The sequence below is a fragment of the Arthrobacter rhamnosi genome, from assembly GCF_054510855.1.
The window spans coordinates 56,540-111,972 of sequence record NZ_JBTNDT010000003.1 but is presented as its reverse complement, the minus strand read 5'-3'; the positions used below and the strand labels follow the sequence as shown (position 1 = coordinate 111,972).

Below are 55,433 nucleotides of genomic sequence, written 5' to 3'. Positions count from 1 at the left end.
ACCGGCGTGTGGGCCCTCGATCGGGGTATCGGCCGCCGCTACGCCGCCGTGTCGGGGGACTGGAACCCGATCCACCTCAGCGGGCCGACGGCGAAGGCGTTCGGCAGGACGACGGCGATCGCCCACGGCATGTACCTGGCCGCGCGAATGGTGGACCAGGCCGTGGCCGCTCCCTCGGGTGGCCTGAAGTGGCGCATCGACTTCGCCGCGCCCGTGCCGCTGCCCGGAGTCGTCACGACGTCGTTCTCGCGGACGCCCGGCGACGCGGGAGGGCGGATCGACGCGATCGGTTGGTCGGCGAAGCGTCGGCGGCCGCACTTCACGGGATGGGTGCGCACGGACTAGCGCGACGCGACTCCACAGTGCCTGACGGACCGCGCCGTACCCGGGATTCCGGCTCCACCGGCCGCCCTAGACTTGGGCCATGACCGGCTCCTTCCTGACGGACCGCGCGGCTGAGCTCGACGCCGCCGATCCGCTCGCACACCACCGAACCCTCTTCCTCGGCACCGACGGCGACGCCGTGCGCTCCTACCTCGACGGCAACTCGCTCGGGCGCCCGCTGGCGACGACCGCGGACATCCTCGCCTCGTTCGTCACGGACCAGTGGGGCGGCCGCCTCATCAGGGGCTGGGACGAGGGGTGGCTGGTCCTGCCGGAGCAGATCGGCGACCAGCTGGGCCGGGTGGCGCTGGGTGCTGCCGCCGGACAGTGCATCGTGGCGGACTCGACGAGTGTCCTGCTGTACAAGCTCGCCCGGGCCGCGGTGGCGGAGCGCCCGGAGCGGACGGAGATCGTCGTCGACCGTGACAACTTCCCCACGGACCGCTTCCTCGTCCAGGGCATCGCACGCGAGCGCGGGCTCACGCTCCGCTGGATCGAGGTCGCGTCCGACGGCGGCGCGACACCCGCCGACGTCGCCGCCGCCGTCGGCCCCCGGACGGCCCTCGTCCTGCTCAGCCACGTCGCCTACCGCTCCGGCTTCATCGCCGACGTCCCGGCCATCACCCGGATCGCCCACGACGCCGGCGCCCTCGTGCTCTGGGACCTGAGCCACTCCGTCGGATCCGTCCCGGCCGAACTGGACGCGTGGGACGTCGACTACGCGGCGGGCTGCAGCTACAAGTACCTGAACGGCGGGCCGGGCGCCCCCGCCTGGGCCTACGTGGCGAAGCGGCACCTGGCCACGCTCGACCAGCCGATCCTCGGCTGGCTCGGCAGCGCCGACCCCTTCGCGATGGGGTCGGCATACCGTCCGGCGGACGGGATCCGCCGCCTGGTCTCGGGTACGCCGCCCATCGTCGGCATGCTGGCGATGCGCGACATGATCACCTTGATCGACGAGGTCGGCATGGCGGCGGTGCGCAGGAAGTCCGAGCTCCTGACAGCCTTCGCCGTCGAAGCGGTCGACGAGCTCCTGGCGCCCCACGGGGTGATCATCGCCTCGCCGCGTGCCGCCTCGGAGCGAGGAAGCCACATCACCATCGATCACCCGGCCTTTGCCGGGATGGTGCCGGAGCTGTGGCAGGAAGGGATCGTCCCCGACTACCGGAACCCGAACGGGATCCGGCTGGGACTCTCGCCCCTGTCCACGTCGTACGGTGAAGTGCTGGTTGCCATCGGCGCCATCGCCGATCGTCTCGCCCCGCCCCGGGAACGGGCAGCGGGGGAGTAGTGGGAGTTCTCGACGCCCTCCTTCGGATGGAGGAGCGCATCGTCGACGGCCTGGCCAGGGCTGCACCGCCCGACGTCGGCACTACCGGACTGATCGCCATCGTGCTGGTTGCGATCGCGCTGTCGGTGCCACACCGCACCTGGCGGTACTTCGGCCTGTTCGTCACGGTCGTCCATGAACTCGGCCACGCGGCCGCAGCTCTCCTGACGCTGCAGCGAGTCGCCGGGGTCACCCTCCGCCTCGACCATTCGGGCACAACCACCAGCATCGGGCCGCGCGGCTGGCGCACCGCCTTCACGACGTTCTGGGGGTACCCGGTGCCCGCCGTCGCCGGCGCTGTCCTCGTCTCCTGTGCTGCCTACGGATGGGCGTCGGCAGCGCTGTCCGTGGGAGCGCTGATCCTGGTGGCCGCTCTCGTCCTCATCCGGAACCTGCAGGGCGTCCTCATCCTGGGCGGCTGCGCGGGAGCCGCCCTGGCGGTCGTCTGGTTCGGTGGAGGGGCGCGGGCCGGCTACGCCTGCCTCGCCCTTGGTCTCGCCCTGCTCGTGGGCTCGTGCCGCGACTGGGCGAAGGTCGTGAGGGTGCACGCCCGACGGCGGGACCTCCGGTCATCGGACGCCTACCTGCTCCAGCGCGCCACTCGCGTCCCGTCTCCGCTCTGGCTCGGGATGTTCGCGCTCGTCATCGGGATGGCCCTGCTGTCGGCGCTGCAACCGCTCGCGCGGATCGCGGACCTCGCAGCCCTGGGGTGAGGAGCTCCAGCCCTTCAGCTCCTCGTGTGGCGGTTGCGGCCCGAACTGTAGGGAGCGCCCTCCTGCCGGCACAGGTCGTCGAACAATTCGTTGACGGCCTGGGAGACGCAGTCGCGTTCGTGCTCGGGCAGGTCGATCAGGCCGTGGAGATAGGCGTTGACCTCGTACTCGTCCACTCCGCCGCCCATGCTGAAGTAGTGGAGCCAGAGCTCGCCCGGCGATATGTTCGCTCGCTGCATCGCGTTGTACGTCAGGGCGTACTGCTCCCGGTCGGGATCCGTCTCGTCCACGTCATCCACTCCATGCGCTGGTCCATCGGCCGTTGTACGGCCGGTGGGACCAGCATAAGCACGCGGATGCCGCCCGGAGGGAAGCAGGAGTGATTGCAGGCGGCGCCCACCAGGTGTAGGACGCCGTGCGCTTGAAGAACGACGGGCGTCTTCCCGGCCGCGGGCGTCGGCCGATTCAACGTCTCGGCCAAACCCGTGGTAGTGTTTCTCTCGTTGCTTTCGACGGTTTGAACCGGAGAAAACCACCCGCGCGGGTGGCGGAATGGCAGACGCGCTAGCTTGAGGTGCTAGTCCTCTTATTGAGGGTGGGGGTTCAAGTCCCCCTCCGCGCACAAAGAAAACCCCGGTTCGCCGGGGTTTTTTTGTGCCCTCGACCAGGCGGAGCGCTTCTCGACCACGAGGGCCGCGCGATCTGCCAGTTTGCCCGAGTGCCACGGCGGCGGCGAGTGCCATGGAGAGACGATGCGCCGGCTCCTTCCCTCCCACCGAAACGCGGACGCCACTGTTCGCGTCTGCCGTGCCCTCCCGCCGCACCTACGGAACCGCTCTAGGCAGCCTCCGCTTCGAGGACCGGCCTGAGGACGGACAGCTGAATGACGTGAACAGTCCGTCTCGCGCGAAGTTCGATCTGGATCGGCAGAGGTGGCATCAGCCGGCCCTGCTCGATGAGCTCGATGGTCTGCCGCGATTGCGGGATAGGGATGTCGGAGGTGGCGTCGTGGTATTCGCCGGGGTAGGTGATCATGGCTCGGTCTTCTTGCTGGTGATGAATCCGTCCACAGGATATTCGTCGCCGGTGACAGTCGGGCGGGGTGCCATCGCAGTGAGCATCACCACGGCGGCGATCACCGGCCTCCGGTGGCCGGAATCGGGGTCTTCGAGGAGTTCCCAGAACTCACGTCGCGAGGCGGTTGGTCAGGGATGAAGGATGATCCGGCCGGGAGGATGTGCTCCCGCGATTGCTCGATGAGCTGCGGCGGCATCTTCGAGGGCGAACTGTTCTCCGACGACCGGCCGGATCACTCCGTGCCGAAGAAACGCGTCGATGGCGGTGTACGCGCCGTGGAGGTCTGCCGGCGTCATGTTCCACAGTGCTGTCCCGCGTACGTCCGCCTCGTTGACCATCAGTGCCCGAGGGCTCACCTCCACGGGCCCGCGGCTTCCGACAATCACGATCCTGCCGTTCCGGGCGAGAACCGCGGTGTCGTGTGACAGGTTCCTGTCTGCCGCCATCTCGATGATCAGATCGACCCCGCGTCCGCCGGTCAGGGCGCGTGCTTCCGTGAGATAGTCCCGTGCGGAGTGATCCAGCGCGTGCTCGGCACCCAGCTGCAGTGCCAGCTCCCGGCCCCCTGGTGTACTCGCCGTGCCGATGACGGTCAGTCCCAGGGCGTGTGCGAGTTGCACTGTGGCGGTGCCGACCCCACCGCTGGCGCCGTGAACGAGGACCGTTTCGCCGGCCTCGGCCCGCCCCCGCTGGACGAGCGCCCGGTACGCGGTCGTGTAGGAGACCCCCACCGCCGCTCCCTCGTCGAACGACAGGTGGTCCGGCAGGGCATGAACGATGCTCGGGGTGCACCGTATCTGCCGAGCGTACGTGCCGGCCGCTCGTGCGGGGATCGTGGAGACCCACACCCGGCCACCGCCGACGAAGCCCGAGACCGAATCCCCGGTCGCACTGATGATTCCTGCCGCGTCGTAGCCCGGGGTGAAGGGTAGCGGGGGTGTCAGGAACTCGTAGTTCCCGGCCCGAAGGTACGTATCGACAGGATTGACGCCGATCGCGCGTATATCGATGGTCACCGAATCGTCGGCATCGAGCGTACTGCCCGGGTGAGCAGGGACCTCCACCGGCGCGTCCCCCCTGACATATGCAAGCACTTCTTCGGGCCCGTGCTGCGAGATTTCTATCCGCGTCAAGGGCGGCTACCTTCGATAGCGCCGCACGCGGAGCCGATTCGCTGCGCGAGGCGATCGGGAGGGCATCCGAGAACGAATGAGGCCTGATTGCAGTTGCGCTACGCGATCCGGATCTGGGTTCCTCCGGCTCAGATCCATATCTGGACCTGCACCTGGGCGGCGAGGCGCCGGAGGACCTGTACATCCTCCTGGGTGAAGGTTCGCGGCCGGTCGTCCATCAAGCAGAGGGTGCCGATACGCCAACCGGCGGCTGTGCAGATGGGGTGCCCGGCGTAGAAGCGGACCTCGGGCCCACCGGCAACGAGGGGGTGATCACGCCATTCGGGGTCGGCGGTGGCGTCAGGGATGACGAGGGTGCGATCGTGTTTGATCGTCGTCGCGCACAGGGACAGGTGGCGCGGGAGGTCCTGACCCAGGGGCCCGATGACGGATTTGATGACCTGTGCGTCCTGAGTGATCAGAGCGATGGAGGCTGAGCTGACACCGAAGTGGTCCCGGGCCTGCCGGGTGATCCGATCGAAGCGTTCCTCCGACCCGGTCTCGAGCAACCCCGACTCGTGCAGAGCGTGAAGGCGCCGGAACTCGGTCTCATCCAGACCGGCATTGTCCACCTCTTCGCCTCCGGCACCTGTGGCAGTAGCGGCCTCCAGCGGAGTTTCGGCGCCGGTCATGCTGTGATCCCCGACAGGCGGGGCGGCAAAGTCGTAGCCGTCAGGGGAGAGGGACAGCTGACGGAGGTAATCGCTGTAGCCGGAGGACGACGCCGTGTCCTGATCGCTGTAGTGCGCACCATCAACCATGGAACCAGTGCTGTCCAGCAGTTCATTGATGACCTGGGCGAGCAGGTCCCGCTGCGGCGCCGGGAGCATCACCAAACCGGTCAGATACCCCTGGACCTCGAGTGCGTCCCCTTCGCAGGTGAGCTCGAAGTACGCCGTGAGGATCTCGTCGAGGCGTAGGCCTGCTGCTCGCACCGTCTGAATCGCGCTCCACTGCTGCACATACTCATTCAGCACGCTGATCCCTCCACCAACTCTTCCGTGTAGCACTAATCGGCAATCCGACAGGATTGCTGCCAACCAACTTTAGGCTTTCGCTCGCTCCACGTCGCCCACTGCCCGTGCGGTTGTGCGGTCGCGATCAGGGGACCGGCGGGTCCTCACAGCGGAACGTGTCCATGCTGGCGATGATGCCGGCAGCAATCGCCCCGATCGGACGTCGTCGTCGATCAGCGGCGCTCTTCAGTAGCGCGCGTGCCTGGTGTTGGGAACAGTCCTGGGTTCCCATGATGATCCCGGTGGCCACGTTCATGGGGCTGGTGACTTCCAGGAAGGCCCGCAGATAGGACGGCACACCCATCAGGTCCTGGTCTGGTTCACCGGCGACCTCAGCATCGGCCCGACCGGCATTCCTGTCGGGTGGGGCGGGGTGGATCGAGGAATTGTCTGGCATGTCAGGGTCGGTCATGCGGCACTGCCCCTCACCGGGGATTGTGCTCCGCCGAACGATGCAAGCGCTACCGGACACCATCAAGAAGAATCATTTGGTCAGCAGCCTTACTTTCAACTGCTGATCCTCACACTACGCGCACGGCGCCTCCGGTGCTCTTCGCACGGCCGGCAATGCGCTTCGTCGGGTCGAAGTCGCCGTCCCGCCACACGCGCGGACTGTCCTTCCTCACGAACTCAGGGGTAACTAGAACCTCTAGCTTTACAGTGGGTGAGCTTTGCTCTATGGTCTGTGAGGCGGTCCAGTAGCGGGCCTGCAGGACTCTTTTCGTGAAGGGCACATCCGCCATGTCAGGTACCCCGCTCTTTCCCGCGACGGTTCCCACAGCCGACCCCACTGCCGGCCCCGCCGCAGCCGCCGATTTCGATCTGCTGACCGGCTGGGCGGCCTCCGACCCGCTGGTTCCCGGGGACCTGTCCGTGGTGTCGACGCGCAAGCTCAGAGTGTTGTGCAACCAGCTCTACAGCGCCCTGGAGGGGGACTTCCCGCCCTATGGTGCCCCGGGCGCATATGCCGCTTTGGCGAAGGAACTCGAGCGGCGAGCAACACGCCCCCGGCAGTAGTCTCGCCGGTCCTCTCCGCAGTGGAAACACCACCGTCCGCATGCCGAGCGGATGCATGAGACCTGGTCGCGGGCCGCGGTAGCGAGGGGCCGACCTGCGCCTGGAGCTGCTTGACCTCGTGTACCCGCTGGGGGTCGGCTGTATGTCTCGCGATCCTCGCGGGCCCTTCTAGGGTGCCGGGAAGAGGTCGAGCAGGGCTCGAGCACGGGATTGCGGCTGGTCCTGCTGATTGAGCTGGTGGATGCGATCGATGATGTCCTGGGAGATGGCGATCACCTTCCGGTTCGTCAGCTGGCTACGCTGTCTGGGACAGGTACGCGGAACGCGGACCACCCTTGCTCAGCAGGTTCTCCCACAGGGACCGGGCCGCGTTCCGATCAGCTGGTTCGAAGTGGGAGATACCGAGGTCGAGGGTGGGCACGATCTCGCCGCGCTCGTACCCGTGGATTCGATACAGCTCATCGGACCAATGCAGGGCCGGTGATTCGAAGTAGTGTTCCACGATGCCGGTCGGACAGTTGACGAAGTACTCGACGGTCTCTGCAGGATGGGCTTCGACACCAGAGGTGTGAGCTGAGGATGCCGGGGTTTCCGGGGACGAGGAAGCAGTGGTGGTCACTGGTGGAGGATCCTTCGACGCGACAAAAGAACCGGCCAGCTTCTTGACCGGTTTGATGAGGATGGTGGACCGACGTCATCCCTGCTCGTCCATGTTCAGTTCCCCTCCACAGCCCGGCTGCTTGACCTATGAAGGAGATCCCACGTTCGTGCACGAGGCTCGTCGGTGTGGCCGGCTGAGCCCCGCGAGCGGACCGCGGAACATCTTTCAGGCGTATACCCAGTATGCGCAGCCCAGTTTCAACATCACCCGTGCCCAGTCTCAAGCTTCACCCTGCAAAGCACCCTTGTCGTCGTGGATCGGGTACCAGGGAGAATCCCGGAGGACGGTCGAGTGACGAGGGGCTTCCGTCAGATGGGGCTCGGCGCTGCTGCCTCGTGCCGTCCTCTAAGATATCGCCGTGGGCCAGGCATTCGACGAGGGGCCGTTCTATCACGGCACGAAAGCCGATCTCCGGATCGGTGATTCCCTCCGCGCGGGCTTCCGGTCGAACTATCGTCCCGACGTCGTGATGAATCACGTCTACTTCACGGCGCTTCCCGACGGTGCCGGCCTCGCTGCTGAGCTTGCGGCCGGTGACAGGGTACCGCGCGTCTACGTCGTCGAACCGACCGGGGAGTTCGAGGACGACCCGAACGTGACCGATAAGAAATTTCCAGGGAATCCGACCCGGTCGTATCGCAGCCGTGCCCCGCTCCGGATTGTCGGGGAAGTCACCGACTGGACGCGGCAGACGCCCGAGGCACTACAGAGCTGGAAGGACCGCCTGGCCGCGCTGGCTTCGGACGAGCGGGGCGAAATCATCAATTAGGGCGTACGACGAGGGATCCGGACCACGTCACCGGCGCAGGATGGGCGTAGCGACTTGACGCGACAGCTGGTACGACGCCGAGCAGCCGTGATCGCCGGGTCACGCGCGGCGTTAGAGGCTGGTGGTGGCCATGGGGAGGGCGATCGCTTTCTGGAGACCGTCGAATCGCATCTGCCGGTCCTGTCGAACCCGCTGTAGCGTGGCCGATATGTCGACCGCGCATCGTCCGCCCACTCGAATGGCGATCATCAGACCCGAGCGGCCTGGAGACGCCGAAGCTATCCACGCACTGACGCAGGAAGCGTTCAAGGGGAAGCCGTTCAGTTCCGGGACGGAGGCGACCATTGTCCGTTCGCTCCGCGCTTCCGGCAATCTGGCGCTGTCCCTGGTCGCGGACTCCTCCGGCACCATCATCGGTCATGTTGCTTTCTCTCCCGTGGGCGTTACTGGGTCCTCCGGGGAATGGTTCGGCCTGGGGCCGATCTCGGTCAGTCCGGAGCACCAGCGCAGTGGGATCGGGCGCAGACTCGTGCGCCGAGGGCTCGAGCTCCTGCAGCAGCAGGGCGCTGAAGGCTGTGCGCTCGTCGGGGACCCTGAGATCTACGGCAGATTCGGGTTCAGGTCCGGTGGCCTCCTGTATCAAGGAATCGATGAGGCCCTGGTCCAGTACGTCGTACTCAACGGCGCGCCTTCCCCTGCAGGGACGCTTACCTTCCTGCCAGTCTTCGATGACGAGTAGGGAGCGGCGGGCTTCCGTCAGTGGATAGGCATCACGCCTTCACCTGGACCGCGCTGGCCCACGATTCATCAGCCGCACGATATGCGCCGTCCTCCGACCACGTCAGCCCGACGAGCCATCAGACGGGTGATTCGGAGCCGGAGCCGCGTGCCGGTGCGACGACGGCGCCCGCGACAGGCGTGAACGCCCGTCCGCCGATCGTCTCCGGAACCAGGCGCATGAACCGGTCCTTCCGGCCCATCTCCCACGGGTGCAAGGGCAACTGCACCGTGGCCAGCAACTCCGGTGTCTGGCTGATCGTCGCCGCGTGCCCCTTGACGACGACACTCCACATGAGGGTGTCATCGAGGAGGCCGTCGGCCTCGAAGGCGACGGCAGCCCTCTCGGAGAAACGGGACTTCGTCCCCTCGGAGGTTCGAAAGACGATCGAACCGTGATCGACGACGAAGTTGATGGGAAAGATCTCCGGATTCCCCTGCACGCACAGGACCAGGCGCCCGAACGGAGCGTCCCGGAGTAATCTCCAGCATTCGTGGGCTGCAAGGATTTTCGTAGGTGTAGTCTCGGCTTCCATAGGTCGACAGTACGAGGCGACCGGCGCGCCGACTAGGGCCCTCTGACCCTGTCTCCGTCAACGACGAGGACTCGTCATGACCGACGAAGCGTGACTCCCGTGGGGGCGGGCAAGCGCGGTGACAGTACGGGGGGCGCGATGACCACATATTCAGGGGAATCACCGACGGGGGCGACTGCGCAGCCGGTGGCGCTGGCGGGGGTGGAGAACCTTCTGGCCGCCTTCGCTGCCATCGCGGACAACCTGGGGCTCGACACCGTCCTGGAACGGGTCATCGCCGCGGCGTGCCAGCTCGTCGATGCCCGTTTCGGCGCCCTGGGGGTCGTCGGCCCGGATCATTGGCTCAGCCACTTCATCACCGTCGGCCTCAAGGATGATGAGATCCGGCGTATCGGCCCGTTACCGACAGGGCACGGGGTGCTGGGACTGCTGATCACCGAGCCGACGCCCCTGCGGCTCTCCGACCTGCGTGAGCATCCCCTCGCCTACGGTTTCCCGGCCAATCATCCTCAGATGACGTCGTTCCTGGGCGTTCCGATCCGCATCCACGAACGCATCTTCGGGAACCTCTACCTGACGGAGAAGAACGGGGGAGTGGACTTCTCGGATGCCGACGAGCAGCTCGTTGTCTCGCTGGCCTCCGCGGCGGGCGTCGCGATCGAGAACTCGCGGCTCTTCGACGAATCGAACCGGCGGACTCGGTGGCTGGAGGGCGGTCTGAACGCGGTGAAGGAACTGCTCGGCGAGCATGACGGGATACGCAACGACCTGGAGATCCTCGCTACTCATGCCCTCGACGCCTCGCACAGTATTCTCGCCGCCGTCCTGCGGGATTTCGGCAACCAGCGTGAACTGATCTGTGAAGCGGCGGACGGCGTCGAAGTCGAGGCCCTCCTGGGACGACAGACGCGCGACACCAGGTCGGTGGACAGGCTGCCGGGCACCCTGTCGCCGGTTCTGCTGAACGCCGATGAGGTCGCGGAGGTGCTTCCCGGAGCCCCGGCAGGCACGATCGGGACGGCGTTGTGCTGCAGGCTGCCCGACGAGGGCGACAGGCGTTTCCTCGTCATCGGCCGCGCACCCGGCGCATCCCCTTTCACGGAGGGCGATCACGAGATGATGCGCGCCTTCGCCTCCTACGTGTCCCTGGCCCTTGAACTGCTGCGGGTGCATCGTCAGCGGGAACAGGAAGCCGTCTTCGGCGACCGCGACCGAATCGCACGGGATCTGCATGACGTGGTCATCCAGCGGCTCTTCGCCGCCGGGCTCAGCATCCAGAGCCTGCGCAAGTACACCGCGGATGCGGAGGCCCTGAATCGTATCTCTGCCGTGACGACGGAACTGGACTCGACCATCCGGGAACTGCGCGACACCATCTACTCGCTGCGCTCGGTCCCTCAGGTCACCCTGACCTTCACCTCCACCGTCTTCTCCCTCGTCGCCGAGGCCTTCGACGGCCACGACCTCGACCCCGTCCTCCAACTCTCCGGCCCGCTGGATGCGGCCGTGGATGACGAGCGGGCCGATCATGTGCGGGCCGTGCTGCTCGAAGGGCTGTCCAATGCGCTGCGTCACGCCGATGCGCATGCCATCACCGTGATGCTGCGTGCGAGGGACGAGCACCTGGAACTGAGGATCACCGACGACGGCCGCGGATTCGAAACTCCCAGCCGCAGCAGCGGACTGGCCAATATGAAGCGCCGCGCCGAGTTGTGCGACGGTACGCTGTCCATCACCAGCACGCCCGGCGGCGGCACCGACGTCCGACTCGAGATCCCCCTGGCTGCTAACGAGAAGACCCCGCCGGCCTCGAGATGAAGACCGCCGCCTGGGTGCGGCGCTGGAAGCCCAGCTTCGACAGCAGCGACGACACATAGTTCTTCACCGTCTTCTCGGCCAGGAACAGTTCGGTGGCGATCTCCCTGTTGGTCAGCCCGGCACCGATGAGTGCCAGGACCTTCTTCTCCTGGCTTGTCAGCCCCGCCAGTCGTGGATCCTCGGCCGGGGCATCACGAAGTCCGGCGACGATTCGTTCCTTCATGCCGGCCTCGAAGAGGGATTCGCCCGACGCCGCGCGGCGGATCTTGTCGACCAGGTCAGAGCCCAGGATCTCCTTCAGGATGTAACCGGACGCGCCCGCCAGGACGGCACCTCGCAACGCCTGGTCGTCGTCGTAGCTGGTCAGGATCACGCACGACTGGAAGGGGTCGATGTAGCGCACATCGCGGCACACCTCGATCCCTGTGCCGTCAGGCAGTCTCGCGTCCAGGATGGCCACGTCCGGGGACAGGGCGGGGATCCTCCGGGTAGCCTCTTCGGCGGAACCCGATTCCCCAACGACGGCGAAGCCCTCTCCCTCGAGCAGCTCCCGCAGTCCGCGCCGGACGAGTTCGTGATCGTCGAGGAGGAACACCGTGATCTCCTCGGGCTGCGTGCCGCCTTCGGCGTGGTCCATGTCCTGCCTCCGGCTTCGTCGACGGAGGGGCTGCTGCACCCCTGCGAGCGCATCATGCGCCAACATCATCATCACCTGCCGGTGCGCCGCTCCGTCAGGGTCGAAGGGCCCGGAAGTCCGGGTGGCCCGTCGGACCTGACCAGTCCTGCGACGTATCCCGCCCGGCGGAGGGACCTCCGCTCACAGTCCTGAGGAGACGCACCCACGATCGGTGCGGGGGACCTCGATAGCCCGGCGGGAAGGGGTGATGCTTTACTGCTCCCATGACGGATGACTCGGGTAAGGGCAGTGAGCCGCACAACGGTAGCGTTATGGCCCGGTCGAACTGGCTGCGTGCCGGCGTGCTGGGCGCGAACGATGGGATCGTCTCGACCGCCGCCACGGTGGTGGGTGTCGCCGGGGTGACGAACACCCTGTCGCCGATCCTGGTCGCGGGTACGGCGGCCGTCGTCGGTGGTTCCGTGTCCATGGCGCTCGGTGAGTACGTGTCGGTCAGCAGCCAGAAGGACAGCCAGGAGGCCCTGATCGAGAAGGAGCGCCAGGAGTTGCTCGATGACCCCGAGGGGGAACTGGTCGAGCTTGCCGGCCTGTACGAACAGAAGGGCCTGGCTCCCGCCACAGCCCGCCAGGTCGCGGTCGAACTGACAGGACACAATGCCCTTGCCGCTCACCTGTCGGCGGAGCTGAACATCGATGAACTCGAGGTGGTGAACCCGTGGCACGCGGCGTTCGCTTCGGCGGCGTCCTTCGCGGCCGGAGCGGTCCTGCCCTTGCTGGCGATTCTCCTGCTGCCGGCAAGCATACGTATTCCCCTCACCTTCGTGGCAGTCCTCGTCGCGTTGGCCATCACGGGAACCATCAGCGCCCACGTGGGTGGTAGTTCACGACGGCGAGCGACGGCCCGCCTCGTGCTGGGCGGAGCGCTGGCGATGGCCTTCACTCTCCTGGTGGGCACTCTCCTGGGAACCACCGGTATCGCCTGACCGCTGCACGATTCGGGTCCGGACTCTCAGGTGCGGACCTTCCGGCTGTCTGCCGCTGTCCGACTGTCCGGCACTGTGCTCGCCACCAGGGGCACGAGCACCGTGGGGTCGCGCCGGAACGGCACGTCGAGTACTGCCCGGAGAAGCCAGCGAACCTCCAGGAGGGGTGATTTCACGGTCGGGGCAGGAACAGCAGGCACGGCCAGGGTGAAGGGTATGGCTGAATCGCCGGATGCGGTCAGGGGTATGCGTATGCCACTCAGCACCGTTTCCTCAACGAGGACTTCTTCTGCGGAGCTGTGCGGCTGCGGGCGTTGCGCCGCCCAGGACATCACTTCTTCCTGCATGACGATGCTGAGGGTCAGGGCGCGTGCCTTGGCTCCGCTCACTTCTGCGACGCCGGAGATTTCCCCTCCCGGATACAGGGAGTGTGTCGAGAGCTGCGCCAACCGCAGGGACGGCTCGAAGTGCTCGACCCCGGGCTCGGCACCGCCGGCAGTACCACCGGAGTGAACGGTCAGTGGGTGGTGACGTACGAGATCCTCATTGCCCTCGCTGGACACCCTCACACGCACGGACCAGGTAGAGGTGATGAGTTTCCCGTGAAGTGTGGGTATCGCGTCGGCGGGCACGATCAGCTGACTCGCCTCGCAGCAGGATTCTCCTGCGCGCAAGGTGGTGTCGGTTTCGAGCTGGGTGCTTCCGATGTCACGGGAGGTACGCTCGGCGGCGCGGAAGGTGCCGCCGTACGGGTTCCCATGTGTCCGGGTGAGGCTCAACGAGTGCACGAGCGTGAACTGCACTGAAGTCATCCGCACCCGGTGACTCGCACGGATCTCGACGGTGACAGGGGTGCTGTGGCCCAGAGCCGCGGTGCCCTCGGTGCCACGCTGCAGGAGGGAAATATCCAGAGCCTGGGGCGAGCGGGTGAGTAACATCGGAGGCCTCCCTGCGTCGATGAGCATCCATCCTCTCAGTTGATCGGCTGGAGGACATGGGTCTAAAGTCACGAGTTCGCCGTGAAGCGGTACCAGGGACTCCTGGTCCTTGATGACCGACGGGCGGGCCAGGACCGGGCAGTCCTGAAGGTCAGGCGTCCTTCTGGTCGGCGGCCTCGCGGATGACGAGGACGGGGCAGTGTGCGTGGGATACGCAGGCGCTGCTGACGGAACCAAGGAGAAGTCCGCGGAAGGTGCCATGGCCCCGCCGGCCGACGATGAGCAAGACGGCATTCTCCGAGGCCTTGACGAGGGCTTTTGCCGGGTGGTTGAACACCACCGTGCTCTGGAGCCCAGCGGGTCGGTCCTCCCCGTAGGCGGCGGCGAGAGCCTTGTCCAGGTGTTCACGCGCGGCTTCCGAGAATTCGCTGCTGCCCAGGGGCATGAATCCCGGGTCGGCTGCGGGGTAGTCCCACGCTGCGACGGCGAAAATCGTCGCGTCGAAGGTAGGGGCGAGCTTCTGGGCGTACCGCAGTGCTTTGATCGATTGCTCGGATCCATCGACCCCGACAACGATCTGAGGAACGGCTGGTGTGCTCACGGCGCTTCTCCTTCTGAGATCTCACGAACAGCAACCTTGCTCCCTGAACAGTGCATCTCATCGGGGCTCCCCTCCTAGGGCCTTTCGTCCCGCTTTGAAGGGCTCATGCCAGACGCGACGGACGATGCGTCCCGCCTGGCGGCCGATGGGGAGAGGTCGGCCGGGCCGTCTGGTCCGGCCGGCGGCGCGTCAGGATGGCATCGGTGCCGATCAGGTGCGGTTCCTCGAGCCGTCAGACTGGGCCTCGGTCGCGTGGAGTTCGATCAGGATGGACTGCTCCGGGAACAGGACAGGTGCCTGGATGCCGACGTGGGCGAGGGTGGTTCCGGTCAGTACCAGGGGAGCGCCGGTGAGTGATGCTTCCGCCCAACCCAGGGGCGACTGACCGTTACCGGGGAGCGAGGTGTAGGGGCTGGAGAGTCGAACCGCGTAGGAGCGGTGCGGGTCGAGGCCCGGGAAGGTGAGTTTCCCCGGTGGGTAGGACGCGCTGGAGGCGGTGAGGGAGTAGGCGAAGAGGGCCGCGGACTTGTCCGATGCGACGGTTCCGCGCAGGTCCATCGCCGGGTCGGGCAGGTCCGCGTGGACGACGTGTCCGCTGTGGAGGGTGTCCCGCCACTGGAGGTGGAGGTTTATCCACTCCTTCAGGTGCTCGGTCTCGGTGGCGGTGAGCTTCGAGATGTCCCATTCGATGCCGTAATGGCCGAAGATCGCTGTCGCTGCCCGGAAGGGGAGGGCGTGGGTCCGACCGGTGGAGTGGGACGTCGGACCGCTGATGTGCATGCCCATGAGTTCGGGGGGCACGAGGAGACCGGTGTACTTCTGGATGGTCAACCGCTCGAGCGGATCGATGCAGTCACTGGTCCAGATGCGGTCCGTGTGGTCGAGCACACCGAGGTCCACCCGGGCTCCGCCTGAGGCGCAGCTTTCGATCTCCAGACCGGGATGGCGGTCCTTGAGTGTGCGCATCAACCGGTACACGGCTTCGACGTTCCTGTGGACGACGGCGCGGCCGGTAACGGCGTCGGCGGCGTCGAGCAGGTCCCGGTTGTGGTCCCACTTGATGTAGGCGATGTCGTGGGTGCTCAGAATGGTATCGATGCAGTCGAGGATGTAGTCGTACGCGTCCGGGTTGGCGAGATTCAGGACCTGCTGCTGCCTGCCGGATACGGGTAGCCTGCCTTCGGCCTGGATGATCCAGTCGGGGTGATCGGCTGCGAGTCCGGAGTCGAGGTTGACCATCTCGGGTTCGAACCAGAGCCCGAATTCCATGCCGAGGGCACGGACGTGATCGACGAGCGGTGTGAGGCCGTCGGGCCAGACCCCGGGGTCGACGAACCAGTCGCCCAGGCTGGAGGTGTCATCGCGACGGCCCTCGAACCAGCCGTCATCGAGGACGAACCTCTCCACGCCCAGGGCGGCGGCCGTGTCCGCGAGGCGGGTGAGACGGTCGAGGTCGTGGTCGAAGTACACGGCCTCCCAGGTGTTGAGCGTGACCGGCCGGGGAGATGAGGGGTGGACAGGACGGGACCGCACGTGGTCGTGGAAGCGGGCGGAGAGCTCATTGAGGCCGTGACCCCAGGACGCGAGCATCTCCGGGGCGGTGTAGGTCTCCCCCGGGGCGAGGACGATCTCTTCGGGCAGGAGCAGTTCCCCGGCGCTCAGAAACGCCTGACCGGCCGGGGTCTTCTCGGCGGTGAGTTGATGATTGCCGCTCCAGGCCAGGTGAATGGCATGCACCAGACCTGTCTCGAACCCGAAGGACCGGGTGCCGGCAGCCAGGACCACGGTGCCGTCGGCGCCGGGGCGGCCGCGTCGGCTCTCCCTCCGGTAGGTTCCCTGGGTGAGCAGGTGGCGCTGGGGGCTCCGTTCGCGCAGGTGCCGACCGGTGGTGTCCAGGACCTCGACAGCCGAATCCGGCAACGGCACGGCAGCCAGCAGCGAGCGCACTTCGTAGTCGGAATCACCAGTGTTCGTCACCGACAGCCGTTGGTGCAGAACTCCTGCGGCGCTGAGGCGGATCGACCCGGTAGCGCGAAGACGGGCGGCCTCGTCATCCGCCGTGAACGACACTTCCCGGCCGCCGTCGTCGACCTCTGCCTGCCCGATCGAGGTGAGCTGGAAGGCGGGAGAGATGTTCGTTCCCTGTCGGTGGCCTGTGAAGCCCGGGGTGCCCTGCCAGCCGAACGCTTCCTGCGGGATGACCGACAAACGAGCGGGGACATCGAGGCCGCCAGACACACGCTGGGGCACCAGCGATGCCACGAGTCCTGAGAGTTGCTCCGAGTTGAGAGGTCCCAGGGATGGCCCCCAGTGCACGATCGCCGGGACGCCGGGTCCGGAGGCGTCGACCACTACGCTCGTGTCGGCTACTGACAGGTGGATGGTCGTCGTCGAACCAGGGGTGGTGGAAAGCATGAACAATTTCTACAGCAAAACAGAGGCGGATCCCGACAGTGCGCAGAGCGCAGGCCGACTCCGCCTGAGCACGGCTAGGCCGATTCGCGCCAGACGACCGTGGTGTCCAGGACCTGGGCGAGGCTCGGCCGGCCCTCGATCTGGGCCAGGACGAGCTCGGCCGCGGTACTGCCCAGCAGGCCGGCCGGCTGCTTGACCGTCGAGAGCTGTGGTCGGGTTCTGAGCGCCCAACTGCTGTCGTCGAAGCCGACGATGCCGACGTCGTCCGGCACCTTCCTGCCCGATTCCTGGAGGGCCGTCATGGCACCCGCGGCGACTGCGTCGGACGCGGCGAAGACGCCGTCGATCTCCGGGCAACGGCGGAGCAGCTCCTGCATCCCTTCGAGCCCGGCGGCGTAGGTGTACAGCGGATATTCGACGACCAGCGAGGCATCGAAGCGCTCGCCGAGGGCGTCCCGGAAGCCCGTGAAGCGGTCGTTGCCGGAGTCGCGGTCCATGGCGCTGGCAATCATGCCGATGCGCCGGCGCCCGGTGCCGATGAGACGCTCCGTGATGGCACGGGCAGCCGCTGCGTTGTCGATGGCCACATACGGCAGATCCGGCGTTCCTGGCGGATGCCCCACGAACGCTGCCGGCACTCCGATGTCGCGGACGGCGGAGGCGATGGGATCCGAGGCCCGGGCGGAAATGATGACTGCACCGTCCACGAGTCCGCCCCGCAGGTAGTCCGCGACCCTGCGGCTGTCCCGGTCGGAATCGATGATGAGGGAGACCAACTGGTAGTCGGCTTTCGACAGCACGGCATTGGCGCCAAGGAGGATGGAGCCGATGTTCGGGTCCTCGAACAGGAGCGAGTGAGGTTCGTGGATGATCAGGGCGATGGCTCTGGATTCCTGGGTGACCAGGTTCCGAGCGGCTGAATTGCGCACGTACCCGACACGGGCGATCGCGTCCTCCACGGCGATCTTGGCTTCATCGGACACGTAGCGTTCGCCGTTGACGACGCGGGAGACGGTACCTCGGGAGAGCCCCGCCGCGGTGGCGACGTCATTGATGGTCGCACGGCGGTTGCGGATGCGGCTCGGGGACATATCTGTACTGTAGCGGAGCCTCCCCGTGCCATCCCGAAAGACGATGGACAGCCCGGAAGCGCCGGAAAGCCACTGCCGTGGCCCCTCTGCACGGCTGGCGCGCGTTGACATCCATTGTGACCGTGGTTACTCTGGGAACGTTCACAGACCCTCGACGAAGAGCGCACCGGCCACCATCTGGGAACGTTCACAGAACGTTGATGGTCCTCTTCCTTCGACTCCCACGGGGGATCGGCACGCATCATGAAGGAGCAGGCTTGGCACGCACAAGAACCGTCGCAGGACTGTCCGACGGACAGCTCGTGTACGGGTGTGACTACAACCCGGAGCAGTGGGATCCGTCCGTGTGGCACGAGGACGTCCGGCTGATGAGGGAGGCAGGCGTCAACCTCGTCGCCGTGAACATTTTCGGCTGGGCGGAACTGGAGCCTGAAGAGGGGACCTTCCGCTTCGAGGACCTCGACGCCGTGATGGACCTCCTCGCCGACAACGGCATCGGGGTCAACCTCGGCACCGGGACGTCGTCGGCTCCCGCCTGGCTGACCACGGCGCATCCGGAGGTCCTTCCCCGCGCCGCCGACGGCACCCTCCGCTGGCCCGGTGGCCGCCAGGCATTCTGCCCCAGTTCTCCCATTTACCGGCAACGGGCCCTTGCCCTCGTGGAGCAGGTCGCGGCGCGTTACGGCAACCACCCCGCCCTCCGCCTGTGGCACGTCTCGAACGAGCTCGGGTGCCACAACTCGCTCTGCTACTGCGATGTCTCCGCCGAGTCCTTCCGGGGCTGGCTCCGCACCCGCTACGAAACCCTGGATGCGCTCAACACGGCCTGGGGCACGGCCTTCTGGAGCCAGCGCTACTCCGCCTGGGAGCAGGTGCTGCCACCGAGGCTCACCCTCTCGGCCACGAATCCGACACAGACGCTCGACTTCAACCGCTTCAGCTCAGACGAACTGCTGGCGCACTACAAGGCCGAGGCAGCGGTCCTCCGGCGCACCAGCGACGCCCCGGTGACCACCAACTTCATGGTCGCCGCGCACATCCGCGACCAGGACTACTGGTCCTGGGCACCGGAGATGGATGTCATTGCCAACGACCATTACCTCGACCACCGGCTGGACGCACCCCTCGCCGAGCTCGCCTTCGCCGCGGACACCACCCGCGGACTCGCCCAGGGCCGGCCCTGGCTGCTCATGGAGCACTCCACCGGCGCTGTGAACTGGCAGCCACGCAACATCGCCAAGGGCCCGGGCGAGATGCTGCGCAATTCGCTGACCCACCTGGCGCGCGGTGCGGACGGCCTCTGCTTCTTCCAATGGCGCGCCTCGCTCCAGGGCAGCGAGAAGTTCCACTCGGCGATGGTGCCCCACGCGGGCACCGATTCTCAGATCTGGCGTGACGTGGTGGGACTCGGCTCCGCCCTCGGAAAGCTACGCGAACTCGCGGGCACCACGGTGCATGCCGACGTCGCACTCGTCTTCAGCTGGGAGGTCTGGTGGGCGCATGACCAGGAGTCGCACCCATCCGGCGACGTCCGCTACATCGAGCAGGTCCATGCCGCCTACAAGGCGCTGTGGGATGCCGGCGTCACGGTCGACGTCGTGCCGCCGGGCGCGGATCTCTCCGCCTACAAGCTCGTGGTGGTCCCGAACCTCTACCTCGTCCGTGACGAGGACGCCGCCGGAATCAGCACTTTCGTCGACAACGGCGGATCCGCGTTCGTGACCTTCTTCAGCGGGATCGTCGACGAGAACGAGAGGGTACGGCCCGGCGGATACCCCGGAGCCTTCCGCGACGTCCTCGGCATCCGCTCCGAGGAGTTCTTCCCCCTCGACCCGGCGCACCCCCTCGTCCTCGACAACGGCTCACCCGCCTCGCTCTGGTCCGAAGCGCTGCGCCTCACCACGGCCGACGCCGTCCTCAGCTATGCGACAGGCCACCACGCCGGCGGGCCCGCCGTCACGCGCAACCGCTTCGGCGCAGGCGAGGCATGGTACGCCGGTACGGTGCTCGACGGCAGCGTCCTCAAGGACCTGCTGCTGCGTGCGGCCGCCACCGCCGGAGTGCAGCTGCCCGACGTGCAGCCCGGCCTGGAGTCCGTCACGCGGCGCGGCAGCTGCCACGACTACGTCTTCCTCATCAACCACTCCACCGAGGACCGCAAGCACCGGGTCCGCGGTCTGGAACTGCTGACCGCGGAGGCCGTGGCCGACGTCGTCGTGGTTCCCGCCGGCGCAGTCCGCGTCGTCCGTACCACCCCAGCACATCCCGACACCGACGGCTCATCGCAGAGCCGAAAGGACGCAGGCAATGACAGTCATTAGCACTCCGGCGGAGGCGCCGAAGGTTCCTGCGGCCACGAGGAAGAACCGATCCTCGGGAGCGCAGCGCCGGGCCGTGGCCCTGTTCATCGCCCCGTTCGGGCTCCTCTTCCTGGCCTTCTACGCCGTCCCGATCATCTACGCCATCGTGCAGTCGCTGCTCACCGTCGAACGTGAGGGAACCTTCGGCAAGCCCCGCCAGGTCTTCGGCGGCCTCGTCCAGTACGAGCAGGTCTTCCAGAACACCGCATTCTGGGAATCCGTGGGACGCGTCCTGCTGTTCGGCGTCGTGCAGGTGCCGATCATGCTCGGCCTCGCCCTGCTGTTCGCACTGCTCCTCGACTCCCCGCTGCTGAAGGGCAAGAAGTTCTTCCGGCTCGCCTTCTTCGCCCCCTACGCCGTTCCCGGCGTGATCGCCGCGATCATGTGGGGATTCCTGTACTCGCCGTCGCTGTCACCGTTCGGCGCGGTGACCTCGACCATCGACTTCCTGTCCGGCAACCTCGTGCTCTGGGCCATCGCGAACATCGTGACCTGGGTGTACGTCGGCTACAACATGCTGATCATCTACTCGTCCCTGCTCGCCATACCCACCGAGATCTACGAGGCGGCCCGGCTCGACGGCGCCAGCAACCTGCAGATCGCGTGGCGCATCAAGATTCCCCTGGTGATCCCCGCCATCATCCTCACCGCGGTCTTCTCGATCATCGGCACACTGCAGCTCCTGGCCGAGCCGCAGACGCTGAGGAGCTTCAGCTCGGCGATCAACAGCACGTTCACACCGAACCTCGCGGTCTACACCACCGCATCGGTCCCCAACTACAACCTCGCCGCGGCGTTCTCCGTGGTCCTCGCGCTCGCCACGTTCATCCTCTCCTTCATCTTCCTGAAGTCGACCCAGCGGAAGGTTTCCCAGTGACGGCAGCCCCAGCCACCGCCCCCAAGCGACAGCGCGGAGCGGGTTCGACGGCGAACAGCGCCGACGGCCGCGCCCGCGGACCCCGGCAGAGCATCATGTCCCGCAGCGCCGCGATGCTCATCATGGGCGTCTTCACCCTCTACTTCCTGACCCCCATCTGGTGGCTGCTCACCACGTCCACGAAGACGGGGGGCGAGATCACCTCGACGGCGCCCCTGTGGTTCACGGCGGACTCCCTCAGGACGTTCTTCGGCAACCTCGGGCGGCTCTTCACCTACGGTGACGGCCTCTTCGGCCGGTGGCTGCTGAACTCGGCCCTCTATGCCGGTGTGGGCGCCCTGATCGGCACGGTCATCGCCGCGATGTGCGGGTACGCGCTCGCCAAGTACGAGTTCCGGGGACGTGAGGCGATCTTCAACATCGTCCTCAGCGGCGTCCTCGTTCCCGCGACAGCCCTTGCCCTCCCGCTCTTCCTGATCTTCAGCCGGGTCGAGCTGACCAACACCATGTGGGCCGTGTTCCTGCCGAGCCTCGTGAGTCCCTTCGGCGTCTACCTGGCGCGCATCTACGCCGCGGCCAGCGTCCCCGGAGAGTTGCTGGAGGCAGCCCGCCTCGACGGGTCGGGCGAGATCCGGACCTTCTTCACCGTGTCCACGCGCCTCATGGCGCCGGCCCTCGTGACGATCTTCCTCTTCCAGTTCGTGGCGATCTGGAACAACTTCTTCCTGCCCCTGATCATGCTCCGCGACCAGGCACTCTTCCCCGTGACGCTGGGCCTCTACGCCTGGAACAGCCAGATCAGCCAGATCCCCGAACTGCGGTCCCTCGTGATCGTCGGAGCCCTCGTCTCGATCCTCCCGCTCATCATCGCCTTCCTCGCCCTCCAGCGCTTCTGGAGCAGCGGACTCGGCGCCGGCGGCGTCAAGTAGCAGCCCCGAACCTCCCGACCAGCACTCCAGGCGCAGGGGCGTCCGCCCCCGCACCGCACTACCACCGATAGGAAAGACAATGCGCGCGCATTACGGAAAAGTCACCGCGGCCTTTGCCATGATCTCTGCGCTGGCTCTCTCCGGCTGTTCAGCCGGCGGAGACAGCTCCGAAGCACAAGCAGGAGCCGAAGCAGCCCCCTGCGAAGCGTCCGACGGTCCCGTCGAGCTCAATTTCACGACGTGGGTCCCGGGGATGGACAAGGTCGTCGAGCTGTGGAACGCCGACAACCCGGATATCCAGGTGACGGTGCAGACCGGGCCGAACGGCAACTCCGGCACCTACCAGAACTTCTTCAACCAGATCCAGGCCGGCAATGCGCCTGACCTCGGCCAGATCGAGTACGACGCCCTGCCGAACTTCCGCGTCCAGGACGGCCTCGAGAACATCGCCGGCTGCGAAGGCGTCGCCGATGCGCAGGACCAGTTCGTCGACTGGACCTGGGGGCAGGTGACCTTCGGCGAGGAGGACTCCGTCTACGCCATTCCGCAGGACAGCGGGCCCATGGCGATGTACTACCGCGCCGACCTCTTCGAGCAGGCGGGAATCGAGGTGCCCACCACCTGGGAGGAATACGCCGCGGCCGCCGAGAAGATCAAGGCGCAGGGCTCGTACATCACCAACTTCCCCAAGTCGGACGTGAACTGGTTCGCCGGCATGGTCTGGCAGAACGGCGGCCAGTGGTTCGCCAACGACGGCGAGAGCTGGGACGTCGACCTCACGAGCCCCGAATCGGAGGAGGTCGCGGCCTACTGGCAGGACCTGCTGTCCAAGGACCTCGTCTCCACCCTGCCGTCCTTCTCGGACGAGTGGAACGCCTCCTTCAACGAGGGCCAGCAGTGGACCTGGGTCTCCGCGGTCTGGGGTGCCACGACGCTCTCGTCCGGCGCACCCGACACGGCGGGTAAGTGGGCTGTCGCCCCGATGCCGCAGTGGGAGGACGGCGAAGAGGCCGCAGGCAACTGGGGCGGTTCCTCCACCGCCGTGCTGAAGGGCTCCGAGCACCCGGCCGAGGCCGCGAAGTTCGCCCTGTGGCTCAACACCGACCCTGAAGCCCTCGCCCTGGCCAACGAACTCGGAGGCCTGTACCCGGCCGCGAAGTCCGCGACCGACCTGGAGGCCTTCGCGGGCGGCGTCGACTACTACGGCGGACAGAAGATCTATGACGTCTTCGCCGACGCTTCCGCAAACGTGAACCCCGACTTCACGTGGGGCCCCACGATGACGCAGACCTACACCGACGTCTCCGACGGATTCGGCGCAGCCATCGGCGGCAGCGGCACCCTGACGGACGCCCTCGAGAACGGCCAGCAGAAGACCATCGACTCGCTGAAGTCGCAGTCCATCCCCGTGTCCGAGTAACACCCCTCCTGCCCGGTCCGTCCGGGCGGCACACGACGGAGAGCCGCGCCCCTCGAGGGGCGCGGCTCTTCCCGTCCCTCGAGCCTGTCCCCGTTGGAACCGCGTCCTCGGTAGGCTGGATCCGCAACCGCTACCCAGGAGGACCATGTGGGCATTTCACCCGAAGATGAAGTCGTCAGGATCTGCCAGGACCTGATCCGCATCGATACCTCGAACTTCGGGGACAACGTGGGCCCGGGGGAGCGGAAGGCCGCCGAATACACTGCCGGACTGATCGAGGAGGTCGGACTGTCCACGCAGCTGTTCGAAGCCGCCCCCGGCCGCACCTCCGTCGTCGCCCGCATGGAGGGGTCGGATCCGTCCCTGCCCGCGCTCGTGGTCCACGGACACCTCGACGTCGTGCCCGCGCAGAAGGAGGACTGGACCGTCGATCCCTTCGGCGGTGAGGAGAAGGACGGCCTGATCTGGGGCCGCGGCGCCGTGGACATGAAGGACATGGACGCCATGATCCTGTCCGTCCTCCGCTCCCTGCAGCGCGACGGGGTCAAGCCCAAGCGGGACCTCATCTTCGGGTTCTTCGCGGACGAGGAAGCAGGAGGGGCCTACGGAGCCTCCTGGCTGGTCGACAACAAGCCGGAGATCTTCGAAGGTGCCACGGAGGCCATCTCCGAGGTGGGCGGCTTCTCCGCGACCATCGGGGGACAGCGCACCTACCTCCTGCAGACGGCAGAGAAGGGCATCTCCTGGCTGCGGCTCGTCGCGCACGGCCGCGCCGGCCACGGATCGCAGATCAATACCGACAACGCCGTGACAGCCCTGGCCCGTGCCGTCACACGCATCGGCGAGTACTCCTGGCCCATCGAGCTCACCCCGACCACGCGGCAGTTCCTCGACGGTGTCACCGAACTGACCGGCATCGAGTTCGACGCCGACAACCCCGACATCCTCCTGAAGGAACTCGGCACCGTGGCGCGCTTCGTCGGCGCGACACTGCAGAACACCGCCAATCCGACGGTCCTCAAGGGCGGCTACAAGCACAACGTCATCCCGGGCACCGCCGAGGCGCTGATCGATGTCCGGACACTGCCGGGCCAGCAGGACCAGGTCCTCGAGATCATCCGCGGGCTCGCCGGCGACGGCGTGGACGTGACCTACGAGCACAAGGACACCTCGCTCGAGGTGCCGTTCGCCGGGAACCTCGTCGACTCCATGATCGACGCCCTGCACTCCGAGGATCCGGGAGCCAGGGTCCTGCCGTACACGCTCTCGGGCGGCACCGACAACAAGTCGCTCAGCAGGCTCGGCATCACGGGCTACGGCTTCGCGCCCCTGCAGCTGCCCGACGAGCTCGACTTCACAGGCATGTTCCACGGCGTCGACGAGCGCGTCCCCACGGACTCGCTCCGCTTCGGCGCCCGGGTGCTCGCCCGCCTGCTCACCACCTACTGAGAAACCCCCTCCTGAGAATCCACCTCCTGCGCATCCACCTACCGAGCACCGAACGGGACGACACGTGGCGACGATGACGGAAAGTACTCCCGCGCAGCTCCTGCCCGCGGAGATGCTCGACCGCTTCCGGGAGAGGGCGGGACGCTACGACGCGGCCAATGCCTTCTTCACGGAGGATTTCGAGGAGCTCGCCGCGTCCGGCTATCTCCGGATCCTGGCGGAGGTACCCGCCGGCGACGGCGGGGGCATGGGCCGGGCCGCCGCTGCGCAGCGAGAACTCGCGGCCGCCGCACCCGCGACCGCCCTGGGCGTGAACATGCACCTGGTCTGGACAGCGGTGGCGGGCCTGCTGGCGGATCGCGGTGACGCGTCGCTGCAGTTCGTCCTCGATGAGGCCGCGCGGGGCGAGGTGTTCGCGTTCGGCGTCTCGGAACCGGGCAACGACGCCGTCCTGTTCGATTCGCTGACGCTTGTGGACCGTCTGCCGGACGGCGGCTTCAGCTACACCGGCACCAAGGTGTTCACGAGCCTGTCCCCGGTGTGGACCCGGCTCGGGATCTTCGGCAAGCTCGAGGGTCGGGACGGCGACGACGACGCCATCCTGCACGCGTTCGTCCCGCGTGGCACCCCTGGGGTGGAGACCGTGGAGGACTGGAACCCGCTGGGGATGCGCGCCACGCAGTCCAACACCACGCGCCTGTCCGACGTCCGTGTCCCGGCCGACGCGGTGTTCCGGCGTGTGCCGGTCGGACCGAATGCTGACCTCCTGGTCTTCGGGATCTTCGCGGCCTTCGAGACCCTCATCGCCTCGGTATACCTGGGTATCGCGGATCGGGCCCTCGACCTGGCCTCGCAGTCCCTGTCCCGGCGCCGCAGCCATGTCGCGGACCGCCCTCTGTCCGACGATCCCGTGCTCCGGAACCTCCTGGCCGGAGCTGCGATGCAGCGGACCGGAGCGGAAGCCGAACTGCGCAGTGTCACCCAGGACCTGGATGGGCAGGCAGAGGTCGGAGCCCTGTGGTTCGCACGCCTCGTGACGCTCAAGACCCATGCCGTCGAGGCGGCGGTTGCAGCGACCGCCACCGCGCTCCATGTCGGAGGGGGATCCGGATTCGCGGCGTCCTCGGAAGCGGTGCGGCTCCACCGCGACGCGCTGGCCGGACAGTTCCATCCGTCGACGGAGGAATCCGCGCGGGCGACGGTCGCAACGTCCCTGCTCGGCCCGCCGTCGGTCTAGCCTGTTCCTGGAGGACGAGGAACGGGCCGCCCTTGCAGGGCGGCCGCACCGGACCTGTACCCGCGGGAGCTTACGCCGTGCGCTCGACCCGCAGGACCTTCCGCCGCAACCAGTAGCGCCTGCTGCCCCCCAGATAGATGCAGCTGCGCTCGAGTTCCCACTTGCCGTACTCGGCGTGTTCCGTGAGGAGTTTTCGGGCCGCGGGCAAGGACTCGCCGGCATTCACGGTCAGGACCAGGTACTCGTACTGCCGCCCGTAGTCGCGCTTCCGGACGGCCGTTGCGTTCAGAAAATGTTCTCGCATATCCCTCCAATTTTGATCACTTTACCGATAACGTCTAGTGCATGAGCATAGATCCGCGTGTCGCGCTCCAGTCCCTCGTGACGGCCCTTGAAGAGCATCTTGCAGCCTCGGCGTCACGACGGCGGGAAGATGACCCGGCGGTGGAAGCGGCGTACCTCGGCATCGCCGATGCCTTCGAGGTCTACGAGGAAGCACTGTATGACGCCTTCGGTGAAGTGACCCCGCTCGAGATCTATGAGGAGCCGGACGACGACGACAGCGAGGACGAGGCCGACTACGCGCCGGACCTGATCGAGGCCGAGGCGGCACCCGACCGGAGCTGACGCAGGGCGCTGGGGAAGACCCGCAGGAGCCACTGCGCTGACACGACTGAAGCCTCGTCAGGTCGCGAGCGCGGAAACCTCGTCGAGGACCTCGGCGATGGGCGCTGCGACGGGCGCATCGCCGGTCTGGAGAATCTCCTTGAGCTGCTGGGCCGTCCGCGCACCCACGATCGCCGAGGCCACCCCGGGCCGGTGCAGGAGCCAGCGCAGCGCGAGTTCGTGGGGCTGGAGATCGAGCCCGCGTGAGGCCGTGCACAGTGCCTCGGTGATCCGCTGCGGCTTCCCCGAGAGGTAGGGCTCCACGTAAGGGGACCACAGGTCGGACGCCCCGCGTGATTCGGAGGGAATCCTGCCCCGGTACTTCCCGGTCAGTACGCCCCGGCCCAGCGAACCCCACGCGAGGATCGCCGCACCGAAGGCTTCGGCCGCTGGAAGGACCTCCCGCTCGGCGCCGCGGCTCACCAGCGAGTACTCGACGTCGTTGACGAGGAGCGGGAACGACGCCGTCGCCGCCGCGCGCGCGAATTCCCACCCCGAGTAGTTGGACACGCCGACGTAGCGCGCGCGTCCCGTCCCATACGCGACCTCGAGCGCGCTCAGGGTCTCCTGCAGGGGGACGGACGGATCGGGGGAGGGGGCGAGCCACACGTCCACGTGATCGGTCCCGAGCAGCGACAGCGAGGCATCGAGGGAATCGAGCAGGCCCCGGCGTGAGCCGTCCAGCCTCCTGCTCCCGGAGCGGGTCGTGCCGCCCTGCACCACCAGCACCAGCTCGGAGCGCGCCACGGTGTCACCCATGAAGCCGCCCAGCATCGCTTCCGCCTGGCCTTCCCCGTAGCGTGCCGCGGTCTCGACCAGCGTGCCGCCGGCCTCGGCGAAGATACGGAGCTGCTCGCGGGCGGCTTCCTCGTTGACCTCCCGGCCCCAGTTCATGGTGCCGAGTCCCAGCGCCGAGACGGCCAGGCCGCTCGCTCCCACGTTTCGCCGTTGCATGGAGCAAGCCTAAAGCCTGTCGCCGGCCGCATGGCTTAGGGTCGTAAGAGTGAATTGGATAGAAGCAGTCATCCTGGGGTTCGTCCAGGGCCTTACCGAGTTCCTACCCATTTCATCGAGCGCACACCTGCGCATCGTGGGAGAACTCCTGCCGAACGCGCAGGATCCGGGAGCGGCCTTCACCGCCATCACGCAGCTCGGCACGGAGACCGCCGTCGTCGTGTTCTTCTGGCGGGACATCGTGCGGATCGTCAGGGCCTGGTTCGGCGCCCTGCGCGGCACGGTGCCGCGGAACGACCCGGATGCCCGGATGGGCTGGCTGGTCATTCTCGGCAGCGTGCCGATCGTCCTGCTCGGGCTGCTGTTCCAGGACCAGATCGAGAGCACGTTCCGGAGTCTGTGGATCGTGGCCACCATGCTGATCGTCTTCGGCCTCGTCCTCGCCGTCGCCGATCACGTGGGCCGGCAGGAACGCGAGCTCTCGAGCCTGACCTACCCGCACGGCATCCTGTACGGACTCGCCCAGGCACTGGCACTGATCCCGGGCGTGTCGCGGTCCGGCGGCACCATCACCGCGGGCCTGCTCATGGGATACACCCGCGAGGCGGCGGCGCGCTATTCGTTCCTGCTCGCCATTCCCGCGGTCTTCGGCAGCGGCGTGTTCCAGCTCGCCAAGAGCTACGACGAGACCGGCCCCTACGCCCTGCCCGAGACGGCACTGGCCACGCTGGTCGCCTTCGTGGTCGGGTTCGCGATCATCGGGTGGTTCCTCAAGTACGTCACCACCCGCGGGTACGGCCTCTTCGTCTGGTACCGCATCCTGCTCGGTCTGGCCCTCTACCTCCTGCTCGGCTTCGGCGTCATCAGCGCCTGACGCCGGGCCGTAAGGTAGAACGTGTGATTGCGTGGAATTCGACTCCTGTCCCAGAACTCGACGGCACCCAGTCGGGTATCAGCCTGTTCGACACCGCCCTCCAGCAGCTGGCGCCACTCGGGCAGCACCCTGAGCACAGCCTCTATGTCTGCGGCATCACCCCCTACGACGCGACCCACCTTGGTCACGCGGCCACCTACGTCGCCTTCGACCTCCTCAACCGCACCTGGCGTGACGCCGGAGCAGTGGTGTCGTACGTCCAGAACGTGACGGACGTCGACGATCCCCTGCTCGAGCGCGCCACGGCCACCGGCGTCGACTGGCAGGATCTCGCCGCCGGCCAGATCGCCCTGTTCCGTGAGGACATGGAGGCGCTGAACGTCCTGCCCCCGGACCACTACGTCGGCGCCGTCGAGGCGATCGATTGGATCGTCCCGGCGGTCGAGGAGCTGGTGGGCCGCGGGCTCGCCTACGCCGTGCCGGGGGAGGACGGCGAGCCCGACGGCGACGTCTACTTCTCCCTCGATTCCGCAGCCTCGCTCGATGAGCACGACCCTGCCCGCTGGTTCCTCGGCCAGGTCTCGCACCTCGACGCCGGGACGATGCTCGAGCTGTCGGCGGAACGCGGCGGGGACCCGCAGCGCCCGCACAAGCGCAACGCGCTCGATCCGCTCCTCTGGCGCACGGCACGCGCGGGGGAGCCGAGCTGGCCCGGAGGCGCTTTGGGCGACGGACGACCCGGCTGGCACATCGAATGCGCGATCATCGCCCAGCGGTTCCTGCCGGCCCCCTTCACCGTGCAGGGCGGCGGCTCGGACCTCGTGTTCCCCCACCACGAGATGAGCGCGTCCCACGCCTGGGCGGCCAGCGGCACCCCGCTGGCCCGGCACTACGCGCACGCCGGGATGGTCGGGTACGACGGCGGGAAGATGAGCAAGTCCCGGGGAAACCTGGTCCTCGTGTCGAAGCTGCGCCAGGCCGGCGTGGATCCCGCAGCCATCCGCCTGGCCATCCTCGCGCACCACTATCGCTCGGACTGGTCCTGGACGGACTCCGTGCTGGACGAGGGCGTCGCCCGCCTCGCCGCCTGGCGTGCAGCCGCGGACGGCGCGGGGGAGGCCGACGTCGCCGCAGTACGCGAGGCCGTCCGCGGGCACCTGGCGAACGACCTCGACGCGCCGTCCGCCCTTGCCGCGGTGGACGCATGGGCAACGGGATCACCCGCACGAGCGGGGGACGGAACGCACCGGCAGGACCTTGCCGACGTCCTCGACGCCCTGCTCGGCGTCCGCCTCTAGCGACGGGGCGGCATAGCCCTCCGCCGCCGCCGGCCCCGTGGATGCACCCGTCACGGCCACGGCCGGCCCCGTGGATGCACCCGTCACGGCCACGGCCGGGTCAGACGTCCCGCACCCCGTCCGGCCTACTGTTCGCGGCGGCGCTTCTTCAGGTAGCGCTCGAACTCACGGGCGATCGATTCGCCGCTCGCCTCCGGGAGGTCCACGGTGTCCTTGGCCTCCTCGAGCTGGCGCACGTAGGCCGCGACCTCGGGGTCCTCGGTGGCGAGCTCGTCCACTCCCCGTTCCCAGGCCTCCGATTCCTCCGTCAGCACGTGGGTGTCCACCGTGATCTGCAGGATCTCCTCGAGCTTGTTCAGGAGGGCCAGCTGGGCCTTCGGCGACGGCGACTGGCCCACGTAGTGGGGGACGGCAGCCCAGAGGGACATGGTGGGGATATCGGCGAGCAGGCCCATCTCGGCCAGCACGCCGACGATGCCGATCGGGCCCTCGTACGTCGACGGCTCGACGTCCAGGCTCTCCCGGACGAGGTCGTCGTCGGAGGTGACCGTGACGGGGATGGGGCGCGAATGCGGGACGTCGGCCAGCAGTGCTCCGACCAGGACGATGCAGTCGACGCTGAGCTCCTTCGCCAGGGCGACGAGCTCGGCGGTGTAAGCGCGCCACTTGTAGGAGGGCTCCACCCCGTTGACGAGGATCAGGTCGACGTTGGACTTCGAGACGACCGCCTTGCTGATGCGCGTGTTGGGCCACTTGATGCGCCGCTGGCCCGAGGAGTTCCGCTTGATCATGGGGCGGGTGAACTGGAAGTCGTAGAACTCGTCGGCGTCGATTGTCGAGATGCGCTCACTGCCGAAGTACCGGCCCATGTACTTCAGGGCGTCGCTGGCCGCTTCCCCGGCGTCGTTCCAGCCCTCGAAGGCCGCGAGCATGACGGTGATCCGGCGCTCTGGCTCGCCGGCATCCTGGAAAAGGTCCTGTACGCCGGTCGGCTGGTTCTCTTCGAAGCTGTCCACCGTCTCACCCTAAACCCCTGCGCGCGGCCATGTCAGGCGGGGGTTCCGCGGCTACGCGGAGAGCTGACGCACGGGTCCGTCAAGGGGCCACCGTAGACTTGAAGGCATGGCCAACCACCTCACCGGCAGTGTCCGAACCCGTCCGACCGAGATCCACCGGACCGTCTCCGGACGGTCGGGAAACGATCGGGGACTGCAGGGCGTGCTGTGGGACATGGACGGGACGATCGTCGACACGGAGCCGTACTGGATCCGGGCGGAGAAGGAACTGGTCGAGTCCCACGGCGGAACCTGGACCACCGAGCAGGCGACCGCCCTCGTGGGCCAGGCCCTCGAGTACTCCGCCGGCGTGCTCCAGCAGGCCGGCGTCGCTCTGGACGTCCGCAGCATCATCGAGCATCTGACGGACCGCGTGGCCGCGGACGTGCGGGCCGCCGTGCCCTGGCGTCCCGGAGCGCGAGAGCTGCTCTCGGCCCTGCGTGCGGAAGGCGTCCCGTGCGCCATGGTCACGATGTCCGAGAGCCTCCTCGCCGGCGAGATCGCCGCGCAGCTGCCGGAAGGCACCTTCTCCCACCTCGTCACCGGTGACCGTGTGACCGCAGGAAAGCCGGATCCGGAGGCCTACCAGCTGGGCTTCGACCTGCTGGCAGCGGATCACCCGGGGCTCCGCAAGGACCGGGTCGTCGCGATCGAGGACTCCCTGCCGGGTGTCACCTCGGCGCTCGCCGCCGGACTCGTGACGCTCGCCGTTCCCCACTTCGTCCCCCTGCCGCCCGACGGGCGCCGCACCGACTGGGACACCCTGGCGGGCCGGACGCCCGCCGATCTCGCCGCGCTCCTGCCGGAGGAGACGGGCAAGGACCGGCATGAGTAGCGGGCGGCAACCGGTCCGGACGCAGGGGAGCCCCGGGCTGTCGCTCGGCCGCCTCGCCGGCATCCCCGTCGTCCTCGCCTGGTCATGGTTCGTCATCACGGCCTTCATCGTGCTCGTCTTCGGGCCGCGCGTCTCGGCGGCGTTCCCGGGCATCGGTGCCGGCGCCTACGCCGTCGCTCTCGGTTACGCCCTGCTCCTCGCCGCGTCCGTCCTCATCCATGAACTGGCCCATGCCCTCACCGCGCGTGCCTTCGGCTGGCCGACCACCCGAATCGTCCTGAACCTGTGGGGCGGCCACACGCAGTTCGCAAGCTTCAATGCCTCGCCGGGCAGATCACTCGCCGTCGCCCTCGCCGGGCCCGCGGCGAACTTCGTGCTCGCGGGCCTCGGGTGGGTGATCCTGCAGGTCCTCGTGCCCGGGTCGGTGTCCTATCTGCTCGCCACGATCCTGGTCTGGGCCAACCTCCTCGTCGCCCTGTTCAACGTGCTGCCGGGCCTGCCGCTGGACGGCGGGCGCCTCGTCGAGAGCGTGGTCTGGAAGGCGACCGGCAGCCAGGAGAAGGGCACGGTGGCGGCCGGCTGGGCCGGACGCATCATCGTCCTCCTCCTGTTCGCTTCGGTGGTGGGCGTCCAGCTGGTGCAGGGGCGCGGCCCTGACCTGCTGGTCATCGTTCTCACCGTCGTCATGGGCGCATCCCTGTGGATGGGCGCCACGGCCGCCATCGAGAACGCGCGCATGCGCCTGCGCCTTCCCGCCATCAGCGCCGGCCGGCTGCAGCAGCGCGCCGTCGGGGTCCCCGCGGGCACAACGGTCCTCGCTGCGCACCGGCTCCTGCGGGACAACCCCGGAGCGGCGGTCGTCCTGACCGGCCCCTCGGGCGAGCCCGAGGCCGTCGTCGACGAGGCCGCGCTCCTCGCCGTCCCCGACGACGTGGCCGCGACGACGGCCGTCAACGCCGCCGCACGCCGGCTGGCGGCCGGCGCGTACGTGCCGGAGTCGGCCGAGGGCCAGGAGCTCCTGCAGTTCCTCGCCCGGCTCGAGGGGAACGAGTACGCCGTCATCAACCGCCTCGGTGCCGTGACGGGCGTGCTGCACCAGCGGACGGTCGTCCAGGCCATCACCGGCAAGGCCACGCCCGGTCCCTAGTGCCCCCCCTGCCGGTGGTGTGACGTCCGCCTGCCCTCATGCCCCGTTCCCTGACAGTTCCCCCCGAAGATCCAACTTCCACCACGAGGCCGGTCCGCCGGCCGCCGAAGGACGAACCATGAGTACCACCCAGACCACCCCCGAAGCGCCCGCCGGCCCCCACGGCGCGGCTGCCCGCCGCGGACCGTTCCGCGCCGGCGAGCGCGTCCAGCTGACCGACGAGAAGGGGCGGATGAACACCATCACCCTCACGCCCGGCGGTGCCTTCCACACGCACAAGGGCTTCCTGCAGCACGACGCCCTCATCGGTGCCACCGAGGGGACCATCCTCGAGAACACCACCGGCCAGCTGTACCAGGCGCTGCGGCCGCTGCTGTCGGACTTCGTGCTCTCGATGCCCCGCGGCGCGGCCGTCGTGTACCCGAAGGACGCCGGCCAGATCGTGACGATGGCCGACATCTATCCGGGAGCGCGCGTCGTCGAGGCAGGCGTCGGTTCGGGGGCGCTCTCCATCTCGCTCCTGCGCGCGGTCGGTGATTCCGGCTACCTCCACTCGTTCGAGCGCCGCGAGGAATTCGCCGACATCGCCCGGGGGAACGTCGAGACGATCTTCGGCGGGCCCCACCCGGCCTGGCAGATCACGCTCGGCGACTTCCAGGAGCAGGTCGTGGAGCACGAGGAACCGGGCTCGGTGGACCGGGTCGTCCTCGACATGCTCGCACCCTGGGAGTGCCTCGACGCCGTCGCCACCGTGCTCGCCGCAGGCGGCGTCTGGATCAGCTACGTCGCCACGGTGACGCAGCTGTCGCGCACCGCCGAGGCGATCCGGGCCGACGGGCGTTTCACGGAACCCGAGGGCTGGGAGTCGATGGTGCGCGGCTGGCACCTCGAGGGACTCGCCGTCCGCCCCGACCATCGCATGGTCGCCCACACCGGCTTCCTCCTCACCACCCGCAGGCTGGCCGAGGGCGCCACGGGTTTCACCCCGAAGCGCAGGCCGTCGAAGACGGGGTTCAGCGAGGAGGACCTCAATGCCTGGACGCCGCAGGCCGTCGGTGAGCGCGACGTCTCCGACAAGCGGTTGCGCAGGGTGGCGCGGGACGCAGCGTCGACGATCCAGCGGGGATCCCTGCCACCGGAGGAAGCGCAGGCACGTCGCGACGCCATTGCCGACGGGGGAACGGTCGAGTAGACGGGGGCCCGGCAGGAGTGTGCGGATAGTTACCGTGCACTTGTTAACAGGACTCACCGGGGACCTGCGTCTGCGCTAAGGTCGAAAGACAGCTGAAGGTCGAACCGAAAGTGGCGAACCGATATGCCGAACTCCGAAGACAACGCTCCTGCCGCTGAGCCGCGGGGCGCAACCCCTCCCGTCGACACTTCGGTCACCCAGCGCCAACTCAATGTCCTCCGGGACAAGCTGCGTCATATCGACCGCCAGCTCGCTTCGGCGACGCAGAACAACGGGAAGCTCGTCGCCGCCCTGGAGGCGGCGCGGACGGAGATCGTCCGGCTGAAGGCCGCCCTCGAGAAGGAGGGCGCGGCGCCGTTCAGTTTCGCCACCGTGATGCAGGTGAACCCGAGGCGTCCTGCCGAGCCGGGAACCACCACCGAGGCGACCGTCCAGGACACGGCCGACATCCTGCAGTCGGGCAGGAAGCTCCGGGTGACGGTCAGCCCCCTCATCAGCGTGCGGCAGCTCACCCCCGGGCAGGAGGTCCTGCTGAACGAATCACTGACCATCGTGGCGGCGCTCGGCTTCGAGCGGGCCGGGGAGATCGTCACCGTCAAGGAACTGCTGGGCGCGGACCGTGCGCTCGTCGTCGGCCGGACGGACGACGAGCGCGTCATCCGGCTCAGCGGTCCGCTGCAGGCGGAGAAGATCCGCGTGGGCGACGCACTCGCCGTCGACACCAAGTCGGGGTACGGCCTCGAGAAGGTACCGCGGAGCGAGGTCGAGAACCTCGTGCTGGAGGAGGTCCCGGACATCGCCTACGGTGACATCGGCGGTCTCGGTCCGCAGATCGAGCAGATCCGCGATGCCGTCGAGCTGCCGTTCCTGCACCCGGACCTCTACCGGGAGCACGGCCTCAAGCCACCCAAGGGCATCCTCCTGTACGGTCCGCCCGGGTGCGGCAAGACCCTGATCGCGAAGGCCGTGGCCAACAGCCTCGCCGCCAGGGCTGCGGAAAGGGCCGGCCTCGAGCAGATCCGCAGCTACTTCCTGAACATCAAGGGCCCGGAGCTGCTGGACAAGTACGTGGGCGAGACGGAGCGCCACATCCGCCTCATCTTCGCCCGCGCCCGCGAGAAGGCCTCCGACGGCAGCCCCGTCGTCGTGTTCTTCGACGAGATGGATTCGCTGTTCCGCACCCGCGGTACCGGCGTCTCCTCCGACGTCGAGACCACCATCGTGCCCCAGCTGCTGAGCGAGATCGACGGCGTCGAGAAGCTCGAGAACGTGATCGTCATCGGTGCCTCGAACCGTGAGGACATGATCGACCCTGCCATCCTCCGACCCGGCCGGCTGGACGTGAAGATCAAGATCCAGAGGCCCGACGCCGAGGGCGCTGCCGAGATCTTCGCCAAGTACATCACCGCCGACCTGCCGCTGCACGCGGACGACCTCGCGGAGAACGGCAACGATCCGCAGACCACGATCTCGGAGATGATCCGCCGCACCGTCGAGCAGATGTACTCCACGGACAAGCGGAACGAGTACCTGGAGGTGACCTACGCCAACGGGGACACCGAGATGCTGTACTTCAAGGACTTCAACTCCGGCGCGGTGATCCAGAACGTCGTGGACCGCGCGAAGAAGTACGCCATCAAGGACCTCCTCCTCGACGGCAGCAAGGGCCTGCGCATCGAGCACCTGATGCGGGCCGTGGTGGACGAGTTCCGCGAGCACGAGGACATGCCGAACACCACCAACCCCGACGACTGGGCACGCATCTCCGGCAAGAAGGGCGAGCGCATCACGTACATCCGGACGATCGTCCAGGGCAAGGCGGGCCAGGAGCCGGGCAAGTCGATCGAGACGACGGCGAATACGGGCCAGTATCTGTGATTGAAACGGGGGGACGACGGGCCGGTCGGCGCGGTGCATCGCCGGCGGTGGGCGAGGGGATCTCGGTCCATCGGGTGATGGGGACGGAGACGGAGTACGGCATCATCGCGCCCGCCCTGCCGTCGGCCAATCCGACGCTGCTGTCCTCCCAGGTGGTCAACGCCTACGCGGCCACCCTGCGGGAAGGGCTCGGCAACCTCGCCGGAACCCGCTGGGACTATACGGACGAGACCCCGCTGACGGACGCCCGCGGGTTCCGGATGGACCGGGGCAGTGCGCATCCGAGCCAGCTGACCGACGAGCCGCCCGAACTCACCGCCGAACAGATCGCCCTCGAACGCGGCGAGGCCGCCGAGGCGGCCGTGCTGATGAACCTCGTCCTCAACAACGGGGCGCGGCTGTACGTCGACCACGCCCACCCCGAGTATTCATCGCCGGAGGTGACGAATCCGCTCGACGCCGTCCTCTGGGACCGGGCAGGGGACCACGTCGCCGTCGCTGCAATGGAGCGGATCGCAACCACGCCGGGCTTCTCGCCCGTGATCCTGTACAAGAACAACACGGACAACAAGAGCGTCTCCTACGGGTCGCACGAGAACTACCTCGTGCCCCGGAGCGTCCCGTTCTCGAAGCTCGCCGAGGCCCTGATTCCCTTCTTCGTCTCCCGCCAGGTGATCTGCGGCGCGGGACGCGTCGGCAAGGGCCCGCTCAACCAGGAGCCCGGCTTCCAGGTCAGCCAGCGGGCGGACTTCTTCGAGAACGAGATCGGCCTGGAGACGACGGTCCGCAGGCCCATCATCAACACGCGGGACGAGCCGCACGCGGTGGCGGAGAAATACCGGCGGCTGCACGTGATCATCGGAGACGCCAACCTGAACGAGGTGTCCAACTACCTGAAGCTGGGGACGACGTCCCTTGTCCTCGCGCTGGTCGAGCAGGGCCTCGCGCCGGCTCCCACGCTGGAGGACCCGGTCCAGGCGCTGCGGACGATCAGCCACGACCCGACGCTGAAGGCGGCCGTCCGGCTGGCGGACGGCCGCAGCATCACCGGGCTCGAGCTGCAGGAACTGTACTGCGAGGCGGTGATGGACGCCGTCCCTGCCGGCGCCGACGAGCAGACGCGGGACGTCGTCGACCGGTGGCGGGCGCTGCTGGAGACACTGCGGCGGGAGCCGATGGAGGCGGCCCGCCACGTGGACTGGATCGCCAAGCTGAAGGTGCTCGAAGCGTACCGGGCGCGGGACGGTCTCGCCTGGACGGACCCGCGGCTGGCCCTCGTGGACCTGCAGTACGCCGACCTCCGGCCCGAGAAGGGCATCTACCAGCGACTGGCCCGCCGCGGCGACGTCGAACTGCTCGTGCATCCCGAGGAGGTCGCCCGCGCCGCCGTCCAGCCGCCGCGCGACACCAGGGCGTACTTCCGCGGCCGCTGCATCTCCGAGTACCCGGCCGAGGTCGTCGGGGCGAGCTGGGACTCCCTGATCTTCGAGCTGGCGGGGGAACGGCGGCTGCAGCGCGTGCAGACGCGCGAGCCACTCAGGGGCACGGCGATGCTCACCGAGGAGTTGTTCGACGTGGCAGCCGATGCCGAGGATTTCCTCGCCCGATTGTTGAGCGACCCGGATCGGCGCGTGGCACCATAGGACCAGATCACTGAAGTGATCACGAACACGGAGAGGGTGGCCATCATGGCGACACAGGACCGCATCACAACCGGCGGATCGTCCACCGAGGCGGAGGAGGAGATCCCCGAGCCCGCCCCCGCTGCTCCCGCGGCGCAGGACTCCACCCAGACCCAGGGCGTCGACGATCTGCTCGACGAGATCGACGGCGTCCTCGAGTCCAACGCCGAGGAGTTCGTGCGCGGGTTCGTGCAGAAGGGCGGCCAGTAGCGGATGCTCCCGGATGATGCAGCAGCTGCGGTTCCCCGGGCCGCCTCGACATCCTTTGCCGACTTCCTGGGCACCCACCATCCCGGGCTGCTGCCGTCGAACCGGACGCTCGGTCCGGTGACCGCGTCCACCGATGCCTCGCACCTGGCGCCGCATGCCACGACGATCGTCTCGCTGACCTTCCCCGGGGGCGTTCTGATGGCGGGCGACCGCCGGGCGACGATGGGCAACGTGATCGCGAGCCGCCACATCGAGAAGGTGTTCCCTGCCGACCGGTACTCCGTGCTGGGGATCGCCGGCAGCGCCGGGATCGGCCTCGACCTGACGCGACTGTTCCAGGTGGAGCTCGAGCACTACGAGAAGATCGAAGCGACCATGATGAGCCTGGACGGCAAGGCCAACCGCCTCGCCGCCATGGTCCGGCAGAACCTCCCCATGGCGATGCAGGGACTCGCCGTGGTGCCGCTCTTCGCCGGCTTCGACACGGACCGCCACGTCGGGAGGCTGTTCTCGTTCGACGTCACCGGCGGACGCTACGAGGAGCACGAACACCACTCGGTCGGGTCCGGCTCGGTCTTCGCGCGGGGTGCGCTGAAGAAGCTGTGGAATCCGCGCCTGACGGAGGCGTCGGCGGTGCGAGTCGCCGTCGAGTCCCTCTACGACGCGGCCGACGACGACTCCGCGACCGGCGGTCCGGACACCGTCCGTGCCCTCTGGCCCGTCGTCTACGTCGTGGACGGAGCCGGAGCGCGGCGCATCCCGGAGCGCGACCTCGAGTCCGCGGCGCACACCATCATCGAAGCCCGCTCCGCGGCGGGCCGGGAGGCATAGGCCATGACACAGCAGTTCTACGTTTCCCCCGAGCAGCTCATGAAGGACCGCGCGGACTTCGCGCGTAAGGGGATCAGCCGTGGCAGGTCGGTGGTGGTGATGAGTTGCCGCGACGGCATCGCGCTGGTCGCCGAGAACGCCTCACCGTCGCTCCACAAGCTGGGGGAGATCTACGACCGTATCGCCTTCGCCGCGGTCGGGAAGTACAACGAGTTCGAGAGCCTGCGGCAGGCCGGCGTGCGCTACGCCGACGTCCGCGGCTACTCCTACGCGCGCGAGGACGTGACCGCCCGTGGGCTCGCCAGCGTGTACGCGCAGAGCCTGGGTGCCGTGTTCACCGCGGAGAGCAAGCCGTTCGAAGTCGAACTCGTCGTGGCCGAGGTGGGGCACGCGCAGGACAGCGACCACCTCTACCGGCTGACCTTCGACGGCTCCATCGCCGACGAGACCGGCTTCGTGGTCATGGGTGGTGCCGCCGACGCCGTCGTCGACTCCCTCAGCGGCAGCTGGTCCTCCGACCTCAGCCTTCCCGAGGCCGTCGGGGCCGCTGCCCGGGCGCTGCGGAACGCCTCACGCCCGCCGGCCGACGGCGCCCAGCCCGGGATTCTGCCGCTGGATCCCTCCGTCCTCGAGGTCGCGTTCCTGGAACGCGACCCCGACACGCTGCGCGGCAGCCGCCGCGCGTTCCGCAGGGTCGGCGGCCCCGAACTCGAGAACCTCCTCCAGCACGAACAGGACACCTGATGGACCGGCGCATCTTCGGAGTCGAGACCGAATTCGGGATCTCCTACTCAGGGCCCAATTCACGCCCGCTCTCACCCGAGGAAGTCGCACGGTACCTCTTCCGCAAGGTCGTCAGCTGGGGGCGGTCCTCCAACGTCTTCCTCACCAACGGATCGCGCCTGTACCTCGACGTCGGTTCCCACCCCGAGTACGCGACCGCGGAGTGCGACGACCTGGCGCAGCTCATCGCCCACGACCGGGCGGGCGAGCTCATCCTCGAGGACCTGGTCTCGGAGGCCCAGCGCAAGCTCGCGCAGGAGGGCTACGACGGCAAGATCTACCTCTTCAAGAACAACACCGACTCCGCGGGCAACTCCTACGGCAGCCATGAGAACTACCTGATCCCCCGCAAGCTCGAATTCTCGCGCCTCGCGGACATCCTCATCCCGTTCCTGGTGACGCGGCAGCTCCTCGTGGGCGCGGGAAAGGTCCTCAGGACGCAGACCGGTTCCCTCTATGCGTTCTCCCAGCGGGCCGACCACCTGTGGGAAGGCATTTCCTCGGCCACGACCCGCTCCCGCCCCATCATCAACACCCGGGACGAGCCGCACGCCGACGCGGAGCACTACCGCCGGCTGCACGTGATCGCCGGCGATTCCAACATGTCCGAGACCACCATGCTGCTCAAGGTCGGGTCCGTCGACCTGCTGCTGCGGATGGTGGAGGCGGGCGAGATGATGCGGGACTTCCGCCTCGAGAACCCCATCCGGAGCATCCGCGAGATCTCGCACGACCTCACCGGGCAGCAGCTGCTCAAGCTCGCGAACGGCCGGCACATGACCGCCCTCGAGATGCAGCGCGAGTACCTGGCGCGCGCGACGGCGTTCGTCGGCCAGCACGGAGCGCACAACGTCCACGTCCCGGCCGTCCTGGACCTGTGGGAGCGGGTGCTCGATGCCGTGGAGACCGGCAGTACCGCACGGATCGACACCGAGGTGGACTGGGCCATCAAGAAGAAGCTCATCGACCGGTACCTCGCCCGCTCGGGCGAGGACCTCGACTCGGCGAAGGCTGCGCAGCTCGACCTCACCTACCACGACATCTCCCGTTCCCGAGGCCTGTTCTTCCTGCTCCAGGCCCACGGCGAGGCCGCCCGGGTGGTGGACGACACGGCGGTCAAGGAGGCGGTGGACATCCCGCCGCAGACCACCCGTGCCAAGCTCCGCGGCGAATTCGTCCGACGAGCTAAGGAAGCGAACCGCGACTACACGGTGGACTGGGTGCACCTCAAGCTCAACGACCGCGCCCAGCAGACCATCCTCTGCAAGGATCCCTTCACCTCCGTGGACGAGCGCGTGGAGGCGCTGCTGCAGCAACTCTGACCGATTTAGGCCGCGCGTCGCGCTGTCGACCCCTGTTTGTCAGGGCGTTCCCAGGAGAAACCGCGTGCCCGCAGCCGTTAGGCTTGTCAGGGCCCTTTGTTCTGCGGGCAGCCTGAACTGGACACCAATCTGAAAGTAGTTCTGTGCGAAAGTTACTAGCAATCCTCCTTCCGCTGCTGCTGTTGCTCACGGCATGCGGCGGCACGACGACGGGGAAGTCGGCGGGTCCCGCCGAGGTCTTCGACACGGTGAAGGTGAGCGGGGGATCGGACGAGGAAGCACCCGACGTCGAATTCGAATCGCCCCTCGACGTCACCGGCGTCGCGGCCAAGACGGTTGCCGAGGGCGACGGCGACGAGGTGGAGGCCGGGCAGCAGGTCCACTACCAGCTCGTCGCGCTCAACGCCCAGGACGGCGAAGTCCTCGGCGATACCTACAGCCAGGGCGAGCCCCAGGTCCTGCCGGTCGACGACATGCTCAAGGAGCAGGACGGCGAACTCTACGAGGTCCTCGTGGGCACGAAGGTCGGCTCGCAGGTGGCCTACACCCGCCCCGCCCCGGAGCCCGCCGAGGGCGAGCCCGCGAGCCCGGAGCAGCTGATCGTACTGAAGGTCATCTCGGCCGAACAGCCCCCGCCGGAGCCGGAGGTCCTCTCGCCCGAGGATGTGAAGAAGCTCGACGACGAGGGCCAGCTGCCCACGTTCACCTTCGACGACAAGGGCGTGCCCGAGGTCTCCATCCCCGAGAACGAGCCCTCCGACGACCTCGTGGTCAAGGTGCTCGAAGAGGGCAAGGGCGACGTCGTCGCCGAGACCGACAGCATCACGGCCAAGTACAGCGGCTGGACCTACAGCGACGGCGAGAAGTTCGATTCGAGCTTCGACCGCGGCGAGCCCGCCACCTTCCCCCTGAACCAGGTCATCACGGGCTGGACGAAGGGCCTGGCCGGGCAGAAGGTCGGCTCCAAGGTACTGCTCGTGATCCCCGAGCCGTGGGCCTACCCCAACGCCTCCCAGGGCCAGCCCTCGGGAACGCTTGTGTTCTACGTCGAGATCGTCAGCAAGGAAGCGGCGAAGTAGTCCGCGTCACTGCACAGCCACCGAACCTCCTACGAAAGGAAACCATGTCCTTCGGACAGCGCAACTTCGACCGGCAGAAGCCGGAGATCGACTTCCCCGCACACGAGGTACCCACCGACCTCGTCATCGAGGACATCATCGAGGGCACCGGCGACGAGGCGAAGCCCGGCAACACCGTGTCCACCCACTACGTGGGCGTGGCCTTCTCCACGGGCGAGGAATTCGACGCCTCCTGGAACCGCGGTGCTCCGCTCGACTTCCGGGTCGGCGTCGGCCAGGTCATCCAGGGCTGGGACCAGGGCCTCCTGGGCATGAAGGTCGGCGGCCGCCGTCGCCTCGAGATCCCCTCCCACCTCGCCTACGGCCCCAGTGGCGCCGGCTCGGCGATCGGCCCCAACGAGGCGCTGATCTTCGTGGTGGACCTGCTCGCCGTTCGCTAGGCAGCCGTCCGGGGCATCCGCCCGGACTCTCCGCCGGGCCAGCCCGGCGCCGTCCAGAAGGGACGCACGTCAACCCCGGTTGGTGTGCGTCCCTTCTGCCGCTTCCGGAAAGGTAGGGTTTCACCCGTGTCTGCAAAACGAACCGAACGGCTCCTCACACTCGTGATCATGCTCCTGTCGAGCCGGCGCGGGTTCACGAAGGAGGAGCTGTTCGAGGAGATCGACCTGTACCGCGAGGCGACCTCGGTGGCGGCGCGGGAGAAGCTCTTCGACCGCGACAAGGCGGCCCTCCGCGAGCAGGGCATCCCCCTGGAGTCCTTCAGCGAGGACGCCCTGTTCGAGCACGACAACACCGTGCAGCGGTACCGGATCAACGCCGAGGACTACCGTCTCGGCGGCGTCACGTTCCAGCCCGAGGAGTACGCCGTCCTCAACCTGGCCGCAGGAGTGTGGGACCAGGGCTCCCTCGACTCCGCGGCGTCCCGTGCCCTCAGGAAGCTCAGTTCGCGGAGTGCGGACGGCATCGTCGAACTCAGCCCCCTCATCCAGCCCCGCATCACCACGGACGCGCCGTACTGGGACATCGTGTGGCAGGCCCTCACCTCGCGCACCCCCCTCCGGTTCCCGTACCGGGCGGCGAGCACCGGCCGCGAGGAGGTCCGCACCGTGCATCCGTGGGGGATGGGAGCCCGGTTCGGCCACTGGTACCTCGTCGGCTTCGACACCACACGCAAGGCCGAACGCTTCTTCCGCCTCTCCCGCATGACCGGGGAGCCCGTGCTGCTGAAGGGCACTGTCGACGTCCCGGCATCCTTCGACATGAACTCCACCCTCTCCTCCCTGTCCCGCAGTGAACCCGACCGCACCGCGGTCATCGCGGCGCGGCCGGGATCCTGCCAGGTGCTGCGCGTCCGCAAGGACACCGAGGTCCTCCAGACGGGAGAGGAGTGGGACATGCTGCGCGTGCCCTACGCCGCATCCAGCCCGATGGCGGCGACCATCGCGGGTCTCGGAACGAACGCGAGGGTCGAGGAGCCCCGGGAGCTCGCGGCTGAGGTCGCCCGGCTGCTGGAGGGAGCCTTCGACGCGGCCGTCGCGGCTCCTGACCGCGTGGAGATCACCGCGGGCGCACGTCCCGTTCCCCGCCGGAAGTCCTCCTCCCAGGACCACCTGCTGCGCCTGCTCGACCTCGTGCCGTACCTCCTGGCGCACCCGGGCGCGGAAGTGGGGGAGACGGCGCGCCGGTTCGACGTGAGCGAGACCCAGCTGACCAAGGACCTCGACCTGCTGTTCGTGAGCGGTCCCCGGCACTACCCGGACGGGCTCATGGACGTGAACATCGAGGACGGCAGGATCTACCTGACCAACGCGCGTGACCTCGCCGAACCCGTGAAACTGAGCATGGACGAGGCCTGCTCCCTCATCGTGGGGCTCCAGGCCCTGCGCGAGCTCCCCGGGATGAGGAACAACGAGGCGATCGTCAGTGCGCAGACCAAGCTGACGGCCGCCGCAGGCGACGCGGCGCGGATCGGCTCCGCCGTCGCCACAAAGCTCACCGAGGACGACATCGACCCGACCCTTGAGGTGCTGCAGGCCGCCCTGCACTCGGGGGTCCGGGTGGCGGTGGACTACTTCGTCCCGACACGCGACGAGATCACGCACCGGCTGCTCGAGCCGATCCGGATCTTCCTCCACCAGGACACGTGGTACCTCGAAGCGTGGTGCATGGACTCCGACGGACTGCGCAATTTCCGCCTGGACCGCATCCAGAGCGCCACGCTGACGGACGAGCCGGCCACGGCCACGGCGGGCGAAGCGTCCGCGGCGCGGGACCGGGAGTCGGCGCCCTACCGTTCCGGCGAGGCCGACCATGCCGTCACGCTCGTGCTGGAACCGCGGGCACGGTGGATCGCCGCCCAGTACAACGCCGATGCCGTGCAGGAGCTCGGGCAGGACCGGCTCGCCGCGCGCCTCAGGGTGGCCTCGACCTCCTGGATCCCCGGCCTGGTGGCGAGCCTGGGCGGATCCGCCGCCGTCGTCGCCCCCGAGCAGCTGCGCGAGGAGACGCTGCGCTGGCTGGAGGAAGCCCGGGCGCACCAGGCGCTGGCCTAGACTGGACGCATGCTCTGGTGGATGTGGATCGTGCTGTGGGTTGCGCTGGTGGCGGTCAGCGTGATCTTCCTCGTCGTCGTCGGCTTCCGCGTCTTCCGCCGGGGAGTGCGAACTCTCGGTGAATTCGGGGAAGCGATGGACCGCCTCGCCGTGAACACCCCTGTCGGCGACGTCGGCCCGGCACCCTCCGCCGGCGTCCCCGGAATCCCCATACCCGCGGTGTTCTCCGCGCCGGAGGACGTCCGTGCGGCGCGGGAGGCCGCCCGGACCCGACGCATCGACGACCGCCGCAGCAGGCGCGTCCGCAAGCGCGCCGGCCGCGGGCAGCCCCAACTCCTGCAGGACATGCCCCACCTGTGAACTAAACTGGGGCGGGATCAACGAGAGGAATTCGGCATGAGGCTCGAAGGCTGGCACATCGTCATCATCATCGTTCTTGCGATCGTCCTGTTCGGCGCGCCGAAGCTTCCCGGCCTCGCACGGAGCCTCGGGCAGTCGCTGCGGATCTTCAAGTCCGAGGTGAAGCAGATGAAGGACGAGAACAACACCCCCGACGCCGGGACGGATCCGGTGGAGGGCCGTGTGGTCGACACCGGCCGGCCGCAGAGCTACACGCCCACCTACGAGACACCCGTGCAGCACCCTGCGCCCGTCCAGCACCCGGGCCAGCAGGCGCCGCACTACCAGGACGGTGCCGCCGGCAGCGGCCCCGTGGGCGGCCCCGGTGGGACCCAGCAGGCGGGACCGCCGCAGCACGGCGGTACCTCGCACACTCCCTCCTAGGTCAGGTACCGGTGTCACCCGCGAAGGCCCGGAAGCGCGGCAGGAAAGCCAATCCGGAAGGGCGCATGGCCCTGAAGGAACACCTGCGCGAAGCACGCAACCGGCTGTTCAAATCCGCGGTGGCGGTCATCCTGGCGACCGTGGCCGGGTTCTTCGTCTACGACCCCGTGCTGCGCGCGCTGGCGGCTCCGATCATCGCGATCAACGCGCAGGAGGGCCGGACGGCGTCCCTGAACTTCGACAGTGCCGCGTCCCCGTTCGACCTGCTCATCCAGGTCTCGGTGTTCCTGGGCTTGGTGATCTCGAGTCCCGTGTGGCTGTACCAGCTGTGGGCGTTCATCACGCCCGGGCTCAAGACGAAGGAGCGGCGCATCGCGCTGGCGTTCATCGCCGTCGCGTTCCCCCTGTTCCTGGCCGGTATCGCCCTGGCCTGGTCCATCCTGCCCAACGCCGTGCGGGTCCTGACGGAGTTCACGCCTGAGGACTTCTCCAACTACATCAGCGTCTCCGTGTACTTCACCTTCGTGCTGCGGCTCATGCTGGCCTTCGGCATCGCGTTCCTGCTCCCGGTGGTCCTCGTGGGCCTGAACCTGGTGGGCCTGGTCTCGGGCCGGCAGATCCTCAGGGCATGGCGCATCACCGTGTTCCTCGTCTGCCTCTTCGCGGCGATGGCCGCCCCGGGCGGGGACGCGCTGAGCATGTTCTACCTCGCAGTGCCCCTGCTGCTGCTGTTCTTCGTGGCGATCGGGCTGTGCCTGCTCAACGACAAGCGCAGGGCCCGGCGTAACGCCGCCCGCGAAGCCGCCGTCGAAGCCACCGCCGACACCGCCTCGCCCCTGGACGCCCTCTAGGACGACGGGCGCACGACCGCAACCAGGACGACGGCGCAGCCGCGACCGGGACGACGGCGGCGCATGACGGCACGTCCCGGGCCTGTCCCGCAAGCACGACCAGGGCAGGACCACCGATCGGGTGCCCTGCGTGCCCGGCTCCTGCCGAGCGTCTAGGGTGGAAAGATGAGCACCCCCGCAGAGAGATATGCAGCTGCAAAGGCCCGCACTCAGCACTCCCGGACGCAGTTGTTCCATTTCGAGCAGACGCTGGATTTCGACCTCGATCCGTTCCAGCGGGAGGCGTGCACAGCCCTCGAGGCGGGCAGGGGAGTGCTGGTCGCGGCGCCCACCGGGGCAGGCAAGACGGTGGTCGGCGAGTTCGCCGTCTTCATGGCCCTGCAGCACGGTCTCAAGGCGTTCTACACCACGCCCATCAAGGCGCTCAGCAACCAGAAGTACTCGGAACTCGCCGCCGTGCACGGCAGCGACCGGGTGGGACTGCTGACCGGGGACACGAGCATCAACGCCGACGCCGACGTCATCGTGATGACCACCGAGGTGCTCCGCAACATGCTCTACGCCAACTCGGAGGCCCTCAACAACCTCGGTTACGTCGTGATGGACGAGGTGCACTACCTCGCGGACCGCTTCCGGGGGGCGGTCTGGGAGGAGGTCATCATCCACCTGCCCACCGAGGTCAAGGTGGTCTCCCTCAGTGCGACCGTGTCCAACGCGGAGGAGTTCGGTGCCTGGCTGGACACCGTCCGCGGCGACACGGACGTCGTCGTCTCCGAACACCGCCCTGTGCCGCTCTGGCAGCACGTCATGGTCGGGCAGAACCTCATCGACCTGTTCGCCGGGGACATCGCCTTCGACGAGGCAGCGCCGGCCGGCGCGGAAGCCGGAGCGCGGGACCAGTACGACGTCAACCCCGAGCTGCTCGAACTGGCCAGTAACGAGATCCGGCTGAACCAGCGGGCCAACTGGGGTGCCGGCGGCGGCCGCCGCGGCAGGGCGAGGAGCGGCCGCGGCGAACCCGCGCAGATGTCGGCGGTGCGTCGTGCGACGCGCCCGCAGGTCATCACCGCGCTGGACCGCGCCGATCTGCTCCCGGCCATCACCTTCATCTTCTCGAGGGCCGGCTGCGAGGCCGCCGTCACGCAATGCCTCCATGCCGGGCTGTGGCTGACTACCGAGGACGAACGCGACGAGATCAGCGAGACCATCGACGGCGCAACCATGGACATCCCGCGGGACGATCTCGAGATCCTCGGCTTCTGGACCTGGCGCGAAGGGCTGATCCGCGGCTTCACGGCGCACCATGCCGGCATGCTGCCCACGTTCAAGGAGATCGTCGAGCGGCTGTTCGCGGCAGGGCTCGTCAAGGCGGTCTTCGCGACCGAGACGCTCGCCCTGGGCGTCAACATGCCTGCGCGGACGGTCGTGCTGGAGAAGCTCGACAAGTTCAACGGCGAGGCGCACGTGAACGTGACGGCGGGGGAGTACACCCAGCTCACGGGCCGGGCGGGCCGGCGCGGGATCGACGTCGAGGGACACGCCGTCGTCCTCTGGCAGCCCGGGACCGACCCGGGAGCCGTCGCGGGGCTCGCGTCCCGCCGCACCTACCCGCTGAACTCGAGCTTCCGGCCGACCTACAACATGAGCATCAACCTCATGGCGCAGTTCGGGCAGGAGCGGTCCCGGGAGATCCTCGAGACGTCCTTCGCCCAGTTCCAGGCGGACCGCTCCGTGGTCGGCCTGGCGAAGCAGGTCCGCAGCCGCGAGGAGTCGCTCAAGGGCTACGAGAAGTCGATGACCTGCCACCTCGGCGACTTCCGCGAGTACGCGAACCTCCGGCGGGAGCTGTCCGACCTCGAGTCGAGGGCCACCCGGGACAAGTCGCGATCGCTGCGGTCGGCCGCGGAGTCCTCCCTGGAATCGCTGCGGCCGGGAGACGTGATCGACGTCCCCGGCGGTCGGAGCCAGGGGTACGCCGTCGTCCTGGACAGCGACACCTCGCGGGAACCGCGGCCCACCGTGCTCACGCTCGAGACGCAGATCCGCCGCGTGGGTGTGCAGGACCTCGACGGGCCCGTCGAGGTCCTCTCCCGCATCCGGATTCCCAAGCACTTCAGCGCACGCAGCCCGAAGGACCGCCGCGACCTGACGTCGTCGCTGCGCAACGCGCTGGAGCAGCAGCGGCCGCCGCGCAAGGGCGCCGACCGCGTCTCCGCCGGGTACTCGGCGTCGGCGGCAGCCGAGGAACGGGCCATCACCGAACTCCGTCGCCGGCTCCGGGCACACCCCTGCCACGGCTGCAGCGAGCGCGAGCAGCACGCGCGCTGGGCCGAGCGGTGGTGGAAGCTGCGCCGGGAGACCGACAAGCTCGCAGGCCAGATCCGCGGCCGCACCAACACGATCGCGAAGATCTTCGACCGCGTCTCCGAGGTCCTCGGGCACTACGGTTACCTGGAGTACACCGAGGACGGTGTGACCGTGAGCGCGTCCGGCCAGAAGCTACGCCGGATCTACGGGGAGAAGGACCTCCTGATCGCCCTCTGCATCGAGGAGGGCGCCTTCGACGACCTCGACGCCGCCGAACTCGCGGCCGTCACGACGGTGCTGGTGTACCAGGCCAAGCGCGAGGAACGCGGTGTGCGGCCGGTGATGCCGAGCGTATCGCTGGAGGGTTCCGTGGAGACGATCATCCGGCAGTGGTCGCAGCTGAACGACGTCGAGGAGCAGCACCGCCTGCCCGTGACCGGAGAACCGGAGCTCTCGCTCGTCTGGCCCATGTTCAAGTGGGCCCAGGGCAGGTCCCTGCAGGCCGCCCTGAGCGGGACCGAGCTTGCGGCCGGCGACTTCGTCCGCTGGTCGAAGCAGGTCATCGACCTGCTGGACCAGCTGGCCAAGGTGCCGGACCTCCCCTCCGGTCTGCAGCAGACGTGCGTGCGGGCGATCCGGCTGGTCCGCCGCGGCGTGGTGGCATACTCGAACATCAGTGAGTAGTCCCGCCGCGGGACCTGCCGACCACAGAAAGCCTCCCAGCACCCCCATGCCGAATTCGAAGCGCACCTCGACCGTCCTCTACCGCAACGGGTCCGTGTACAGTCCTGCCGACCCCTTCGCCACGGCGATGCTCGTGGACGGAGGGACGGTGGCCTGGGTGGGGTCCGAGCACGCCGCCGCGAACCTCACGGGACCGGACGTGCGCACCGTCGACCTCGACGGCGCCCTGATCACTCCCGGTTTCGTCGACGCCCACACCCATACGACGGAGACGGGCATCGCCCTCGGGTCGATCGATCTGACCTCCTGCCGCTCGCTCGCGGAACTCCTCGACTCGGTGTCGGCGGCGGCGTCGTCCGGATCCACCACGATCCTCGGCTTCGGCTGGGACGAGTCCCGGTGGCCGGAACGGCGCGTCCCGACGGCGGCGGAGCTGGACCGCGCAGGGGGCGGTGCCCTGGTCTACCTCGTGCGGGCCGACATCCACTCGGCCGTCGTATCGGGGGCCCTGGCGGACGCACTCGGCCTCGCCGGCCTGGACGGCTGGGACGACGGGTTCGTGGTGCGCGCCGCGCACGAGGCCGCACGGCAGGCCACCCGCAGGCTCACACCGGACCAGCGCTGCAGCTACCAGCAGGCAGCCCTCCTCCACGCCGCGGCCCGGGGGTACATCGCGGTCACCGAGATGGCTGCGCCGCACATCGCGCCCCGCGAGGACCTCGAGATGCTCCTCTCGATCGATGGGCCGGCGCACGAGGTGCCACTGCCCGAGGTCATCCCGTACTGGGCCCAGCTGACCTCGTCGAGGGACGAGGTGCGCGACCTGATGCAGGGCTTCGGGGGCCGGCTCGCCGGACTCGCGGGCGACCTCAACGTGGACGGTTCGATCGGTTCACGCACCGCCGCCCTCCGGGAGCCCTACAGCGATGATCCCGGGAACCGGGGCACGCTCTACCTGGGCGAGGACGAGGTCGCCGCCCACCTGCTCGCGACGACCGCCGAGACCGTCCAGACTGGTTTCCACGTCATCGGTGATGCCGGGCTCGACGTCGTCCTGCGCGGGCTCGAGGCAACGGCCCGCGAACTGGGCGTGGAGGAGGTGCGCCGATCACGCCACCGCCTCGAACACGTGGAGCTCGCCGACGACGACGCCATCGCGGCACTGGTGCACTACGGCGTCGCCGTCAGCGGCCAGCCCGTGTTCGACGCCCTCTGGGGCCGGGAGGGCGGCCTCTACGACCAGCGGCTGGGGCAGCGCCGTTCCGGGATGAACCGTTTCGCCTCGCTTCTGTCCGCGGGCGTCCTCGTGGCGCTCGGGTCGGACAGCCCGGTGACGCCGCTCGACCCGTGGGCATCCGTGCGCGCCTGTCTCCAGCACAGCAGCGCGGCGGAGAACATCTCGGCGCGCGCCGCCTTCATCGCCCACACACGGGCCGGCTGGCGGCTCTCCGGGCGCAGCCCGATGATGGGACAGCTGGCCCCGGGTACTCCCGCATCCTTCGCCGTCTGGAAGGTCGACGAGCTGATGGTGCAGACGCCGGACAACCGCGTCCAGTCCTGGAGCACCGACCCGCGCGCAGGGACGCCGCTGCTGCCGGCGCTCGATACCGAGAACGCCCCGCTCTGCCTCGAGACCGTGCATGACGGACGCCGTCTGTACGTCGCCGAGGGCTTCGCGGCGAGCTAGGCGGTAGCACCGCCGACGGAATTCCCGCAGTGCTGCAGGGAGTGTCGCGGGCAGCGTCCGGACAGTGTTCAGGCAGCATTGCAGCAGGAACTTCGGCACTATCCCCAGCAGGCCGAGGAGTGCCGCCTGACCTGCGCGGAAGTACGTCCGCGCAGGTCAGAAGGCTGTTGACACGCACTCCACAGCACGTAAGCTTTTGGCCTACGGGTAGAGGAACTCCTGCGGGAGGGAACCTGGCCGGCCCCCACGAGCGCAGCGCATCGGCCTGATCACTGGCGCGTGCTGCCCACCCGGATGGAGCCGGCACTCATAGCGGCAGGTCCACGCGTCCTTAGAGAACGGTGTCCGCCCGCGTGCGGCTACCGGTACGAAGCTGCGTGGACCTGCCCGAGTGCCGGCCCGATCCGGACGATCACCCCGGTGTTTCCGAGGGGCTCGGCGACCGTCGCCTATACTTGCAGATCGGCTCCCCGTCCGGGGCCGGTCCCTGCGCCCTGCGCACCCCCGATGGAAAGGCCCACCTGCGTGCGAGTCGTCACGATCATCCCCACCTACAACGAGATTGAGTCGCTTCCGCTGACCCTCGCCCGCCTGCGCGCGGCAGTGCCGGCCTCGGACGTCCTCGTCGTGGACGACAACAGCCCCGACGGCACCGGGGATCTCGCCGACCGGGCTGCTGCGGCTGACGACCAGGTGCACGTACTGCACCGGACCGGCAAGGAAGGCCTGGGGGCCGCCTACATCGCCGGCTTCCGCTGGGCGCTGGCGCGCGACTACGACGTGCTCGTGGAGATGGACGCCGACGGGTCGCACAAGCCCGAACAGCTGCAGGGCCTGCTCGACGCGGTGGACCGCGCGGACCTGGTGATCGGCAGCCGCTGGGTTCCCGGCGGCAGCGTGGTGAACTGGCCCGCCCACCGCAAGCTCCTCTCGCGCGGGGGCAGCACCTATTCGCGCCTTCTGCTCGGGCTGGGGGTCCGTGACATCACCGCCGGTTTCCGGGCGTTCCGCCGCTCCACCCTGGAAGCACTCGACCTCTCGGCCGTGGACTCCGTGGGCTACGGCTTCCAGGTGGACATGACGTTCCGGGTCGCCCGCCTCGGCCTCACCATCGTGGAGGTACCCATCACGTTCGTGGAGCGGGAACTCGGAGCGTCGAAGATGAGCGGGAACATCGTGTTCGAGGCGATCGCCAACGTCACGCGCTGGGGACTCAGCGCCCGGTGGAAGACCCTGACCGGTCGCCACTGATTCTCCCGCGGCAGCAAAAAGGCACCCGCCGCGGCGGGTGCCTTTTTCAGCTGCAGGGATTCGTCTGCAGGGACGAACTATGCGGAGCGGCGCTCGCCCCGGCGCTCGCGCAGGATCGTGAGGCGGTCCTGGAGGATCTGCTCGAGCTCCTCCACGGAGCGGCGCTCGAGGAGCATGTCCCAGTGGGTACGGACCGGCTTGTCGTTGGAGGTGTCGGGCTTCTCGCCGTCGACGAGGAGGGCTTCCTTGCCGGTCTTCGAGACCCATGTCGCCGGGATCTCCGCTTCGGACGAGAAGGTCACGAAGACCCGCTCGCCGTCCTCGCAGCGGTACTCGACCCGCTGGCGGGGAGCAGGTTCGACGCCGGATTCCGTTTCCATCGACTGCGCTCCGAGGCGCATGCCGCGCAGGCTGCGATCGCTCATGATTTTCTCCTAGTCACCGTGGCCCCCGTGTGCCGGAGAGCCGTTGCCGCTGTTCTTCACCGAAGTCGTCCACCGGACCTGCCGCTGACATGCCCGGCACCCGCTGTCGCCCGGAGGCGACAGGGAAGCTGTCTGTATAACACCCTCGGCCGCGCGAATGTTCCTGCGCGGACGGGTAAACACCTAAGTATACAGGCCGCCCGGCGTCCCCTCGGGAGTCTCCGGGGCGTTCTGCCGGAGCCTGTGCCGCGCACGCGCGGCGATGATGGCCGCCACCATGCATGGGCGACGGCCAGCAGGGCGACAGGGGCAGAGGTCCTCAGGGGCGCGGCATCAGTTCCGGGCCGTCCGACGGGGAGTCTGGTGTGGCGGTACCGAGGACGGTGCCGATGCCCTTCAGCGCCTCACCGACCTCGCTGGGGATGATCCAGAGCTTGTTCGCGGAGCCTTCGGCGAGCTTGGGAAGTGTCTGGAGGTACTGGTAGGCGAGCAGCTTCTGCGTCGGGTTGCCCTTGTGGATGGCGTCGAACACCTTGTGGATCGCCTGGGCCTCGCCGTCGGCCCGCAGGATCGCGGCCTTCGCGTCACCCTCGGCGGCGAGGATGGCGGCCTGGCGCTGGCCCTCCGCCGTGAGGATCTGGGACTGCTTGGTGCCCTCGGCGGTCAGGATCGCGGCGCGGCGGTCACGCTCGGCGCGCATCTGCTTCTCCATGGAGTCCTGGATGGAGTGGGGCGGATCGATCGCCTTGAGCTCCACGCGGCCGACGCGGATCCCCCATCGGCCCGTCGCCTCGTCGAGGACGCCGCGGAGCTGGCCGTTGATCTGGTCGCGGGAGGTCAGTGCCTCCTCGAGGTTGAGTCCGCCGACCACGTTCCTCAGAGTCGTCGTGGTGAGCTGTTCGACGGCCTGGATGTAGTTGGCGATCTCATACGTCGCCGCCCGGGGGTCGGTCACCTGGAAATAGACGACGGTGTCGATGGACACCACGAGGTTGTCCTCGGTGATGACGGGCTGCGGCGGGAAGGACACGACCTGCTCCCGCAGGTCGAGCAGCGGCAGCAGCCGGTCGACGAACGGAATGAGGATGGTCAGTCCCGGGTTCAGCGTCCGCTGGTACTTGCCGAGCCGCTCGACGACGCCTGCGCGAGCCTGCGGGATGATCCGGACCGACTTCACGAGTACGACCAGGACGAAAAGAATGAGGACGATCAGGACCAGAGTGAGCCCGATCGTCCCGGCGTTGCCGTTCATGGATCCCCTTTGTTGGAGTGGTGCGTCCCGAGGCCGGGAGACGGCCGGAGAGCGCAGGAAGCGGGTGGGCAGCTCTAGGCGTCGGGAACGGGAGGAGCGGGGCGGTCGACGGGTTCGACGACGGCGGTGGCGCCGTCGATCCTCGTCACGGACAGGCGCGTACCGGCGGGAAGCGGGGCTCCGTCGGCGGAGCGGGCCGTCCAGGTGTCACCGCCGATCTTCACCGTCCCGGAATGGGCCGTCACGGGCTCCAGGGCGAGGGCTGCAGAACCGACGAGGCGGTCGATGTTGTTCAGCTGGTCCGCCGGGCCCCTCTGGAGGTGCCGCACGGCCACCGGTCGGACGAGCAGGATCATGAGGAGGGACACGACGGCGAAGATCACGATCTGCAGGACCAGTCCTGCGCCCGCGAGGGTCGCGGCGAGGGCGGCCAGTGCGCCGACCGACAGCATGATGAAGAACAGGTCGAGCGTGAGGGTCTCCACGGCGGCGAGCCCCAGGAACAGGACGAGCCACAGGACCCACCCGTTGGCGAGCAACCAGTCCATCGGGTAACCCCCTCGTATCGACGCCGCGCAGAGCGGCCCTGGCCATCATCATGGCAAACGGGTGCTCCATAACCTAGGGCACACAGACCTGCATCCGCAGTTGTTACCCTTCCGTGCCGTTCGGGCGCTCCGCCGGCCCCGGTCGTGCAGTCCTGGCCAGCACCTGGACCGTGAAGCGGGCGGCGACCTCGAGGACCCCGGACGGCTCGTCCCGCACGCCGTCCGTCGTGCTGTCCCCGGTCGTGCTGCCCCTCCCGTGGTGCGCCGCCGGTCCCATCACCAGCGCGGACCGCGCGAGGTCCTGCGGCAGCTGCATCGCGTAGTCCAGGTCCTCGCGCGAGGTCTCGACCAGCGCGCCGTCGAAGGCCGCCCGGACGTCGTCGGCCTTCTGTGCGGGGACGGACAGCAGCGGTCCCACCGACTCGAGCCCCCCGAGGTGTCCCGGCCGGGGAGTCACGACGACCAGGCAGCCCCCCGGGGCGAGCACGCGCACGAACTCGTCGGGGTTCCTCGGCGCGAACACGTTCAGGAGGACGTCCACCGAGCCGTCCGCCAGGGGGAGCGGGCGCCAGACGTCCCAGACGACGCTCAGCCCGCCGGGGAGCCTGCGCGCCGCGCGCCGCAGGGCGACCTTCGAGATGTCGAGTGCTACGGGGAACAGGCCCGGCACCGCGTCGGCCAGTCCCTCGAGGTAGTAGCCGGTGCCCGCCCCGGCATCGAGCGCGACGGCAGGCGCCGGGAACTGCCGGAGGGCGGCAGCAACCACGGCGCGGCGAAGCGGCGCATAGTGACCGGACCCGAGGAACTGCTCCCGCGCATCGACCATCTCGGCAGTGTCGCCCTCGAACGGCGATCCCTTGCCCGTCAGCAGGTTGAAGTAGCCCTGCCGGGCGGCGTCGAACCGGTGCCCGCCCTCACAGGCCAGGGTCCGTGCGGCTCGGACCAGCGGTTCTCCGCAGACAGGGCAGAGCAGGAGGTGGCGAAGGTCGGGCATCGTCCCATCCTAGGGAAAAGGACCGCCTCACCGTTGACTCAGGCCACTATTTCGGGTTCAGTCGGGAGGGTGAAACCAGACCAGCT

The 55,433-nt window shown here is 68.2% G+C and carries 55 protein-coding genes and 1 tRNA gene (2 of these 56 running past the window's edge); 37 read left to right on the top strand and 19 right to left on the bottom strand.

Annotation, left to right across the window (positions count from 1 at the left end):
* From ACX80I_RS07205 to ACX80I_RS07195, 3 genes are all read left to right on the top strand, one after another.
* Positions 1-345 carry the 3' portion of a MaoC/PaaZ C-terminal domain-containing protein gene (locus ACX80I_RS07205; protein ID WP_459344446.1) on the top strand. The gene continues 549 nt to the left of window position 1, outside the view, so 345 of the gene's 894 nt are visible here — the last part of the coding sequence; its start codon lies beyond the left edge, outside the window; its stop codon occupies positions 343-345.
* 79 nt (positions 346-424) lie between these two features.
* Positions 425-1,675 (top strand): kynureninase, encoded by a 1,251-nt coding sequence (locus ACX80I_RS07200; RefSeq protein ID WP_459344445.1) that lies wholly within the window; start codon positions 425-427, stop codon positions 1,673-1,675.
* Complete coding sequence (locus ACX80I_RS07195) at positions 1,675-2,427, top strand: M50 family metallopeptidase (RefSeq protein WP_459344444.1); 753 nt, start codon at positions 1,675-1,677, stop codon at positions 2,425-2,427. Before ACX80I_RS07200 ends, ACX80I_RS07195 begins: the two co-directional genes overlap by 1 nt.
* Before the next feature lie 14 nt (positions 2,428-2,441).
* Here the strand turns inward: ACX80I_RS07195 and ACX80I_RS07190 are convergent, their stop codons facing one another.
* Positions 2,442-2,717, bottom strand: coding sequence for a hypothetical protein (locus tag ACX80I_RS07190; RefSeq protein ID WP_459344443.1), 276 nt, complete (start codon positions 2,715-2,717; stop codon positions 2,442-2,444).
* A 248-nt stretch (positions 2,718-2,965) separates the two neighbouring features.
* Between ACX80I_RS07190 and ACX80I_RS07185 the strand changes: the two genes are divergently transcribed.
* Positions 2,966-3,049 (top strand) — tRNA-Leu (locus ACX80I_RS07185).
* Between the two features lie 215 nt (positions 3,050-3,264).
* Here the strand turns inward: ACX80I_RS07185 and ACX80I_RS07180 are convergent.
* From ACX80I_RS07180 to ACX80I_RS07165, 4 genes are all read right to left on the bottom strand, one after another.
* Positions 3,265-3,462 carry a hypothetical protein gene (locus ACX80I_RS07180; RefSeq protein ID WP_459344442.1) on the bottom strand — a complete coding sequence of 66 codons (198 nt, stop codon included), beginning with the start codon at positions 3,460-3,462 and terminating at the stop codon, positions 3,265-3,267.
* Between the two features lie 170 nt (positions 3,463-3,632).
* The gene (locus ACX80I_RS07175; RefSeq protein WP_459344441.1) at positions 3,633-4,568 is read right to left on the bottom strand and encodes an NADPH:quinone reductase; all 936 of its coding nucleotides are present in this window, start codon (positions 4,566-4,568) and stop codon (positions 3,633-3,635) included.
* A gap of 197 nt (positions 4,569-4,765) precedes the next feature.
* Positions 4,766-5,653 carry a GAF domain-containing protein gene (locus tag ACX80I_RS07170; protein WP_459344440.1) on the bottom strand — a complete coding sequence of 296 codons (888 nt, stop codon included), beginning with the start codon at positions 5,651-5,653 and terminating at the stop codon, positions 4,766-4,768.
* 124 nt (positions 5,654-5,777) lie between these two features.
* Entirely contained in the window at positions 5,778-6,104 is a 327-nt protein-coding gene (locus ACX80I_RS07165; protein ID WP_459344439.1) for an ANTAR domain-containing protein, read from the bottom strand.
* A 329-nt stretch (positions 6,105-6,433) separates the two neighbouring features.
* On the opposite strand from ACX80I_RS07165, the gene ACX80I_RS07160 reads away from it, so the two are divergent.
* Positions 6,434-6,709 (top strand): hypothetical protein, encoded by a 276-nt coding sequence (locus ACX80I_RS07160; protein WP_459344438.1) that lies wholly within the window; start codon positions 6,434-6,436, stop codon positions 6,707-6,709.
* Between the two features lie 295 nt (positions 6,710-7,004).
* Here ACX80I_RS07160 and ACX80I_RS07155 read toward each other — a convergent pair whose 3' ends face one another.
* Positions 7,005-7,328: a PAS domain-containing protein gene (locus tag ACX80I_RS07155; protein ID WP_459344437.1), complete on the bottom strand. Its 324-nt coding sequence runs from the start codon at positions 7,326-7,328 to the stop codon at positions 7,005-7,007.
* A gap of 400 nt (positions 7,329-7,728) precedes the next feature.
* On the opposite strand from ACX80I_RS07155, the gene arr reads away from it, so the two are divergent.
* Together arr and ACX80I_RS07145 are read left to right on the top strand one after the other, a co-directional pair.
* Entirely contained in the window at positions 7,729-8,139 is a 411-nt protein-coding gene (gene arr / locus ACX80I_RS07150; RefSeq protein ID WP_459344436.1) for an NAD(+)--rifampin ADP-ribosyltransferase, read from the top strand.
* A gap of 238 nt (positions 8,140-8,377) precedes the next feature.
* Positions 8,378-8,878, top strand: coding sequence for a GNAT family N-acetyltransferase (locus ACX80I_RS07145; protein WP_459344435.1), 501 nt, complete (start codon positions 8,378-8,380; stop codon positions 8,876-8,878).
* Positions 8,879-8,996: 118 nt separating this feature from the next.
* Here the strand turns inward: ACX80I_RS07145 and ACX80I_RS07140 are convergent, their stop codons facing one another.
* On the bottom strand, positions 8,997-9,452 hold the full coding sequence (locus tag ACX80I_RS07140) for a pyridoxamine 5'-phosphate oxidase family protein (protein ID WP_459344434.1): 456 nt from the start codon (positions 9,450-9,452) through the stop codon (positions 8,997-8,999).
* Positions 9,453-9,590: 138 nt separating this feature from the next.
* Between ACX80I_RS07140 and ACX80I_RS07135 the strand changes: the two genes are divergently transcribed.
* The gene (locus ACX80I_RS07135) at positions 9,591-11,270 is read left to right on the top strand and encodes a GAF domain-containing sensor histidine kinase (RefSeq protein WP_459344433.1); all 1,680 of its coding nucleotides are present in this window, start codon (positions 9,591-9,593) and stop codon (positions 11,268-11,270) included.
* Here the strand turns inward: ACX80I_RS07135 and ACX80I_RS07130 are convergent.
* On the bottom strand, positions 11,239-11,907 hold the full coding sequence (locus tag ACX80I_RS07130; protein ID WP_459344432.1) for a response regulator: 669 nt from the start codon (positions 11,905-11,907) through the stop codon (positions 11,239-11,241). The genes ACX80I_RS07135 and ACX80I_RS07130 overlap by 32 nt on opposite strands.
* A gap of 311 nt (positions 11,908-12,218) precedes the next feature.
* Between ACX80I_RS07130 and ACX80I_RS07125 the strand changes: the two genes are divergently transcribed.
* A complete protein-coding gene (locus ACX80I_RS07125; RefSeq protein ID WP_459344431.1) occupies positions 12,219-12,890 on the top strand; it encodes a VIT1/CCC1 transporter family protein in 672 nt (223 codons plus the stop codon).
* A gap of 26 nt (positions 12,891-12,916) precedes the next feature.
* On the opposite strand, the gene ACX80I_RS07120 is transcribed toward ACX80I_RS07125, so the two are convergent.
* The 4 genes from ACX80I_RS07120 to ACX80I_RS07105 all read right to left on the bottom strand — a co-directional run bounded on the left by ACX80I_RS07120 (position 12,917) and on the right by ACX80I_RS07105 (position 17,935).
* Positions 12,917-13,828 (bottom strand): vacuolar protein sorting-associated family 26 protein, encoded by a 912-nt coding sequence (locus ACX80I_RS07120; RefSeq protein WP_459344430.1) that lies wholly within the window; start codon positions 13,826-13,828, stop codon positions 12,917-12,919.
* Positions 13,829-13,979: 151 nt separating this feature from the next.
* Positions 13,980-14,429 carry a universal stress protein gene (locus ACX80I_RS07115; RefSeq protein WP_459344429.1) on the bottom strand — a complete coding sequence of 150 codons (450 nt, stop codon included), beginning with the start codon at positions 14,427-14,429 and terminating at the stop codon, positions 13,980-13,982.
* A 210-nt stretch (positions 14,430-14,639) separates the two neighbouring features.
* Positions 14,640-16,844, bottom strand: coding sequence for an alpha-galactosidase (locus ACX80I_RS07110; RefSeq protein WP_459344428.1), 2,205 nt, complete (start codon positions 16,842-16,844; stop codon positions 14,640-14,642).
* A gap of 74 nt (positions 16,845-16,918) precedes the next feature.
* A complete protein-coding gene (locus ACX80I_RS07105; protein WP_459344427.1) occupies positions 16,919-17,935 on the bottom strand; it encodes a LacI family DNA-binding transcriptional regulator in 1,017 nt (338 codons plus the stop codon).
* A gap of 200 nt (positions 17,936-18,135) precedes the next feature.
* Here ACX80I_RS07105 and ACX80I_RS07100 point away from each other — a divergent pair, with 200 nt between their 5' ends.
* The 6 genes from ACX80I_RS07100 to ACX80I_RS07075 all read left to right on the top strand — a co-directional run bounded on the left by ACX80I_RS07100 (position 18,136) and on the right by ACX80I_RS07075 (position 26,207).
* Positions 18,136-20,256: a beta-galactosidase gene (locus ACX80I_RS07100; protein WP_459344426.1), complete on the top strand. Its 2,121-nt coding sequence runs from the start codon at positions 18,136-18,138 to the stop codon at positions 20,254-20,256.
* Positions 20,243-21,172 (top strand): carbohydrate ABC transporter permease, encoded by a 930-nt coding sequence (locus tag ACX80I_RS07095; protein ID WP_459344425.1) that lies wholly within the window; start codon positions 20,243-20,245, stop codon positions 21,170-21,172. The genes ACX80I_RS07100 and ACX80I_RS07095 overlap by 14 nt, the downstream gene beginning before the upstream one ends.
* Positions 21,173-21,267: 95 nt before the next feature.
* Positions 21,268-22,101, top strand: a complete 834-nt coding sequence (locus ACX80I_RS07090; RefSeq protein ID WP_459344740.1) for a carbohydrate ABC transporter permease — start codon at positions 21,268-21,270, stop codon at positions 22,099-22,101.
* A gap of 79 nt (positions 22,102-22,180) precedes the next feature.
* The gene (locus tag ACX80I_RS07085) at positions 22,181-23,521 is read left to right on the top strand and encodes an ABC transporter substrate-binding protein (RefSeq protein WP_459344424.1); all 1,341 of its coding nucleotides are present in this window, start codon (positions 22,181-22,183) and stop codon (positions 23,519-23,521) included.
* Between the two features lie 147 nt (positions 23,522-23,668).
* A complete protein-coding gene (locus tag ACX80I_RS07080) occupies positions 23,669-24,970 on the top strand; it encodes a M20/M25/M40 family metallo-hydrolase (protein WP_459344423.1) in 1,302 nt (433 codons plus the stop codon).
* 73 nt (positions 24,971-25,043) lie between these two features.
* A complete protein-coding gene (locus tag ACX80I_RS07075) occupies positions 25,044-26,207 on the top strand; it encodes an acyl-CoA dehydrogenase family protein (RefSeq protein ID WP_459344739.1) in 1,164 nt (387 codons plus the stop codon).
* A gap of 70 nt (positions 26,208-26,277) precedes the next feature.
* Here ACX80I_RS07075 and ACX80I_RS07070 read toward each other — a convergent pair whose 3' ends face one another.
* Positions 26,278-26,511 (bottom strand): DUF5703 family protein, encoded by a 234-nt coding sequence (locus tag ACX80I_RS07070; RefSeq protein WP_301227710.1) that lies wholly within the window; start codon positions 26,509-26,511, stop codon positions 26,278-26,280.
* A gap of 41 nt (positions 26,512-26,552) precedes the next feature.
* On the opposite strand from ACX80I_RS07070, the gene ACX80I_RS07065 reads away from it, so the two are divergent.
* Entirely contained in the window at positions 26,553-26,834 is a 282-nt protein-coding gene (locus ACX80I_RS07065; protein WP_459344422.1) for a hypothetical protein, read from the top strand.
* 57 nt (positions 26,835-26,891) lie between these two features.
* On the opposite strand, the gene ACX80I_RS07060 is transcribed toward ACX80I_RS07065, so the two are convergent.
* Positions 26,892-27,827 carry an aldo/keto reductase gene (locus ACX80I_RS07060; RefSeq protein WP_459344421.1) on the bottom strand — a complete coding sequence of 312 codons (936 nt, stop codon included), beginning with the start codon at positions 27,825-27,827 and terminating at the stop codon, positions 26,892-26,894.
* Between the two features lie 49 nt (positions 27,828-27,876).
* On the opposite strand from ACX80I_RS07060, the gene ACX80I_RS07055 reads away from it, so the two are divergent.
* Together ACX80I_RS07055 and mshC are read left to right on the top strand one after the other, a co-directional pair.
* Positions 27,877-28,701, top strand: a complete 825-nt coding sequence (locus tag ACX80I_RS07055; RefSeq protein WP_459344420.1) for an undecaprenyl-diphosphate phosphatase — start codon at positions 27,877-27,879, stop codon at positions 28,699-28,701.
* A 23-nt stretch (positions 28,702-28,724) separates the two neighbouring features.
* Positions 28,725-29,999, top strand: coding sequence for a cysteine--1-D-myo-inosityl 2-amino-2-deoxy-alpha-D-glucopyranoside ligase (gene mshC / locus ACX80I_RS07050; RefSeq protein WP_459344419.1), 1,275 nt, complete (start codon positions 28,725-28,727; stop codon positions 29,997-29,999).
* Positions 30,000-30,124: 125 nt separating this feature from the next.
* Here mshC and ACX80I_RS07045 read toward each other — a convergent pair whose 3' ends face one another.
* Positions 30,125-31,015, bottom strand: coding sequence for a PAC2 family protein (locus ACX80I_RS07045; protein ID WP_459344418.1), 891 nt, complete (start codon positions 31,013-31,015; stop codon positions 30,125-30,127).
* Between the two features lie 106 nt (positions 31,016-31,121).
* Here ACX80I_RS07045 and ACX80I_RS07040 point away from each other — a divergent pair, with 106 nt between their 5' ends.
* The 18 genes from ACX80I_RS07040 to ACX80I_RS06955 all read left to right on the top strand — a co-directional run bounded on the left by ACX80I_RS07040 (position 31,122) and on the right by ACX80I_RS06955 (position 52,128).
* On the top strand, positions 31,122-31,889 hold the full coding sequence (locus ACX80I_RS07040) for an HAD family hydrolase (protein ID WP_459344417.1): 768 nt from the start codon (positions 31,122-31,124) through the stop codon (positions 31,887-31,889).
* The gene (locus ACX80I_RS07035) at positions 31,882-33,036 is read left to right on the top strand and encodes a site-2 protease family protein (RefSeq protein WP_459344416.1); all 1,155 of its coding nucleotides are present in this window, start codon (positions 31,882-31,884) and stop codon (positions 33,034-33,036) included. Before ACX80I_RS07040 ends, ACX80I_RS07035 begins: the two co-directional genes overlap by 8 nt.
* Positions 33,037-33,154: 118 nt before the next feature.
* Positions 33,155-34,228 (top strand): tRNA (adenine-N1)-methyltransferase, encoded by a 1,074-nt coding sequence (locus ACX80I_RS07030; RefSeq protein ID WP_459344415.1) that lies wholly within the window; start codon positions 33,155-33,157, stop codon positions 34,226-34,228.
* A 123-nt stretch (positions 34,229-34,351) separates the two neighbouring features.
* Entirely contained in the window at positions 34,352-36,106 is a 1,755-nt protein-coding gene (gene arc, locus ACX80I_RS07025; protein ID WP_459344414.1) for a proteasome ATPase, read from the top strand.
* A gap of 77 nt (positions 36,107-36,183) precedes the next feature.
* The gene (gene dop / locus ACX80I_RS07020) at positions 36,184-37,749 is read left to right on the top strand and encodes a depupylase/deamidase Dop (RefSeq protein WP_459344413.1); all 1,566 of its coding nucleotides are present in this window, start codon (positions 36,184-36,186) and stop codon (positions 37,747-37,749) included.
* A gap of 45 nt (positions 37,750-37,794) precedes the next feature.
* Positions 37,795-37,998 (top strand): ubiquitin-like protein Pup, encoded by a 204-nt coding sequence (locus ACX80I_RS07015; protein ID WP_459344412.1) that lies wholly within the window; start codon positions 37,795-37,797, stop codon positions 37,996-37,998.
* A gap of 3 nt (positions 37,999-38,001) precedes the next feature.
* On the top strand, positions 38,002-38,829 hold the full coding sequence (prcB, locus tag ACX80I_RS07010) for a proteasome subunit beta (RefSeq protein ID WP_459344411.1): 828 nt from the start codon (positions 38,002-38,004) through the stop codon (positions 38,827-38,829).
* A gap of 3 nt (positions 38,830-38,832) precedes the next feature.
* Positions 38,833-39,573, top strand: a complete 741-nt coding sequence (prcA, locus tag ACX80I_RS07005; protein WP_459344410.1) for a proteasome subunit alpha — start codon at positions 38,833-38,835, stop codon at positions 39,571-39,573.
* Positions 39,573-40,934, top strand: coding sequence for a Pup--protein ligase (pafA, locus tag ACX80I_RS07000; RefSeq protein WP_459344409.1), 1,362 nt, complete (start codon positions 39,573-39,575; stop codon positions 40,932-40,934). Before prcA ends, pafA begins: the two co-directional genes overlap by 1 nt.
* Before the next feature lie 143 nt (positions 40,935-41,077).
* Positions 41,078-42,013 carry an FKBP-type peptidyl-prolyl cis-trans isomerase gene (locus ACX80I_RS06995; RefSeq protein WP_459344408.1) on the top strand — a complete coding sequence of 312 codons (936 nt, stop codon included), beginning with the start codon at positions 41,078-41,080 and terminating at the stop codon, positions 42,011-42,013.
* A 44-nt stretch (positions 42,014-42,057) separates the two neighbouring features.
* On the top strand, positions 42,058-42,453 hold the full coding sequence (locus tag ACX80I_RS06990) for an FKBP-type peptidyl-prolyl cis-trans isomerase (protein ID WP_301227679.1): 396 nt from the start codon (positions 42,058-42,060) through the stop codon (positions 42,451-42,453).
* Positions 42,454-42,579: 126 nt separating this feature from the next.
* Entirely contained in the window at positions 42,580-44,565 is a 1,986-nt protein-coding gene (locus ACX80I_RS06985; protein ID WP_459344407.1) for a helix-turn-helix transcriptional regulator, read from the top strand.
* A 9-nt stretch (positions 44,566-44,574) separates the two neighbouring features.
* Entirely contained in the window at positions 44,575-44,925 is a 351-nt protein-coding gene (locus tag ACX80I_RS06980) for a hypothetical protein (RefSeq protein ID WP_459344406.1), read from the top strand.
* A gap of 36 nt (positions 44,926-44,961) precedes the next feature.
* Positions 44,962-45,348 (top strand): Sec-independent protein translocase subunit TatA, encoded by a 387-nt coding sequence (tatA, locus tag ACX80I_RS06975; RefSeq protein WP_459344405.1) that lies wholly within the window; start codon positions 44,962-44,964, stop codon positions 45,346-45,348.
* 65 nt (positions 45,349-45,413) lie between these two features.
* A complete protein-coding gene (gene tatC, locus ACX80I_RS06970; protein ID WP_459344404.1) occupies positions 45,414-46,199 on the top strand; it encodes a twin-arginine translocase subunit TatC in 786 nt (261 codons plus the stop codon).
* A 165-nt stretch (positions 46,200-46,364) separates the two neighbouring features.
* Entirely contained in the window at positions 46,365-49,190 is a 2,826-nt protein-coding gene (locus ACX80I_RS06965; protein WP_459344403.1) for a DEAD/DEAH box helicase, read from the top strand.
* Positions 49,191-49,236: 46 nt separating this feature from the next.
* Positions 49,237-50,877 carry an amidohydrolase gene (locus ACX80I_RS06960; RefSeq protein ID WP_459344402.1) on the top strand — a complete coding sequence of 547 codons (1,641 nt, stop codon included), beginning with the start codon at positions 49,237-49,239 and terminating at the stop codon, positions 50,875-50,877.
* A gap of 525 nt (positions 50,878-51,402) precedes the next feature.
* Positions 51,403-52,128, top strand: coding sequence for a polyprenol monophosphomannose synthase (locus ACX80I_RS06955; RefSeq protein WP_459344401.1), 726 nt, complete (start codon positions 51,403-51,405; stop codon positions 52,126-52,128).
* Between the two features lie 77 nt (positions 52,129-52,205).
* On the opposite strand, the gene ACX80I_RS06950 is transcribed toward ACX80I_RS06955, so the two are convergent.
* From ACX80I_RS06950 to ACX80I_RS06935, 4 genes are all read right to left on the bottom strand, one after another.
* The gene (locus ACX80I_RS06950; RefSeq protein WP_104051092.1) at positions 52,206-52,553 is read right to left on the bottom strand and encodes an RNA polymerase-binding protein RbpA; all 348 of its coding nucleotides are present in this window, start codon (positions 52,551-52,553) and stop codon (positions 52,206-52,208) included.
* 319 nt (positions 52,554-52,872) lie between these two features.
* Positions 52,873-53,805, bottom strand: coding sequence for an SPFH domain-containing protein (locus ACX80I_RS06945; protein WP_459344400.1), 933 nt, complete (start codon positions 53,803-53,805; stop codon positions 52,873-52,875).
* A 74-nt stretch (positions 53,806-53,879) separates the two neighbouring features.
* The gene (locus ACX80I_RS06940) at positions 53,880-54,353 is read right to left on the bottom strand and encodes an NfeD family protein (protein WP_459344399.1); all 474 of its coding nucleotides are present in this window, start codon (positions 54,351-54,353) and stop codon (positions 53,880-53,882) included.
* A gap of 103 nt (positions 54,354-54,456) precedes the next feature.
* Positions 54,457-55,347, bottom strand: a complete 891-nt coding sequence (locus ACX80I_RS06935) for a putative RNA methyltransferase (RefSeq protein ID WP_459344398.1) — start codon at positions 55,345-55,347, stop codon at positions 54,457-54,459.
* A gap of 69 nt (positions 55,348-55,416) precedes the next feature.
* Between ACX80I_RS06935 and ACX80I_RS06930 the strand changes: the two genes are divergently transcribed.
* Positions 55,417-55,433: the start of a S9 family peptidase gene (locus tag ACX80I_RS06930; RefSeq protein ID WP_459344397.1), read on the top strand. Its footprint extends 2,026 nt past the window's final position; 17 of the gene's 2,043 nt are visible here — the first part of the coding sequence; it begins with the start codon at positions 55,417-55,419; the stop codon falls past the right edge of the window.

What these genes read in the sequence shown, in the direction of transcription:
- ACX80I_RS07120 (WP_459344430.1), bottom strand. Translation starts at nt 13,828, where the DNA reads ATGTTACTCACCCGCTCGCCCCAGGCTCTGGATATTTCCCTCCTGCAG.
- ACX80I_RS06950 (WP_104051092.1), bottom strand. Translation starts at nt 52,553, where the DNA reads ATGAGCGATCGCAGCCTGCGCGGCATGCGCCTCGGAGCGCAGTCGATG.
- ACX80I_RS07075 (WP_459344739.1), top strand. Translation starts at nt 25,044, where the DNA reads ATGACGGAAAGTACTCCCGCGCAGCTCCTGCCCGCGGAGATGCTCGAC.
- ACX80I_RS07160 (WP_459344438.1), top strand. Translation starts at nt 6,434, where the DNA reads ATGTCAGGTACCCCGCTCTTTCCCGCGACGGTTCCCACAGCCGACCCC.
- ACX80I_RS07070 (WP_301227710.1), bottom strand. Translation starts at nt 26,511, where the DNA reads ATGCGAGAACATTTTCTGAACGCAACGGCCGTCCGGAAGCGCGACTAC.
- ACX80I_RS07130 (WP_459344432.1), bottom strand. Translation starts at nt 11,907, where the DNA reads ATGGACCACGCCGAAGGCGGCACGCAGCCCGAGGAGATCACGGTGTTC.
- tatA (WP_459344405.1), top strand. Translation starts at nt 44,962, where the DNA reads ATGAGGCTCGAAGGCTGGCACATCGTCATCATCATCGTTCTTGCGATC.
- prcA (WP_459344410.1), top strand. Translation starts at nt 38,833, where the DNA reads ATGACACAGCAGTTCTACGTTTCCCCCGAGCAGCTCATGAAGGACCGC.
- ACX80I_RS06935 (WP_459344398.1), bottom strand. Translation starts at nt 55,347, where the DNA reads ATGCCCGACCTTCGCCACCTCCTGCTCTGCCCTGTCTGCGGAGAACCG.
- ACX80I_RS07180 (WP_459344442.1), bottom strand. Translation starts at nt 3,462, where the DNA reads ATGATCACCTACCCCGGCGAATACCACGACGCCACCTCCGACATCCCT.
- ACX80I_RS07135 (WP_459344433.1), top strand. Translation starts at nt 9,591, where the DNA reads ATGACCACATATTCAGGGGAATCACCGACGGGGGCGACTGCGCAGCCG.
- ACX80I_RS06960 (WP_459344402.1), top strand. Translation starts at nt 49,237, where the DNA reads ATGCCGAATTCGAAGCGCACCTCGACCGTCCTCTACCGCAACGGGTCC.
- ACX80I_RS07110 (WP_459344428.1), bottom strand. Translation starts at nt 16,844, where the DNA reads ATGCTTTCCACCACCCCTGGTTCGACGACGACCATCCACCTGTCAGTA.
- pafA (WP_459344409.1), top strand. Translation starts at nt 39,573, where the DNA reads ATGGACCGGCGCATCTTCGGAGTCGAGACCGAATTCGGGATCTCCTAC.
- ACX80I_RS07040 (WP_459344417.1), top strand. Translation starts at nt 31,122, where the DNA reads ATGGCCAACCACCTCACCGGCAGTGTCCGAACCCGTCCGACCGAGATC.
- prcB (WP_459344411.1), top strand. Translation starts at nt 38,002, where the DNA reads ATGCTCCCGGATGATGCAGCAGCTGCGGTTCCCCGGGCCGCCTCGACA.
- ACX80I_RS07140 (WP_459344434.1), bottom strand. Translation starts at nt 9,452, where the DNA reads ATGGAAGCCGAGACTACACCTACGAAAATCCTTGCAGCCCACGAATGC.
- ACX80I_RS07030 (WP_459344415.1), top strand. Translation starts at nt 33,155, where the DNA reads ATGAGTACCACCCAGACCACCCCCGAAGCGCCCGCCGGCCCCCACGGC.
- ACX80I_RS07100 (WP_459344426.1), top strand. Translation starts at nt 18,136, where the DNA reads ATGGTCCTCTTCCTTCGACTCCCACGGGGGATCGGCACGCATCATGAA.
- ACX80I_RS07065 (WP_459344422.1), top strand. Translation starts at nt 26,553, where the DNA reads ATGAGCATAGATCCGCGTGTCGCGCTCCAGTCCCTCGTGACGGCCCTT.
- ACX80I_RS07085 (WP_459344424.1), top strand. Translation starts at nt 22,181, where the DNA reads ATGCGCGCGCATTACGGAAAAGTCACCGCGGCCTTTGCCATGATCTCT.
- tatC (WP_459344404.1), top strand. Translation starts at nt 45,414, where the DNA reads ATGGCCCTGAAGGAACACCTGCGCGAAGCACGCAACCGGCTGTTCAAA.
- ACX80I_RS07145 (WP_459344435.1), top strand. Translation starts at nt 8,378, where the DNA reads ATGGCGATCATCAGACCCGAGCGGCCTGGAGACGCCGAAGCTATCCAC.
- ACX80I_RS07060 (WP_459344421.1), bottom strand. Translation starts at nt 27,827, where the DNA reads ATGCAACGGCGAAACGTGGGAGCGAGCGGCCTGGCCGTCTCGGCGCTG.
- arc (WP_459344414.1), top strand. Translation starts at nt 34,352, where the DNA reads ATGCCGAACTCCGAAGACAACGCTCCTGCCGCTGAGCCGCGGGGCGCA.
- ACX80I_RS07035 (WP_459344416.1), top strand. Translation starts at nt 31,882, where the DNA reads ATGAGTAGCGGGCGGCAACCGGTCCGGACGCAGGGGAGCCCCGGGCTG.
- ACX80I_RS06945 (WP_459344400.1), bottom strand. Translation starts at nt 53,805, where the DNA reads ATGAACGGCAACGCCGGGACGATCGGGCTCACTCTGGTCCTGATCGTC.
- ACX80I_RS07090 (WP_459344740.1), top strand. Translation starts at nt 21,268, where the DNA reads ATGTCCCGCAGCGCCGCGATGCTCATCATGGGCGTCTTCACCCTCTAC.
- ACX80I_RS06940 (WP_459344399.1), bottom strand. Translation starts at nt 54,353, where the DNA reads ATGGACTGGTTGCTCGCCAACGGGTGGGTCCTGTGGCTCGTCCTGTTC.
- ACX80I_RS07125 (WP_459344431.1), top strand. Translation starts at nt 12,219, where the DNA reads ATGGCCCGGTCGAACTGGCTGCGTGCCGGCGTGCTGGGCGCGAACGAT.
- ACX80I_RS07165 (WP_459344439.1), bottom strand. Translation starts at nt 6,104, where the DNA reads ATGACCGACCCTGACATGCCAGACAATTCCTCGATCCACCCCGCCCCA.
- ACX80I_RS06980 (WP_459344406.1), top strand. Translation starts at nt 44,575, where the DNA reads ATGCTCTGGTGGATGTGGATCGTGCTGTGGGTTGCGCTGGTGGCGGTC.
- ACX80I_RS07200 (WP_459344445.1), top strand. Translation starts at nt 425, where the DNA reads ATGACCGGCTCCTTCCTGACGGACCGCGCGGCTGAGCTCGACGCCGCC.
- ACX80I_RS07095 (WP_459344425.1), top strand. Translation starts at nt 20,243, where the DNA reads ATGACAGTCATTAGCACTCCGGCGGAGGCGCCGAAGGTTCCTGCGGCC.
- ACX80I_RS07015 (WP_459344412.1), top strand. Translation starts at nt 37,795, where the DNA reads ATGGCGACACAGGACCGCATCACAACCGGCGGATCGTCCACCGAGGCG.
- dop (WP_459344413.1), top strand. Translation starts at nt 36,184, where the DNA reads ATGGGGACGGAGACGGAGTACGGCATCATCGCGCCCGCCCTGCCGTCG.
- ACX80I_RS06965 (WP_459344403.1), top strand. Translation starts at nt 46,365, where the DNA reads ATGAGCACCCCCGCAGAGAGATATGCAGCTGCAAAGGCCCGCACTCAG.
- ACX80I_RS07105 (WP_459344427.1), bottom strand. Translation starts at nt 17,935, where the DNA reads ATGTCCCCGAGCCGCATCCGCAACCGCCGTGCGACCATCAATGACGTC.
- ACX80I_RS06990 (WP_301227679.1), top strand. Translation starts at nt 42,058, where the DNA reads ATGTCCTTCGGACAGCGCAACTTCGACCGGCAGAAGCCGGAGATCGAC.